56 protein-coding genes and 12 tRNA genes are annotated in these 51,723 nt (G+C 48.1%); 59 read left to right on the top strand and 9 right to left on the bottom strand.

From position 1 onward, the window contains the following. Positions 1 to 50: 50 nt before the first annotated feature. The 12 genes from C7R92_RS20080 (at position 51) to C7R92_RS20135 (ending at position 1,427) form a co-directional block, all read left to right on the top strand. Positions 51 to 126: transfer RNA gene (locus tag C7R92_RS20080), tRNA-Val, on the top strand. A 79-nt stretch (positions 127 to 205) separates the two neighbouring features. Then, a tRNA-Met gene (locus tag C7R92_RS20085) sits at positions 206 to 282 on the top strand. Positions 283 to 359: 77 nt separating this feature from the next. Beyond that, positions 360 to 436, top strand: a tRNA-Asp gene (locus C7R92_RS20090). Positions 437 to 536: 100 nt separating this feature from the next. After that, positions 537 to 612 (top strand) — tRNA-Thr (locus tag C7R92_RS20095). Positions 613 to 619: 7 nt separating this feature from the next. Beyond that, positions 620 to 704: transfer RNA gene (locus tag C7R92_RS20100), tRNA-Tyr, on the top strand. Positions 705 to 711: 7 nt separating this feature from the next. Next, positions 712 to 787: transfer RNA gene (locus tag C7R92_RS20105), tRNA-Lys, on the top strand. A 65-nt stretch (positions 788 to 852) separates the two neighbouring features. Further along, positions 853 to 939: transfer RNA gene (locus C7R92_RS20110), tRNA-Leu, on the top strand. A 19-nt stretch (positions 940 to 958) separates the two neighbouring features. Continuing rightward, positions 959 to 1,034, top strand: a tRNA-Gly gene (locus C7R92_RS20115). Positions 1,035 to 1,040: 6 nt separating this feature from the next. Then, positions 1,041 to 1,114 (top strand) — tRNA-Arg (locus C7R92_RS20120). A gap of 34 nt (positions 1,115 to 1,148) precedes the next feature. Next, positions 1,149 to 1,225: transfer RNA gene (locus C7R92_RS20125), tRNA-Pro, on the top strand. A 25-nt stretch (positions 1,226 to 1,250) separates the two neighbouring features. Next, positions 1,251 to 1,338: transfer RNA gene (locus C7R92_RS20130), tRNA-Leu, on the top strand. A gap of 15 nt (positions 1,339 to 1,353) precedes the next feature. Next, a tRNA-Gly gene (locus C7R92_RS20135) sits at positions 1,354 to 1,427 on the top strand. 292 nt (positions 1,428 to 1,719) lie between these two features. Here C7R92_RS20135 and C7R92_RS20140 read toward each other — a convergent pair. After that, the gene (locus C7R92_RS20140; RefSeq protein WP_017250398.1) at positions 1,720 to 2,886 is read right to left on the bottom strand and encodes a sensor histidine kinase; all 1,167 of its coding nucleotides are present in this window, start codon (positions 2,884 to 2,886) and stop codon (positions 1,720 to 1,722) included. Positions 2,887 to 3,099: 213 nt separating this feature from the next. On the opposite strand from C7R92_RS20140, the gene C7R92_RS20145 reads away from it, so the two are divergent. From C7R92_RS20145 to ytfJ, 13 genes are all read left to right on the top strand, one after another. Then, on the top strand, positions 3,100 to 3,750 hold the full coding sequence (locus tag C7R92_RS20145) for a TerC family protein (protein ID WP_106835410.1): 651 nt from the start codon (positions 3,100 to 3,102) through the stop codon (positions 3,748 to 3,750). Between the two features lie 120 nt (positions 3,751 to 3,870). Beyond that, positions 3,871 to 4,455: a YkoP family protein gene (locus tag C7R92_RS20150; RefSeq protein ID WP_017250396.1), complete on the top strand. Its 585-nt coding sequence runs from the start codon at positions 3,871 to 3,873 to the stop codon at positions 4,453 to 4,455. Next, the gene (locus C7R92_RS20155; RefSeq protein WP_106835411.1) at positions 4,455 to 5,585 is read left to right on the top strand and encodes an MGDG synthase family glycosyltransferase; all 1,131 of its coding nucleotides are present in this window, start codon (positions 4,455 to 4,457) and stop codon (positions 5,583 to 5,585) included. Before C7R92_RS20150 ends, C7R92_RS20155 begins: the two co-directional genes overlap by 1 nt. Before the next feature lie 79 nt (positions 5,586 to 5,664). Further along, positions 5,665 to 5,868 carry an alpha/beta-type small acid-soluble spore protein gene (locus tag C7R92_RS20160; RefSeq protein ID WP_007717155.1) on the top strand — a complete coding sequence of 68 codons (204 nt, stop codon included), beginning with the start codon at positions 5,665 to 5,667 and terminating at the stop codon, positions 5,866 to 5,868. A 150-nt stretch (positions 5,869 to 6,018) separates the two neighbouring features. Then, positions 6,019 to 6,225 carry a DUF1657 domain-containing protein gene (locus C7R92_RS20165; protein WP_007717150.1) on the top strand — a complete coding sequence of 69 codons (207 nt, stop codon included), beginning with the start codon at positions 6,019 to 6,021 and terminating at the stop codon, positions 6,223 to 6,225. 84 nt (positions 6,226 to 6,309) lie between these two features. Continuing rightward, positions 6,310 to 7,170, top strand: a complete 861-nt coding sequence (locus C7R92_RS20170) for a DUF421 domain-containing protein (RefSeq protein WP_106835412.1) — start codon at positions 6,310 to 6,312, stop codon at positions 7,168 to 7,170. 15 nt (positions 7,171 to 7,185) lie between these two features. Next, positions 7,186 to 7,659, top strand: a complete 474-nt coding sequence (spoVAC, locus tag C7R92_RS20175) for a stage V sporulation protein AC (protein ID WP_017250393.1) — start codon at positions 7,186 to 7,188, stop codon at positions 7,657 to 7,659. A 3-nt stretch (positions 7,660 to 7,662) separates the two neighbouring features. Next, entirely contained in the window at positions 7,663 to 8,667 is a 1,005-nt protein-coding gene (gene spoVAD, locus C7R92_RS20180; RefSeq protein ID WP_069851486.1) for a stage V sporulation protein AD, read from the top strand. Between the two features lie 16 nt (positions 8,668 to 8,683). Continuing rightward, positions 8,684 to 9,034, top strand: coding sequence for a stage V sporulation protein AE (gene spoVAE / locus C7R92_RS20185; RefSeq protein ID WP_069851484.1), 351 nt, complete (start codon positions 8,684 to 8,686; stop codon positions 9,032 to 9,034). Positions 9,035 to 9,128: 94 nt separating this feature from the next. Further along, positions 9,129 to 9,776 (top strand): spore cortex-lytic enzyme, encoded by a 648-nt coding sequence (sleB, locus tag C7R92_RS20190; RefSeq protein ID WP_106835413.1) that lies wholly within the window; start codon positions 9,129 to 9,131, stop codon positions 9,774 to 9,776. A gap of 146 nt (positions 9,777 to 9,922) precedes the next feature. Next, a complete protein-coding gene (locus tag C7R92_RS20195) occupies positions 9,923 to 10,894 on the top strand; it encodes an S-layer homology domain-containing protein (protein ID WP_244195782.1) in 972 nt (323 codons plus the stop codon). A 66-nt stretch (positions 10,895 to 10,960) separates the two neighbouring features. After that, positions 10,961 to 11,620, top strand: a complete 660-nt coding sequence (locus C7R92_RS20200; protein ID WP_106835414.1) for a DUF2953 domain-containing protein — start codon at positions 10,961 to 10,963, stop codon at positions 11,618 to 11,620. A 108-nt stretch (positions 11,621 to 11,728) separates the two neighbouring features. After that, positions 11,729 to 12,211 carry a GerW family sporulation protein gene (ytfJ, locus tag C7R92_RS20205; RefSeq protein WP_069851476.1) on the top strand — a complete coding sequence of 161 codons (483 nt, stop codon included), beginning with the start codon at positions 11,729 to 11,731 and terminating at the stop codon, positions 12,209 to 12,211. A 68-nt stretch (positions 12,212 to 12,279) separates the two neighbouring features. Here the strand turns inward: ytfJ and C7R92_RS20210 are convergent, their stop codons facing one another. After that, entirely contained in the window at positions 12,280 to 12,966 is a 687-nt protein-coding gene (locus tag C7R92_RS20210) for a hypothetical protein (protein WP_106835415.1), read from the bottom strand. A gap of 73 nt (positions 12,967 to 13,039) precedes the next feature. Further along, entirely contained in the window at positions 13,040 to 16,486 is a 3,447-nt protein-coding gene (locus tag C7R92_RS20215; protein WP_106835416.1) for a pyruvate carboxylase, read from the bottom strand. A 118-nt stretch (positions 16,487 to 16,604) separates the two neighbouring features. Between C7R92_RS20215 and C7R92_RS20220 the strand changes: the two genes are divergently transcribed. From C7R92_RS20220 to C7R92_RS20275, 12 genes are all read left to right on the top strand, one after another. Then, complete coding sequence (locus C7R92_RS20220; RefSeq protein WP_412678991.1) at positions 16,605 to 17,042, top strand: gamma-glutamylcyclotransferase family protein; 438 nt, start codon at positions 16,605 to 16,607, stop codon at positions 17,040 to 17,042. 49 nt (positions 17,043 to 17,091) lie between these two features. Next, positions 17,092 to 17,625, top strand: coding sequence for a hypothetical protein (locus C7R92_RS20225; RefSeq protein ID WP_069851468.1), 534 nt, complete (start codon positions 17,092 to 17,094; stop codon positions 17,623 to 17,625). An 87-nt stretch (positions 17,626 to 17,712) separates the two neighbouring features. After that, on the top strand, positions 17,713 to 18,234 hold the full coding sequence (tpx, locus tag C7R92_RS20230; RefSeq protein ID WP_106835418.1) for a thiol peroxidase: 522 nt from the start codon (positions 17,713 to 17,715) through the stop codon (positions 18,232 to 18,234). Between the two features lie 175 nt (positions 18,235 to 18,409). After that, positions 18,410 to 19,039 carry a TetR/AcrR family transcriptional regulator gene (locus C7R92_RS20235; protein ID WP_106835419.1) on the top strand — a complete coding sequence of 210 codons (630 nt, stop codon included), beginning with the start codon at positions 18,410 to 18,412 and terminating at the stop codon, positions 19,037 to 19,039. Positions 19,040 to 19,046: 7 nt separating this feature from the next. After that, a complete protein-coding gene (locus C7R92_RS20240) occupies positions 19,047 to 19,751 on the top strand; it encodes an MBL fold metallo-hydrolase (RefSeq protein ID WP_106835420.1) in 705 nt (234 codons plus the stop codon). A 72-nt stretch (positions 19,752 to 19,823) separates the two neighbouring features. Then, positions 19,824 to 20,339, top strand: a complete 516-nt coding sequence (locus C7R92_RS20245; RefSeq protein WP_017250380.1) for a hypothetical protein — start codon at positions 19,824 to 19,826, stop codon at positions 20,337 to 20,339. A 49-nt stretch (positions 20,340 to 20,388) separates the two neighbouring features. Continuing rightward, entirely contained in the window at positions 20,389 to 21,309 is a 921-nt protein-coding gene (locus C7R92_RS20250) for an RluA family pseudouridine synthase (RefSeq protein ID WP_106835421.1), read from the top strand. 282 nt (positions 21,310 to 21,591) lie between these two features. Then, positions 21,592 to 22,509, top strand: a complete 918-nt coding sequence (locus tag C7R92_RS20255) for a fumarylacetoacetate hydrolase family protein (RefSeq protein WP_106835422.1) — start codon at positions 21,592 to 21,594, stop codon at positions 22,507 to 22,509. A gap of 25 nt (positions 22,510 to 22,534) precedes the next feature. Further along, positions 22,535 to 23,695, top strand: coding sequence for a homogentisate 1,2-dioxygenase (locus C7R92_RS20260; RefSeq protein ID WP_106835423.1), 1,161 nt, complete (start codon positions 22,535 to 22,537; stop codon positions 23,693 to 23,695). Between the two features lie 19 nt (positions 23,696 to 23,714). Beyond that, complete coding sequence (locus tag C7R92_RS20265) at positions 23,715 to 24,335, top strand: flavin reductase family protein (protein WP_106835424.1); 621 nt, start codon at positions 23,715 to 23,717, stop codon at positions 24,333 to 24,335. Positions 24,336 to 24,451: 116 nt separating this feature from the next. Next, complete coding sequence (locus tag C7R92_RS20270; RefSeq protein WP_017250375.1) at positions 24,452 to 24,799, top strand: PspC domain-containing protein; 348 nt, start codon at positions 24,452 to 24,454, stop codon at positions 24,797 to 24,799. 150 nt (positions 24,800 to 24,949) lie between these two features. After that, positions 24,950 to 25,129 (top strand): hypothetical protein, encoded by a 180-nt coding sequence (locus C7R92_RS20275; RefSeq protein WP_069851456.1) that lies wholly within the window; start codon positions 24,950 to 24,952, stop codon positions 25,127 to 25,129. 65 nt (positions 25,130 to 25,194) lie between these two features. Here C7R92_RS20275 and C7R92_RS20280 read toward each other — a convergent pair whose 3' ends face one another. The 3 genes from C7R92_RS20280 to map all read right to left on the bottom strand — a co-directional run bounded on the left by C7R92_RS20280 (position 25,195) and on the right by map (position 27,757). Further along, a complete protein-coding gene (locus C7R92_RS20280) occupies positions 25,195 to 25,791 on the bottom strand; it encodes a TetR/AcrR family transcriptional regulator (protein ID WP_106835425.1) in 597 nt (198 codons plus the stop codon). 14 nt (positions 25,792 to 25,805) lie between these two features. Continuing rightward, entirely contained in the window at positions 25,806 to 26,831 is a 1,026-nt protein-coding gene (locus C7R92_RS20285; RefSeq protein WP_106835426.1) for an LLM class flavin-dependent oxidoreductase, read from the bottom strand. A 179-nt stretch (positions 26,832 to 27,010) separates the two neighbouring features. Continuing rightward, positions 27,011 to 27,757, bottom strand: coding sequence for a type I methionyl aminopeptidase (map, locus tag C7R92_RS20290; protein ID WP_106835427.1), 747 nt, complete (start codon positions 27,755 to 27,757; stop codon positions 27,011 to 27,013). Between the two features lie 132 nt (positions 27,758 to 27,889). On the opposite strand from map, the gene nadE reads away from it, so the two are divergent. The 3 genes from nadE (at position 27,890) to C7R92_RS20305 (ending at position 29,755) form a co-directional block, all read left to right on the top strand. Then, positions 27,890 to 28,642, top strand: coding sequence for an NAD(+) synthase (gene nadE / locus C7R92_RS20295; RefSeq protein ID WP_106835428.1), 753 nt, complete (start codon positions 27,890 to 27,892; stop codon positions 28,640 to 28,642). Between the two features lie 2 nt (positions 28,643 to 28,644). After that, positions 28,645 to 29,469: an MBL fold metallo-hydrolase gene (locus C7R92_RS20300; protein ID WP_106835429.1), complete on the top strand. Its 825-nt coding sequence runs from the start codon at positions 28,645 to 28,647 to the stop codon at positions 29,467 to 29,469. A gap of 64 nt (positions 29,470 to 29,533) precedes the next feature. Then, the gene (locus C7R92_RS20305) at positions 29,534 to 29,755 is read left to right on the top strand and encodes a hypothetical protein (RefSeq protein WP_106835430.1); all 222 of its coding nucleotides are present in this window, start codon (positions 29,534 to 29,536) and stop codon (positions 29,753 to 29,755) included. A 64-nt stretch (positions 29,756 to 29,819) separates the two neighbouring features. On the opposite strand, the gene C7R92_RS20310 is transcribed toward C7R92_RS20305, so the two are convergent. Further along, positions 29,820 to 30,305 (bottom strand): DUF2062 domain-containing protein, encoded by a 486-nt coding sequence (locus C7R92_RS20310; protein ID WP_106835431.1) that lies wholly within the window; start codon positions 30,303 to 30,305, stop codon positions 29,820 to 29,822. 212 nt (positions 30,306 to 30,517) lie between these two features. On the opposite strand from C7R92_RS20310, the gene C7R92_RS20315 reads away from it, so the two are divergent. The 7 genes from C7R92_RS20315 to C7R92_RS20345 all read left to right on the top strand — a co-directional run bounded on the left by C7R92_RS20315 (position 30,518) and on the right by C7R92_RS20345 (position 37,896). Continuing rightward, the gene (locus tag C7R92_RS20315) at positions 30,518 to 31,147 is read left to right on the top strand and encodes a DedA family protein (RefSeq protein ID WP_026043233.1); all 630 of its coding nucleotides are present in this window, start codon (positions 30,518 to 30,520) and stop codon (positions 31,145 to 31,147) included. Then, positions 31,140 to 31,658, top strand: a complete 519-nt coding sequence (locus C7R92_RS20320) for a YkvA family protein (protein ID WP_017250365.1) — start codon at positions 31,140 to 31,142, stop codon at positions 31,656 to 31,658. The genes C7R92_RS20315 and C7R92_RS20320 overlap by 8 nt, the downstream gene beginning before the upstream one ends. A gap of 19 nt (positions 31,659 to 31,677) precedes the next feature. Then, positions 31,678 to 32,625 carry a 3'-5' exoribonuclease YhaM family protein gene (locus C7R92_RS20325; protein WP_106835432.1) on the top strand — a complete coding sequence of 316 codons (948 nt, stop codon included), beginning with the start codon at positions 31,678 to 31,680 and terminating at the stop codon, positions 32,623 to 32,625. Between the two features lie 123 nt (positions 32,626 to 32,748). After that, on the top strand, positions 32,749 to 34,311 hold the full coding sequence (locus C7R92_RS20330; protein ID WP_106835433.1) for a YcdB/YcdC domain-containing protein: 1,563 nt from the start codon (positions 32,749 to 32,751) through the stop codon (positions 34,309 to 34,311). Positions 34,312 to 34,477: 166 nt separating this feature from the next. Next, positions 34,478 to 35,473, top strand: coding sequence for a hypothetical protein (locus tag C7R92_RS20335; protein WP_106835434.1), 996 nt, complete (start codon positions 34,478 to 34,480; stop codon positions 35,471 to 35,473). Continuing rightward, positions 35,470 to 35,745, top strand: coding sequence for a hypothetical protein (locus C7R92_RS20340; RefSeq protein ID WP_069851432.1), 276 nt, complete (start codon positions 35,470 to 35,472; stop codon positions 35,743 to 35,745). The genes C7R92_RS20335 and C7R92_RS20340 overlap by 4 nt, the downstream gene beginning before the upstream one ends. An 81-nt stretch (positions 35,746 to 35,826) precedes the next feature. Continuing rightward, a complete protein-coding gene (locus C7R92_RS20345) occupies positions 35,827 to 37,896 on the top strand; it encodes a YecA family protein (RefSeq protein ID WP_069851430.1) in 2,070 nt (689 codons plus the stop codon). A 73-nt stretch (positions 37,897 to 37,969) separates the two neighbouring features. On the opposite strand, the gene C7R92_RS20350 is transcribed toward C7R92_RS20345, so the two are convergent. After that, positions 37,970 to 39,187, bottom strand: coding sequence for an MFS transporter (locus C7R92_RS20350; protein WP_106835435.1), 1,218 nt, complete (start codon positions 39,185 to 39,187; stop codon positions 37,970 to 37,972). A gap of 228 nt (positions 39,188 to 39,415) precedes the next feature. Here C7R92_RS20350 and C7R92_RS20355 point away from each other — a divergent pair, with 228 nt between their 5' ends. From C7R92_RS20355 to C7R92_RS20390, 9 genes are all read left to right on the top strand, one after another. Further along, entirely contained in the window at positions 39,416 to 40,369 is a 954-nt protein-coding gene (locus C7R92_RS20355) for a carbohydrate kinase family protein (RefSeq protein WP_106835436.1), read from the top strand. A gap of 57 nt (positions 40,370 to 40,426) precedes the next feature. Next, entirely contained in the window at positions 40,427 to 40,564 is a 138-nt protein-coding gene (locus C7R92_RS32390) for a hypothetical protein (protein ID WP_007717021.1), read from the top strand. A gap of 229 nt (positions 40,565 to 40,793) precedes the next feature. Beyond that, positions 40,794 to 42,254, top strand: coding sequence for an LCP family glycopolymer transferase (locus C7R92_RS20360; RefSeq protein ID WP_106835437.1), 1,461 nt, complete (start codon positions 40,794 to 40,796; stop codon positions 42,252 to 42,254). A gap of 175 nt (positions 42,255 to 42,429) precedes the next feature. Beyond that, positions 42,430 to 42,744 carry a hypothetical protein gene (locus C7R92_RS20365; protein ID WP_017250356.1) on the top strand — a complete coding sequence of 105 codons (315 nt, stop codon included), beginning with the start codon at positions 42,430 to 42,432 and terminating at the stop codon, positions 42,742 to 42,744. Positions 42,745 to 42,819: 75 nt separating this feature from the next. Then, complete coding sequence (locus C7R92_RS20370; protein ID WP_069851422.1) at positions 42,820 to 43,290, top strand: hypothetical protein; 471 nt, start codon at positions 42,820 to 42,822, stop codon at positions 43,288 to 43,290. A gap of 145 nt (positions 43,291 to 43,435) precedes the next feature. Next, positions 43,436 to 45,439: an oxidoreductase gene (locus C7R92_RS20375; RefSeq protein ID WP_106835438.1), complete on the top strand. Its 2,004-nt coding sequence runs from the start codon at positions 43,436 to 43,438 to the stop codon at positions 45,437 to 45,439. 165 nt (positions 45,440 to 45,604) lie between these two features. Further along, positions 45,605 to 45,901: a hypothetical protein gene (locus tag C7R92_RS20380; RefSeq protein WP_017250353.1), complete on the top strand. Its 297-nt coding sequence runs from the start codon at positions 45,605 to 45,607 to the stop codon at positions 45,899 to 45,901. A 74-nt stretch (positions 45,902 to 45,975) separates the two neighbouring features. Next, positions 45,976 to 46,824 (top strand): YtnP family quorum-quenching lactonase, encoded by an 849-nt coding sequence (locus tag C7R92_RS20385; protein WP_106835439.1) that lies wholly within the window; start codon positions 45,976 to 45,978, stop codon positions 46,822 to 46,824. A gap of 226 nt (positions 46,825 to 47,050) precedes the next feature. Then, the gene (locus C7R92_RS20390) at positions 47,051 to 48,286 is read left to right on the top strand and encodes an MDR family MFS transporter (protein WP_106835440.1); all 1,236 of its coding nucleotides are present in this window, start codon (positions 47,051 to 47,053) and stop codon (positions 48,284 to 48,286) included. Here the strand turns inward: C7R92_RS20390 and C7R92_RS20395 are convergent. After that, positions 48,278 to 49,066 (bottom strand): GDSL-type esterase/lipase family protein, encoded by a 789-nt coding sequence (locus C7R92_RS20395; protein WP_106835441.1) that lies wholly within the window; start codon positions 49,064 to 49,066, stop codon positions 48,278 to 48,280. The two genes, C7R92_RS20390 and C7R92_RS20395, sit on opposite strands and share 9 nt — an antisense overlap. A 105-nt stretch (positions 49,067 to 49,171) precedes the next feature. On the opposite strand from C7R92_RS20395, the gene C7R92_RS20400 reads away from it, so the two are divergent. From C7R92_RS20400 to C7R92_RS20410, 3 genes are all read left to right on the top strand, one after another. Continuing rightward, complete coding sequence (locus C7R92_RS20400; protein WP_208636222.1) at positions 49,172 to 50,155, top strand: ABC transporter ATP-binding protein; 984 nt, start codon at positions 49,172 to 49,174, stop codon at positions 50,153 to 50,155. Further along, entirely contained in the window at positions 50,121 to 51,116 is a 996-nt protein-coding gene (locus C7R92_RS20405; protein ID WP_069851414.1) for an ABC transporter permease, read from the top strand. The genes C7R92_RS20400 and C7R92_RS20405 overlap by 35 nt, the downstream gene beginning before the upstream one ends. An 88-nt stretch (positions 51,117 to 51,204) precedes the next feature. Further along, positions 51,205 to 51,645, top strand: coding sequence for a small multi-drug export protein (locus C7R92_RS20410; protein WP_106835443.1), 441 nt, complete (start codon positions 51,205 to 51,207; stop codon positions 51,643 to 51,645). The last annotated feature ends 78 nt before the right edge of the window (positions 51,646 to 51,723 follow it).

Here is a 51,723-nt window from a genome sequence, read left to right on the forward strand (position 1 = left end):
AATCCCCTACGGGTCACCTAGAAAAATCCCTACATCTTCGTAGGTGATTTGGAGGCTTAGCTCAGCTGGGAGAGCATCTGCCTTACAAGCAGAGGGTCGGCGGTTCGATCCCGTCAGCCTCCACCACTCATATTTAACGGACAAGGAAGGTCAGTTAAAAGCGCCACGTCCTGTGGCAACACTGACACTCAGTCGTCCTGACTATCGCGGGATGGAGCAGCTCGGTAGCTCGTCGGGCTCATAACCCGAAGGTCGCAGGTTCAAATCCTGCTCCCGCAACCAAATTTTCTACTTGCTCTACGTCGAGTAATTTTCTTGATCAAGTAGGATCGGAGTGCCCAGTGGGTGCAACCAAAATTGGAGCTGTGGTGAAGTTGGAGTTCACGCCGGTCTGTCACACCGGAGGTCGCGGGTTCGAGTCCCGTCAGCTCCGCCATCTTTCTTAATAAGATGGCATAGTTCACGAACATGAAAAAGGTTTAACGTAATAAAAAAACGTTGATTTTTCATGAAAGATATGCCATAATTAAAGATATGCCGGTATAGCTCAATTGGTAGAGCACCTGACTTGTAATCAGGGGGTTGTGGGTTCAAGTCCTATTGCCGGCACCATGAATTTGGGGAGATAGTGAAGTGGCTAAACACGGCAGACTGTAAATCTGCTCCCTCCGGGTTCGGCGGTTCGAATCCGTCTCTCCCCACCATTTTCATGAGCCATTAGCTCAGTTGGTAGAGCATCTGACTTTTAATCAGAGGGTCGAAGGTTCGAGTCCTTCATGGCTCACCAGTTTTTATAAACCCAAAAAGTGAAAGTCAGCTTATCAACAGATCTGGCTACTTAGATGGGAAAATGCGGTCGTGGCGGAATTGGCAGACGCGCTAGATTCAGGTTCTAGTGGTGGCAACACCGTGGAGGTTCAAGTCCTCTCGACCGCACCATTCAACTTCTTCTTACAATGCGGACGTAGCTCAATTGGTAGAGCGTCGCCTTGCCAAGGCGAAGGTCGAGGGTTCGAGACCCTTCGTCCGCTCCATAACATGTGCCCTTAGCTCAGCTGGATAGAGCGTTTGACTACGAATCAAAAGGTCGGGAGTTCGAATCTCTCAGGGCACGCTTCTTTACTTCAAAAGTGAAGAGAATATAATGTCGGGAAGTAGCTCAGCTTGGTAGAGTACTTGGCTTGGGACCAAGGGGTCGCAGGTTCGAATCCTGTCTTCCCGACCATGATTTGCCCACGTTTTACAGGTTTGCCGGGGTGGCGGAATGGGCAGACGCAACAGACTTAAAATCTGTCGGGAGTTTCTCCCGTACCGGTTCAAGTCCGGTCCTCGGCACCAGCATTTATTTTTGATGCGGGTGTAGTTCAATGGTAGAACTCCAGCCTTCCAAGCTGGTCGCGTGGGTTCGATTCCCATCACCCGCTCCATACATAAAGCAGAGAGCCAATAGGTTCTCTGTTTTTTTGCGTCTAGGAAAGCAGGACTATTTTTACTTGAGGCAAAAGTATGAAGGCTTATCCAATCGTTGAATAGATAAGCCTTTGTTCAATACAGGTATAAATTTTTGTCGAAAGCTGTCTGACGTTTTCTATGGTAGAAACATATGTTTTCGTGTACAGTAAAACTAAGATCGCTTACCGATGAAATTGGTAACGGATCTCTTGCCTTGCCTCCTGCCTTGTCAGGGGGCTTTTTTGCGTGAGACAAAAGAAAGCGACCTTAGAGAGCTTCCATTCGTGGACCAACTTCCTGAGCATTCGCAATCGGCAGAGAAACGATAAATCGTGTGCGTTTTTCATTGGAATCACAATGGATCGTGCCTTGATGCTTTTCAATAATATTTTTGCAGATGGACAAGCCGATACCTGTCCCATTTTGTTTAGTCGTAAAGAATGGTTGGAAAAGATTTTCCACGATCTCGGGTGGAATCCTTTCGCCGTTGTTTTCCACACTCAAATAGAGCCATCCATCTGAAGAAGTGGAAATGACATGAATATACTTGTCTGTACGATTTTGTACGGCGTCAATGGCATTGTTTAATAGATTGACGACAACTTGCTTCAAGCCTTCTTCATAACATGCGAGTGAGCAGGGGTGGATTTGTTTTTCAAAACGTATGTTTTCTCCCACGAGGCGAGGCGTAATCAGCATCTCTACTTCTTCAAGCAGTTCTTCTACTTGAACGGTTTTAAAAATTTCATCGAGAATTGGTTTTTTGGAAAAGCTGAGGAATCCGGTCAGTTGCCGATGTAAATTCTCAAATTCATGCATGACGACTTGAATGTACGTCTGAAGCTGGGCCTGTTCCTGCGTAGACTCGCCGATCAGCTTCAGGAACCCTTCAATGGCACACAACGGATTACGCAGCTCATGAGCCATATTGGCGGCAATTTTTCCGAGCATGGTCAGTTTGTCGTTATGCAAATAGGAGATCGTTTCTTCCTTCTGGACCAGCTCTTTATTTATCATTTGTTCAAAATGATAAACAGCCCAGAAGACACTTTCATCCATGGCCTTGCCCAGTTGGCTTTCCAAATAGTGCATTTCTTGTGAGGAGAGGGACCATCTCTGTAATTCTGGTTGGAGAACCCGCCAGAATACATTCCGGTACAATTGATATGTGCGCAAAATGGAGGAGAAGGGGAATTCCTGAGAACGAAGCCATTCTCCCATATCTAATGCCCAAGTCTGCATGTCATGATCTACATCCTCAACCAGATAGCGAGCCAAGAGCACTGTTCGTTTTTCTGCAAAATCGCGAGGAATGGTTACAGGAATTTCCATGCTGCGAACAATTTCTTGCAGCCATATTGTGGTGATGCTTGGTGTTAAGTCTAAAATCTTCCTTGAAACGTTATAAAGGTTTAGCGTCACAGTCTCCACCATCTCTTATCCACCCCACTAAAATCGTAAGGGAAAATGCCTAATTTAGACAAGGTATAATTATCCTGATTTCGCAATAAAATGTATTTTTTTCGGAAGTTTTTATCTACAAAATCCGCTGAAAACCGCCTTTTTTCGGAAAAATATTCAATCATGAGTCCGATTCCAGTCGCATAAAGTAGAATGGACGAACTTTATTGGACCAGGGAGGCAGGGATGGGCGAGTATTTTTGGCTGGGTCTTCTACACATCTTTATGATCGATCTCGTATTAAGCAGTGACAATGCTGTGGTCATAGGTATGGCCTGCCGCGGACTCCCTCAAAATGAGAGAAAACGGGCAATTTTATATGGGACATTGGGAGCAATCCTCTTGCGAATTTTGCTAACGGGAATGACTACTTGGATGTTGGATATTCCTCTCGTGAAGGCAATCGGGGGATTATTATTGTTATGGATAGCGTGTAAGCTGATGCTGGGTGAGAATGAAGAGCTCACAGACGTATCGCATAATCAGACAATTGGTCAGGCGGTCAGGACCATTATAGTAGCAGATTTTGTCATGAGTTTAGACAATGTTTTGGCAGTTGGTGGAGCAGCACATGGCGATTTATGGTTAGTTTTGCTGGGGTTAGCGATGAGCATCCCATTATTAATGTGGGGAAGTGTGTGGATTGCCCGCTTGATGAATCGTTTTCCCAGTATGGTCATCATTGGCGGAGGAATTCTTACCTTTACGGCAGTTGATATGTGTCTTCAGGATCCATATGTCTGGAAGTGGGTGAATCCTTTGCTCCTTAATCATATGTGGTTGCCCGTATTTGCTGCCGTAGTGGTCATGTTTTGGGGGCGGCTGAAAAGGACGTGAAAAGGTGATGAGAATTGTACATTGTTGGGCATACTACAACAAAGGTCATGGCCGTTTTGCGAAAATGTAAGTGGTCACATCCAGCGAATGAAAACATAGCGGGAAAGGAACTATTTCGAAATGAATACAAGCCTCTTGATGCTATGGGGATACTGGGATGAAATCTACCAGCGTTGCACCAGACTTACCTATATTGAGAAAGGGAACAATATATTTCGGGTTGTTGTATTACGCTATCGGGGAGAGCCACTCGTAACTACCGATCACTGCATCATTCATGACGGGGATTTGATCCTAAAGCTACATATACACAATTATTACTTTGCTACACTGTGCAAAGGAGTGAAGGATGAACTGCGCTTGGCACTTCTTTTGCGAAGACTTATCCTCCAATCACTGCCAAAGCTAGCCACGTTCCTGGATTCGATGGAAAATAAAGATCAAATAAAAGGGATAGTGGGAACGACCATGCTACATAAAGGGGTAACACCTTTGGGCTTCTCGATTTCTGATGTGCCCATGACTTGGTTTTTTCGGTATAAGCGATGGTACTTGCGCCTCATGCTAAGAATCGTGCATCCCAATGGAAAGCGGCGTTTGCAATCATGGAATCATGAAATGCCCCTAAAGCGTGTTTATATGTCCAAGGAATTTTTACTTAATCGATATGCGGAGGGCAAGCAGCCTCTAGGAGAGTCCTACTAATGGCAAAGCGGTTTCTGTTAGTGACAGAGGAATGGGCAGGGAGTGGTCATCGGATGGCTGCTGAAGCTCTGCAAGAAGTTTTACTGGAAAGTGAGGGGGCACGATCGGCGCGAGTGGTGGGAGGATTGAAAACCGCCAGTCCAGGCTTACGTGTGCTCTCTCATTTTTTTTATCGCAATATGCTGCGCTACGGTCAACCCGTGTGGCAACGCATCTATGAACAGGAAGAAATGCTGGGCAGTGCATTAACCAAAGCACTTGGATGGTGGCTATCCGCAAGATTAACCAATCAACTGTTGCAAGAAGAGAAGCCAGATGTCGTCATCGCTACGCATGCATACTGCTTGTCCGCATTGGCTGAAGCGAAGAAAAGGGTGTCCAAGCCTTTCCAGCTCGTTTGTGTGCCCACGGACTTCCATATTAATCGGTTTTGGGTTCATCCAGCAATTGATGCGTACATGGTGGCACATGAGCAAATTGCGCAAATTCTAATCGAACGCTACGGGATTGGCCCTGAAAAAATCCATGTTTATGGCATTCCAGTTCGGCCTGCTTTTACTACAGCGCAGCATACCGACAAAGCGGCTTGGAAAAAACAACTGGGACTCGTGCCAGATCAATTCACTGTGCTGATTGGTGGGGGAGAAGGCGGTTATGGTGGAGTGGAGCAGGTCGTACGAGAGTTGCTGTTGGAAGAGCAACCATTGCAGATCGTAGTTGTGACAGGGAAGAATACAAGCCTGTACAGACGACTGGCGGGCTTATTAGGTACAAAGAGCACTGACCATCGTTTTATATTGAAAGGGTTTGAGCCGCAAATGTGGCAGTGTATTGGAGCAGCTGACGCCTATATAACGAAGCCAGGTGGTATTTCGTGCGCGGAGTCACTTGCTCTTAAGACACCGCTCATTTTATTCCATCCATTGCCCGGACAAGAAAAGCATAACTGTTCCTTTTTACTCGAGCAACAAGTGGCGATCTTGGCTGAAACGCCGGTCCAAATCAAAGAAATCATCAGGTCATGGCGTCAGCCTGAAAAAAGGGATGCTTTTGTAGGATGTTTGGACAAGCTGGGGCGACCAGAAGCAGCTCATCGAATTGCCCATGCCTTGCTCCACTTAACAGACTAAAATTGGAAGAAAAAAAGAACGAATGAACAAGCAAAACTTCACGCATATTAAACTTACAAACGACGAGGAGGTGATACAAATGGCGAACAACAACAGATCCAGTAACAATCTGGTGGTTCCTCAAGCAAACCAAGCTCTGGACCAACTGAAATACGAAATCGCATCCGAATTCGGTGTTCAGCTTGGACCAGACACCACTTCCCGTCAAAACGGTTCAGTTGGAGGAGAGATTACAAAACGTCTTGTCTCCTTTGCTGAGCAACAACTGGCTGGACGTGGCTAATCTAATAAGCTGGATGAAGGGAGGCACCTATGGTGTCTCTCTTTTTATTTTTCTAAGAATACGGAAATTATTGACAGATGAAAATGGGGAAGACCACCGCATAAATATTGGGTGGAGGCGGATTCTATATGTGTTAGGAGGTGAGTGGATATGACAGTAGGAGCACAAGTAAAACAGACGCTTGCCAGCTTGAAAGGCGCACAAGCAGATTTTGAGACGTTTGCTCTTAGCACGCAAAACAAGAAAGCGAAGCAATTGTATTCGCAAGCAGCAGAGCAAACACAATCCATAGTAGACAACCTCCAGCAGCGTGTAACGGAGCTGGAAAAGGAAGAACCACAGTTTAAGGGATTCTAGTGGAAGTGTAGGGAAAGGGAGAGGGACTTCCTCTCTCTTGGTTTTCCTATCTATAAAAATCACCTCAGGTGATGGAGGTGGCTTATGCCTGATTGGTTAAATATCACGCTGCGTGCCATTGGCGCAGTTGCGTACTTATTTTTATTGACGAAGATCATTGGGAAAAGGCAAATCAAGCAGCTTACATACATCGAATATATCGTCGGCATCAGTATCGGTTCGATTGCGGCCTTCATGGCAACCGAAATGGATGGACCGATCTATCATAGTTTGATCGGCATGGGGGTTTTTGCGCTCTTCCCTGTATTAATGGAGTGGCTTTCACTCAAGAGCAAGTTTCTCCGAGACCTTTTTGAAGGGAAATCAACGGTTCTTATCAAGGAAGGCAAAATTTTGGAGGACAATCTGAAAAAGGAACGCTTGACCGCGGAAGACTTGATGGAACAATTACGCATTAAAAACGTCTTCCGAGTAGCCGATGTAGAGTTTGCGTTAATGGAAACAAGCGGAGAAGTCAGTGTCTTATTAAAATCAGAGAGTCAGCCGGTAACCCCCAAACACCTAGAATTGACAGTGGCTCCTACAGAAGAGAATCAAGTGGTCATTATGGATGGGGTGATCATGGACGAGCCGTTGGCAACAGCAGGTCTGAATCGCAGATGGGTTCGCACGGAGCTGCAAAAAGCGGGAGTGGCTTTGGAAAATGTTTTCCTCGGCCAAGTAGACAAAGGTGGAGAGCTCTATCTCGACCTGTATGACGATAAACTGATGGTTCCAGGTGCCCAAGCGATGAAGCTGGCTTTTGCTACATTGAAAAAATGTCAGGCGGATCTGGAGCTGTATGCACTCAATACAAAAAATGAACAAATGAAGCGTACCTACCAAACCGATTCGGAACAGCTACAACAGATTATCGATCAAGTAAAACCGTTCATGATACGGTAAAAAGGAGTAAGTAACATGGCAGATCAAAAAAAGAAAAAGCTGACTCCCGTCCAGCAAGAATATCAGGAATTGGCAAAGGGACACGAGCCTCCGCGACCGCTTTTGCGCAATTTTACCCGGGCATTTTTAGTGGGTGGCGGCATTTGTATGATCGGACAAGGGATACAAGAAATGTTCATTCACTACTTCCATTTTACGGAGAAAACCGCTGGGAATCCTACAGTAGCTGTCTTGATCATTCTTTCGGCTCTTTTGACCGGTCTAGGACTATATGACCGGATTGCCCAATGGGCTGGGGCAGGAACGAGTGTGCCGGTTACGGGTTTTGCCAACTCGATTGCATCAGCGGCGATCGAGCATCGCAGCGAAGGATTTGTGCTGGGGGTCGGCGGTAACATGTTCAAGCTCGCGGGGTCAGTGATTGTGTTTGGAGTGGCGGCGGCTTTCGTCGTTGGCTTGATCAAAACATTGTTTACGATGGGAGGCTGACGGATGCGCCAAGGTCATCAGTCTTGGGTCTTTCCTTTAAAACCTGTCATTCTCGGGCACGCTGCGATTGGTGGGCCTTTTGAGGCTAAGGGACCGTTAGCCGAAGACTTTGATATCTTGCACGGAGACTTGAATCTCGGACAAGACAGCTGGGAAAAGGCGGAGAAAGTCCTGCTGGAAGAAGCGTGCTCGAAAGCGGTGGAGAAAGCGGGGCTCACGAAAGAGCAAATAAACTTTATGCTTGCCGGGGATTTAATGAACCAGATCATATCTGCCAGCTTTTCGGCCCGGACGCTTTCGATTCCGTTTCTGGGGATTTTCGGAGCGTGTTCAACAGCGATGGAGGGCTTGGCCTTGGCTGCTCTCATGGTGAATAGTCAAGCTGCTGAGTACGTCTTGGCTGCTACCTCCAGTCACAATGGGGCTGCGGAAAAGCAATATCGCTATCCAACGGAGTACGGCTCACAGAAGCCCCCAACGGCACAATGGACCGTGACGGGAGCAGGGGCTGCTGTTGTAGCCAGTCAGGGTAAGGGTTTGCGGATTACGGGAGCCACCATCGGGCATATAGTCGATATGGGATTGACAGATCCATTCAATATGGGAGCAGCGATGGCGCCTGCCGCATTATCCACGATTGATTCGCATTTCCGTGACTTTCAGCTCCCTCACGACCATTATGATTTGATTGTAACAGGCGATTTAGGACGAACGGGCCATGCCATTTTATCTGATCTGTTGCCCAAGCATCACATGCACATTCCATTAGAGCGATACATCGATTGCGGGAAGCTCATTTATGGTGAAAATCCAAATGTATGGTCGGGTGGTAGCGGATGTGGCTGTATCGCTACAGTGACGTACGGGCATCTACTTCGGCGGATGAAGCAAGGAGAATGGAAGCGAATCTTGCTGGTTGCCACAGGAGCCCTCTTATCCCCGTTGACCTTCCAGCAGGGAGAAAGCATTCCTTGCATCGCCCATGCCGTGGCTGTTGAGTCGGAGTAACTTGGAGAGTGATACCATGATGTTTTTGTGGGCGTTTCTCGTAGGAGGAACGATTTGCTTAATCGGTCAATTTCTCATGGATGTCGTCAAGCTCACACCTGCCCATACGATGTCCTCTCTTGTTGTCACTGGAGCAGTGCTGGACGGATTCGGTCTATACGAGCCACTGGTTCATTTTGCTGGAGCAGGAGCGACAGTACCCATCACGAGCTTTGGAAATGCACTGGTGCACGGGGCGATGGCGGAGGCCGAGCAACATGGAGTCATTGGCATTATTACCGGCATTTTTGAAGTGACGAGTGCGGGGATTTCGGCTGCCATCGTCTTCGGATTTATCACAGCAGTCTTGTTCCGGCCAAAAGGATAATGGCAGGTACATGTTGCCACTTGTGCCAAAATACTTGAATTGAACCTACTTTCGCCAACTTGTAGAATGGGTTGGGTAAAGGAGGGAACAATTTATGTGGTGGAGCAAGAAAGCAGTATTAACCTTGCTTGCTGCCTTTATGGCTGTAGCGTTTATTTTTCCGGCCGACTCCCTGGCAGCCACACAGATTCAGCGCGGTAGTGTGAACGGGGATGTATGGGATCTGCAGTATCGTTTGCAGATGCTGGGTTACTACAAAGGCAAATTGGATGGCATTTACGGTGCGAATACAACAAAGGCCGTCAGACAGTTTCAAAAAGCATACGGCTTATCGATTGACGGTATCACTGGACCAAATACATGGCGCGCTCTAAAGAAAGTGTCGGTAAATAAAGCGGAAATGCAGATGCTGGCGCAGCTGGTCTATTCCGAAGCACGAGGAGAACCTTATGAGGGCCAAGTAGCTGTGGCGGCGGTCGCGTTGAACCGTGTCCAGTCTAAAAACTTTCCCAATACACTTGCCGGTGTCATCTTTGAGCCATTAGCGTTTACCGCTGTAGATGATGGACAATTCTGGATGACTCCAAACAAGACTGCTTATCAGGCAGCTTGGGATGCCGTACGAGGATGGGACCCAACCAATCATTCTCTTTACTACTTTAACCCTGTTACGGCGACCTCCAAGTGGATTTGGTCACGTACACAAGTGAAAAAGATCGGCAAACACATTTTTGCCATTTAACCATTGCTCATGCAGCCCTCGAAACAGTATTCGTCATGATGCTGTTCGAGGGCTTTCCTTTTGACTGGAAACTATTGTTCGTTGTTTTTGCAAAATAGTTCGATAAAATGGTACGAAAGGAATCGCATATTTCCCCATGGAGGTTGATGATGAAGAAACGGATGATCCTTGCCTCGCTGGCAGCCTTTTTGCTTATAGGTACACCAGTTGTCGAGGCAGAAACAACGAAAATGAACGAAACACCTTATGTAGACATTAGCGGCCATTGGGCAGAACAAGAAATCAATCAACTTTACATAGCGGACGTAATTGGTCAAAACGAATATTTTCGACCTGATGACAACGTGACATTGGGTGAACTGCTCACGATGTTTGTCAATGCGAAAGGAATCGAACCTCTTGGCAACAAGCAATCATCCTTTGCGGACGTACCGGGAAACAGCTGGCTGTCGCCTTATGCAGAGACGGCCTATCGACTTGGAATTGTCCATGGGCAGAAGCAGGGGAATCACCTGTACTTACATCCGGATGCACCAGTAAAAAGAGCAGAACTCGCCTCTATTCTGGTAAGAACGATGGGGGATAGCGGAGTAGTCAATAATTTGAAGTGGTCTACGACGATCCAGACATTGAACCAATACCCGGATGGGAACAACGTGAAAGAGAAAGAGCAACGCCCACTTGTTTACGCCATGCAAAACGGGTTAATGAGTTCCTATGGGGACGGTACATTAAAGCCGAACAAGTATATGACGAGAGCCGAAGCAGCCACATACGCGGCCCTTCATTTGCTTTCGGATAAGCCGAGAACGACAAAAGCTCTCGCAAACGGAACACCTTTTCGCCAGGAATTAACGGTACAGACGACTGCTTACAGCTACCCGAACGACAAAATCCTGTCATATCTAGAGTATCCACTGCGCGAAGGTGTTGTAGCGGTTGATCCAAATGTCATCCCGCTTGGTACGCACTTGTACATCGATGGCTACGGCTATGCAGTGGCAGCTGATATCGGTGGTGCGGTAAAGCAACGCCATGTGGATCTGTATCTTCCGACGTTGAACGAAGCTGAAAATCATGGCTTGCAAAAAGGCGTCAAAGTATACGTGCTTGATTAATTAAAATGCTGAACATATTTCCTGCTCTTTCCACTCATACTAACGTGGAAGGGGTGGGATTTTTTCATGGTATGGGTGTTGCTAGCATTACTTGGTTTTTTTGTCCTACTAGTGATCACGCCAATACAATTGACGTGTTTTTACAGTCGAGAAGGCGATAATGATCAATTGGACATTACGATTGCAGCTTGGGGTATCATTCGCAGGAAATACGAAATTCCCATTCTCCTCTTGAAAATGACAGAAACTGGGCCTGAGCTTGTCGCAAAGGTGGAAACGATCCAGCGAGGAAGCAAGCTTCGGGAAAAGGTCAAAGATTTTACGGGGAGGCAAGTGAAAATATGGTATCGGAATTATCGTGACGTGCTGGAAAGAGTGCGTGATTTGCTGCCTTTGCTAAAAGACCTGTTCAAACAAATTCGCTGTACGAAGTTAGAATGGCATACGTTGTTGGGCACAGGTCAGGCAGCGGAAACAGGGGCGCTGACAGGACTAATCTGGGGAGTGAAAAGCCTGATTGTCGGGATTCTCTCTCACGCCATCTCTTTACAGACGATGCCTGCCATGAGTGTACAGCCTGTCTGGAATCAAGCCCTTCTACATACGAAAGTTCAAGCGGTGTTACATTTTAGTTTGGGTCACTTCGTTTTCTCTGCGCTAAAAGTATTTCTGCGGATTCGAAAAAGTAAACAACGAAAATGGCAAGCTACGCCTACGCGTGCCTAATCACAAAGGTGGGAGCCCGCATATTTATTCCCTTGTGTAGGGTACATGCTCCGGATTTGTTGGGGGAATGATAAAACATGACACAAACAGGAAGGAGGAGCGACAAATATGGCAGACCACCCGATTCAAGGCCTGATGAGAACAGCGATGGAAAATCTCAAGCAAATGGTGGACGTGAATACAATCATAGGTGATCCGGTTGAGACACCAGACGGTAGTGTCATTCTTCCGATCTCCAAGGTAGGATTTGGTTTCGCAGCAGGGGGTAGTGAGTTCCAATACGATCACCAGCATAATGGGCACCAACACAATCAACAGCATGAACATGCTGGTCACCCGTTTGGCGGGGGTAGTGGGGGCGGTGTCTCCATTACACCTGTAGCTTTTTTGGTCGTTGGCAAACAAGGAATTCGCTCGATTCCGCTTGAAAATACGACCCATCTCTATGACCGGATTTTGGATTCTGTTCCGCAAATCGTGGATAAAGTTCAGGGGATGTTTACCAAATCGGATGAACCCACAGTTTATTCCAATACGATAATTGCCAGAGCAGAAGAACAAGATTTGGAAGACCTGATGGATCGAAAGTAAGGCAAGCACAAAACAGGTATGCTCCACAAAAGGGGCATACCTGTTTTTTCGGTAGTAAGCGTATGGCATTACCAGCGTTCGTTTACATACAAGCCTGTTTTCGCAACATGCTGATAATGAAGGCTCGAGCTGGAGGAGGCGATATAAGGATGGAGAGCCATCGCTTCCTCGTAGTAACGTGAAAAGGAGCCGAGGGGCTTGCTTTGCAATCCCAATGTACCTGCTCTGAATGCTTGAGCTACACGCTCCATTGTATTTGTATAGTCCACATAGTGGGTCTGTACGGCCTCCAACCATTTCTCATCGTCCATTTCCAGTTGTCCATCTGGTAACAGCTTGATTCCAAACGTTTGGAGTTTTTCCTCTGCGTCTTTTGCCACTTGAGCGAACGCATCCAGCTTTTGCGTCGTCAAGGTATCTGCCTTTTCCGCAAGAAATAGCTGCAGGCGATTGTATTTACTTACTAACGAGTGTGTTCGCTCATGGAATAGCTCCATGTCAGGTCCAGCCTCGCTGTCTTTCCCCGCGGCTATCAATTCCCGAGCACTCTTTTCCAAATCGGAGGAAAACCGGTAGAGACGCGTTAAGGAATCGGAAAGCTCTGTTGTCCATTGCTGCTGACGAGTGTAGAACGGCTGCAAATTATAACGGAAGATTGGATTGACCGGCGTGCTTAATTTTGCCTGAAGCATATGGGTATGATAGCGGCCTACCCGCTGCGTAAATGGAACATGGCTGACTCGATTCGTTTTCATGTCGGTCACCTCCTTAAAAGCAAGTGGAATGAATCCCCAGGAACAATTTACTATCTCCTATTATAGACGATGCCTACTCCATTTCAATGAGCAGATCGCCAGTTTGAATGGCTTCGCCTGCTTTCACGTAGACGGCTTTAATTTTTCCGTCGAGTGGGGCTTGAATCGTCGTCTCCATTTTCATCGCTTCACTCACCAAAAGATGCTCGCCTTTACGTACCTTGTCACCTTCTGCTACAAGCACCTTGAGCACTTTTCCTGGCATAGAGGCACCGAGGTGGCCAGGGTTTTGGGCTTCTGCTTTTCGGCGGATCAGTTCAGAGACTTTTGCGGATTGGTCACGGATGAAGATTTCACGTGGCTGTCCGTTCAGTTCAAAATAGATGATGCGTCGGCCATCTGGATGAAGCTCGCCAACTGCGACCAGCTTGATAATCAGCGTTTTACCGCGCTCGATCGTAATGGCGGTTTCCTCACCCGGACGCAATCCGTAGAAAAACGTTCCGGTATTCAATACCGACAGTTCTCCGTATTCCTTCAGGCGTTGTTCAAATTGCAAATAGACTTGCGGATACATGATATAGGACAGGACGTCTAGTTGACTGGGCTCACGTCCGATTTTGGCTTCCAACTCAGCCGTAACTTGCGTAAAGTCAATGGGCGCGAGCAATTCGCCAGGACGTGCAGTAAAGGCATCGCGACCTTTTAGCACGAGCTCCTGCAACTCCTTCGGAAACCCTCCCGGCGGTTGGCCAAGATACCCTTGGAAAAATTGAATGACCGAATCCGGAAAGTCGAGGCGTGTGCCTTTCTCCCAAATGTTTTCTTCATTCAAGTTGTTTTGGACCATGAACAATGCCATATCACCGACGACCTTGGATGACGGGGTCACTTTTACAATGTCGCCACACATTTGATTGACGACAGCATACATGTGTTTCACTTCGTCCCAACGACCTTCCAGACCAACCGCTTTGGCTTGTTGCTCCAGATTGGTATATTGTCCACCAGGCATTTCGTGAACGTACACCTCAGTGTTGCTCGCCTTCATGCCGCTTTCAAAGCCTTGGTAGTACGGACGTACATCCTCCCAGTAATCCGACAGCTTGTTGAACGATTCAAGAGATAAGCCAGTCTCACGCTCCGTATGGGCTAGGCTCGCGATCAACCCGTTCAAGCTTGGCTGGGAAGTGAGTCCAGACATGGAGCTGACGCAAGCATCGACGATATCTACGCCTGCTTCGATTGCTTTTAGAAGCATAGCACCAGCGTTTCCTGACGTATCGTGAGTATGCAAATGGATCGGAATGCTGATTTCTTGTTTTAAAGCAGAGACGAGCGAATAAGCAGCATACGGCTTCAAAAGACCTGCCATATCCTTGATCGCGAGAATATGGGCACCTGCTTTTTCCAATTCTTTAGCCAGATTGACGTAGTAGGCCAAGCTGTATTTGGTCTTGGTCGGGTCCAGAATATCTCCGGTGTAGCAAATCGCTGCTTCGGCTACCTTGCCAGATTCACGTACGGCTTCAATGGCTGTTTGCATTCCGGGAAGCCAGTTCAGGCTGTCAAAGATCCGAAAGACATCAATGCCATTTTCCGCAGAGGCTTTAACGAAGGCGTGGATCACATTATCCGGGTAATTGGTGTAGCCTACGCCATTTGCTCCGCGCAAAAGCATTTGGAACAGGACATTCGGTATGCGTTGGCGGAGAATTTGCAGTCGTTCCCAGGGAGATTCCTGCAAAAAGCGCATCGTCGTGTCAAAAGTGGCACCGCCCCACATCTCCAGCGAGAAGAGCCCAGAACCGAGCTTGCCTGTCGCTTCTGCAATGGAGGCGAGATCGTAGGTGCGCACACGCGTAGCAAACAAAGACTGGTGGGCATCGCGGAATGTCGTGTCTGTAACAAGCACATGCTTCTGTGCCTGAATCCAGCGTACCAGACCGTCGGCACCTTCGTTATCCAGAATTTGCTTCGTCCCGTCCGGATATGGCTGAGCAAATGGTGTCCGCGGGATGCGAGGTGAGTCGAAGTGCGGCTTTTTCTCCGTTTTCTGGAGACCAGGATATCCGTTGACAATCGTGTCTCCGATATAAGATAGTAATTTGGTACCCCGGTCCTGACGGCCAGGGAAGATGAATAGCTCTGGTTTGGTATCAATAAACGACGTATCGTAGTTGCCACTCAAAAAATCAGGATGTGTCACGACATTTTCCAAAAACGGCAGGTTCGTTTTCACGCCACGAATACGGAACTCACGCAATGTGCGGAGCATTTTGCGAGCGGCTTGGTCAAAGCTCGCGCCATACGTGGAGATTTTGACCAGAAGCGAGTCATAAAACGGTGTAATGATCGCGCCTGGATAACCATTGCCACCGTCCAGCCTTACGCCGAAGCCGCCACCAGAACGCCAGGCGGACAAGCGGCCGGCATCTGGCAGGAAGTTGTTTTCAGCGTCTTCTGTTGTGACACGGCACTGGATGGCAAAACCACTCATCTGGATATCACTTTGCGCACTGATGCCAATCTCCTCATCGGAGAGCGCATGACCCTCAGCTACGCGAATCTGTGACTGAACAATGTCGATTCCAGTGATGAGCTCCGTGATGGTATGCTCTACTTGAATGCGAGGATTGACTTCTATAAAATAAAAACGCTTGTCCGGCGTTAACAAAAACTCGACAGTACCAGCGTTCGAATAACCGGCTTTTTGCATGAGAGTGAGAGCAGCCTGGCAAATTTCTTCACGTAGTTTGTCATCCAACGATAGGCTCGGTGCCACTTCGACCACTTTTTGATGGCGCCGTTGAACAGAGCAATCGCGCTCATACAGATGGACGATGTTTCCGTAGTTGTCACCGAGAATTTGGACCTCGATGTGTTTGGGCTGTTCTAAGTATCGCTCCAGATACACCTTGGCATTGCCAAAGGAAGAGCGGGCCTCGGAACGTGCGCGATCTAACGAATCTTGCAATTCCTCCTGACTGCGGACGATACGCATGCCACGGCCTCCGCCGCCAGATACACCTTTAATAATGATGGGGTAGCCGTATTCTTTGGCAAAGAGAAGTGCCTCTTGAAGTGTTTCGATTGGCTCCGAAGTGCCAGGAATCACTGGGATTTCCGCTTCAATCGCAAGACGACGTGCTTCTACCTTGTCCCCGAATTTGTCGATCAGCTCAGGGGATGGTCCAATGAAAATGATACCTTCCTCTTGGCAACGCTTTGCAAAATCAGCGTTTTCAGCAAGAAATCCATAGCCTGGGTGAATGGCATCGATATCGTTGCGCTTGGCTATTTCGATGATACTTTCGATATCCAGGTAAGCCTCAATAGGCCCTTTACCTGCTCCGACCAAGTAAGACTCGTCAGCCTTGAAGCGATGGATAGAAACGTTGTCTTGCTCGGAGTACACGGCTACCGTTCGTATGCCGAGTTCCGTTGCTGCACGAAAGATCCGAATGGCGATCTCACCGCGGTTTGCTACCAGTAGGCGATTGATTTTTCTCTTTTTCATTATTCTCTCCCCCTTACGTCTCGGAAAAAAAGACGTATTAAAATTATATATAGAACAAATATACAAAATTTTCTCGACACAAGACACCCTTTTTTCGATCACAGGAGGATGGATGAACATGAACAATCAGTACGACAAGCTGCCCGTATTTGTGTACGGGACACTTTTGACGGGGTTTGGTAATTATAGGAATTATGTAAAACCGTATCAGCATGAGGCAACACCTGCGATGATTCAAGGCGAGATCTATCATTTGCCAGCAGGCTATCCGGGATTGCTGAAAGGAGAGCAGGGGATCGTGGGGGAGATCGTCACGTTTGCCCCTGACGTGTACGAGCAAGCACTAGCTGGACTTGACGAGCTGGAGACGTACTATGGCGAGGGTGATTCGCGCAATGAATATGAACGGATCATCGTGCCAGCGACCGTGGAAGGAACAGGTCAGGTCGTGAACGTATACGTATATCGTTATTTGGATCAAGACCTGGTCAAGCAAACAGGAGTGCACATTCGGCATGGGAATTGGCGACGCTACATACAAGAGCAGTCTGAATAGCCAGTGCTAGTTTTGCCAAAACTGGTAGAGAAAAGGAGGGAGCCCTGCCATGGAATTACTCCATAGTGAACCTGCACAAATCTGGCGTTACCTGATTCCGCAAAATCACTGGATGTTTCCCGACGAAGTTCCAGAAGATGAACTGATCTTTCATTATCGCGACCACATTTATTTTGTAAACAATGACGGCTCAGTTTTGTCCATGCCACAGCCTGCTTGCTTCGATACGCTGGATATGGGGACCTTGCTGGAGTATTTGGCAACATCGGACGACACCATTGATTTTGACGATGAGGGAGAATTCGATTACGGCCATGTCTTAAAGCGTATGGGGTATATCGTGCCAGTCAGGGACAAGCGGGGAAAAGCCACGTATCAAATTGAAATTATCAACACAGCATTGCCGAAAGCGCATGGAACGCGGTACGAAATGAAGCAGGTTACCTTCGCTTTTGCCCTCTATCATGCGCTGATGCGCTGTCATGAGCTGAATGCGAAAACGGATTGGGAGTATGAGCATGAAGTGAAGAGAATCGCCGAGGTACAAGCCAAGCGAAGCGGAAAAGTGCAAGTGAATCTGTAATTTCTACTATTGGCATAGTGAAAAAAAGTGAATGATAGGGTATGATATTGAGGTACATATGAAAGATTTGGTGAGGAGGAAGAAATCATGACAACTGCTGTTGAGCGTCAAGGCGCATTTGTATTCAAAGGTGGTCCTGTAACACTGCTCGGTCCTGAAATCAAAGTAGGAGATACTGCTCCTAACTTTACTGTAGTAGGTGGCGATCTGTCCCCTGTAACTTTGGAAGATTCCAAAGGCACTGTTCGCATCATCTCCGTAATCCCTTCTATTGACACTGGCGTGTGCGATGCACAAACTCGCCGTTTCAACGAAGAGGCTGCGAAATTGGAAGGCGTAACTGTGCTGACTGTTTCCGTTGACCTGCCATTCGCGCAAAACCGCTGGTGCGGTGCTGCTGGCATCGACAAAGTGAAAACAGTATCTGACCACAAAGACCTGTCCTTCGGTACAGCTTATGGCGTAGCGATCAAAGAGTTCCGTCTCTTGGCTCGTGCTGTATTCGTAATCGATGCAAACGACAAGGTTGTACACGCTGAGTATGTGGCTGCTGCTGGTGAGCATCCAAACTACGAAGCTGCGATTGCTGCTGCACAAGCTACGAAGTAAGCCATTTTCATAAGTAAGCTCCCTTTTTGTCCATGTGACGGAAAGGGAGTTTTTTTATTTGCAGCGAGTGGAAAAAATCGTCTTGACGAATTTAGTAACCAGTGGTTATATTATAACCAACGGTTACTAACCGATGGTTACTATTTTTTGAGAAGTAAGGAGTTGACTATCAAGCATGGCAAGCAAACAAGAAATACGCTCAGAAGAAACGAAACGGGCGATTTTGACGGCAGCAGCAGACCTTTTCGCTACCCGAGGCTTTGATATGGTATCCATCAGGGAAATCGCCAAAGCAGCCGGCTGTTCCCATACAACCCTCTACATTTATTTCAAGGACAAAGAAGCACTGCTTCATCATCTGTCCAAGGAACCGTTGCAAAGCTTGGCGCTACAAATGGAAGAAACACTGTCCAAACAAGGACGAACACCAGAAGAGATCCTGCGTGAAATCAGTAGTCAGTTTATCCACTTTTGCTTGCGCAATCGAACAATGTATACGTTATTCTTCATGATCAATGCCTCTCGGATCGATGTAGAGGAACCAGAAAAAGAATTGCAATCGCTGCGCAATCAATTGTTTGGTTTGTTGAGGCAGGCTGTGAGACGTTGCTTGCCAACTGAGATAGAGGAAGAAAAAGCGCTTGCCTATGCACGAGTTTATTTCTACACGCTGCATGGCATCGTCGGTACGTATACACATTCCGAAGAACCATTGGACAGCTTGATGGAAAGGCTAGCCCCTACATTTGCTCTATCCGTGGATGTTTTTCTAGCAGGAAGTCAAAAAATAATGAACAGGGAGTGACGATAGAATGATCAGAGTGGAGCAAATCTCGGCGAACATTTGGTGTATCAAAGCGTGGTTGTTGATTCCTTTGCGGGTTTGGATTGTCAGGGAGGATGATGGCGTTACGCTTGTCGATGCGGGGATGCCATTTATGACGAAACGGATTATGGCTTTTATCAAGCAGTTGAATGCAGGACCACTCAAACGAATTTTGCTGACGCATGGTCATTCGGATCATGTGGGGGCCGTTAAAAAAATAGCGGCGGCAGAATCCGTACCAGTCTTTGCCCATCGAATCGAGATTCCGTATATGGAAGGGAAAGAGCTGTATCCTCGTCGTAAAAAGCTGGAAGTAAACGTCCAGCCTGGCCTAGCTCAGTCTTTGCCAGAGGATGCCGAAGGGAATGTAGCTCCAATTGGCGGACTGCAACCTTATCTGACACCTGGTCATTCTCCAGGGCATGTGGTGTATTATCACGAAAAGGACGGAGTGCTTTTGGCGGGAGACTTGTTTACTTCCAAACGCGGCAGATTGCATCGTCCCATGCCGATGTTTACGGCGGATATGGCGCAAGCACTCAAAAGCAGTTTGATCGTCCGCCAATTGCAACCACGCCATTTGGAAGTGTGCCATGGCAAACCGATCTATCATCCGGCAGAACAGCTCGATGACTATCTGAAAGAGGTCTCTACTTCTTTTTCGATCCCAACTAGTGTTTGGCAATCATAGGGCACTTTTCGTTTGAGCTGAATCGTATGAAACGAATCCCTTTTTCTTGCGTCATAGGTTTGAGGTGATTGGATGAAAAAGGTAGGATGGATTGGCCAACTATTTCTGATAGCGACACTGTTACTGACAGGGTGTGGGAACGGATCGTCCGCGCAAGGGACTTCGCAGCTTGCGGAACCACCACAGCCAGTCATTGAATGGAGCGGAAAAACAGCTGTGACGGTGCCTGCATCTTCCTGCTGGAGCTATAATAACGAGTCGATCTGCAAAGATATGGCGGCACCACCGGAACTTGTCGCAGAGCATAAGCCTGCCCCACTGCAAGTAAGGCCAGGGGCCACGATGACCATCACTTTTGCCCAGCAGCCAACTACAAATACGCTCAAGGTCACACAATGGAACGGCATGAAAGAAGTGGAGCAAGTAATAGAGAACGGCAATCAGTGGAAGGCGCCCGAACAGCCAGGCTGGTATTTGTTTGACGTTCGCGGTCAGTGGGCGCAAGGTGATGCAGGGCATGCATTTGTCATCGAAGTAAAGGACAGCATCGGATCAGCATACCAGACGGTTATGGCCAAACAGCCATGATCGTTTTTTGCTATACTGAGGGGGAGGGAAGACTTAAAGGAGAGACAACATGCTAGAAGAATTAATAAGCTTCACGGTTGATGAGGCAGATGCAGGGCAAACTGTGCGAGAAGTACTGCAAAAGCGTTATGGTGTATCACGCCGCTTGCTCATACGTGCCAAGTTTAAAGGCTCCATTACTCGGAATGGCGTCCTCGTTTTTGTGAACGAAAAATTGCAAGCCGGCGACAAAATAGCAGTCATGGTTGTAGAAGAGGCGGAAGAGACCGTTGCCCCAGAGGACATGCCGCTCTCCATCCGTTACGAGGACGAGGATTTGATGGTCATCGCAAAGCCAGCGGGATTGGTCGTTCATCCGACAGGAAATCATCCCAGTGGAACCTTGGCAAATGGGATGATCGCGTATTGGAAAAAACGTGGCGAGCACAGAAAGTTCCGGGCGGTGAACCGTTTGGATAAAGATACATCAGGTTTGATGATCGTGGCGAAAAATCAATGGGCACATGAACAATTTAGTCGTATGCAGCAGATCAGGACGTTGCAGCGGACCTATCGAGCTATCGTTCAAGGGATCGTGGAGTCTGACGAAGGTACGATTGATGCGCCGATTGGTCTTGCGGAAAATTCGTTTATCACCAGACAAGTAAGACCGGATGGGCAGACAGCTGTTACCCATTATCGTGTGCTTGCCCGAGGGGAAGGAATGAGTTTTGTCGAGGTAAAGCTGGAGACGGGGCGAACGCATCAGATTCGCGTACATATGAGCAGTGAAGGGCACCCACTAGCCGGAGATGATCTGTACGGGGGAGAACGAGAGCATATCGGCCGACAAGCTTTGCATGCATGGGGGCTATCCTTTGTTCATCCGCGTAGCGGTCTTGCGATGAGCTGGGAGGAGCCACTGCCAAGTGATATGGAGCAGCTAGCCCAACAATTTTTTCCTGATTATCCGTGCAAGGAAATGACCTAGGCGAAAAATTTCGTCATTTCCCTCTGGAAAGCTGTAAGCGTTTTCGATATGATAGAAGAAATTCGTTACAAACAATTGGAAACACAACAGAGAATAGCTGGCTGTCTGCGGGGGAAAATCTCGCAAAGATTTTTTTCAGTAGCAGACTAGACCCAGCTTGCGCCTGATGCCTGTTTCGGATCGTTTTGACAAAGAGGGTTTCCCTTTTTATTTGTCATGCACCGGAATTGCTTTGGGGGTGAGCTGGGTTTTCTTATTTGCCCAAGAGAAGGAGAGGGTTTCATGAAGCTGGTTTCCTATCGAGAAAGGGAAAGGGATGCTTGGCGAGCAGGGCTTCTGCACGAAGGAAAAGTCAAAGATATTGCACATGCTTGCCCAGGGGCGCCGAGTACAGTGCTTGGATTGCTCGAAGAGTGGGCGAACTGGTTACCCGTTCTCGAAGCAGCATACGAAGCACAGGATGCCTGGGATTTGGAGCAGGTTGAGCTAGGTTCGCCACTTCCACGTCCTGCCAGCTTTCGAGACTTTTACGCCTTCGAGGCCCATGTGATGACAGCGAGAGCCAAACGCGGACTTCCGATGGTGCCCGAATGGTATCACTTTCCCGTCTTTTATTTTTCGAATGCAGCAGCTTTTACAGGGACGCAAGTGAATATTCGCAGACCGAAAGCAACCGAGTGGCTGGACTATGAGCTGGAAATTGCCTGCGTGATTGGAAAAGCAGGCGTAAACATCCCAGTTGAACGAGCGGAAGAGCACATCGCAGGATATTGTATCTTAAACGACTGGAGCGCCCGGGATATACAACGGGAGGAGGTCAAGGTCGGCTTAGGGCCAGCCAAAGGCAAAGACTTCGCAACGTCCATGGGACCGTGGCTGGTTACACCGGAGGAGCTGGCAGATGTACGTATCGCAGGCGAAAAAGGGAGCCGCTATGATCTGGGGATGGTGGCACGCATCAATGGTAAGGAGTATTCAAAAGGAAACTTCAAAGACATTCACTATACATTTGCTGAAATGATTGCCCGCGCCTCAGAGGATTGCTCCTTGTATCCCGGAGATGTTATCGGATCGGGAACAGTAGGGACTGGTTGCATTTTGGAGCTGGGGACAGAGCAGTATGCTTGGCTTGCGCCAGGTGATGTAGTGGAGCTAGAGGTGGAACGCCTCGGTGTGCTTCGCAATACGATTTGTGAATAAGGATGAAAAAAGGAGGAAGGAACGTATGGCTTTTTATCAACGAATGGGGGTAGTTCCACAAAAGCGGCATACGACGTTTTACAAGCCGGATGGGGGACTGTACCGCGAGCAAGTGATGGGAACCAAAGGGTTTTCCGGAATTCAATCCATTCTGTATCACCACAATCCGCCTACTCAAGTGAGGGAGACGCGCAAATACGCAGACGTCCGCTTGGAATATGTGGAGCAGGTTGATTTGAAGCATCAGCATTTTAAAACGTTTGATGTTCACCCGGGAGGGGACCCGATTTTCGGACGTCGATACATGCTAGGAAATAACGACGTCGTCATGGCAGTATGCGCACCAACAGAGCCGATGGATTACTTTTATCGCAATGCGGATGGGGATGAAGTCGTCTTTGTCCATCAAGGAGAGGGAGAGCTGCAAACGATTTTCGGTACACTCACTTACAAGCCGGGCGACTACCTCGTTATTCCGATCGGCACGACCTACCGGATTGTACCTTCTGTGCAGAGTCGTTTCCTCGTCATTGAGTCCCAAAATGAGATCGTACCACCAAAGCGATATCGCAACGAATATGGTCAATTGTTGGAACATTCGCCGTTTTGCGAACGAGATATTCGTTTGCCAGAAAAATTGGTGACACATGTGGAAAGTGGAGACTTCGAGGTGCGCGTCAAACGCCAATCCGTGGTCTACAGCTACTTCTTTGACTTCCATCCGTTTGATGTCGTTGGCTGGGACGGTTATTTGTATCCGTATGCATTGAGTGTTCATGATTTTGAACCGATTACTGGACGCATACATCAACCGCCACCTGTACATCAAACCTTTGCCGGTCAAAACTTTGTCATCTGCTCGTTCGTTCCGCGGATGTACGATTATCATCCGCAAGCGATCCCTGCGCCTTACTACCACAGTAATGTAGAAAGTGATGAGGTGTTATACTACGTAGATGGCAATTTTATGAGTAGAAAAGGTATTTACGAGGGTTCGATCACTCTGCATCCAATGGGGATTCCTCACGGGCCGCATCCAGGCAAGGTAGAGGCGAGCATTGGGAAAAAAGAAACGCAAGAGCTGGCTGTCATGCTGGACACATTCCACCCGCTTCACGTTACAAAGCAAGCGTTGGAAATTGAGGATGAGGCATACATGTCAAGCTGGTTGCCACCGCAGGAATAGGAAGAGGTGTAAAAACGCAATGGAAATCGCCATTCACGAGATTGAACGGCAGGAAAAATACAAGCTCTTGATCGGATGTATCGTCCCGAGGCCGATCGCTTGGGTCACTTCGTTAGGGGAGGGAGGCATCGTCAATGCTGCTCCTTTCAGTTATTTTAATGTCGCTAGTATTGAACCGATGATGGTTTCGGTTGCCGTCATGCGCAAGCCGGGTAGTGTCCCAAAAGATACGGCACGAAACATCATGCAAACGGGAGAATTCGTGGTCAATATGGTGGACGTACACAATGTGGATGCAGTCAATCAGACTTCTGCTGATTATCCGCCAGAGATCAGTGAAGTAGAGGCATTGGGGCTGGAAGTCGCCCCATCTGTTCTCGTCAAGGTGCCGAGACTGCGTGCATCCCGCATCCATTTTGAGTGCAAGCTGCATCAGATTGTGGAATTAGGTAGTCCGACGACTTCGGATTTGATTATCGGGGAAGTGGTGCATGTACATGTAGCGGATGAGCTGTATCATGCAGGAAGGATTGATGCCGCAGCGTTTGCACCCGTTAGCAGATTAGCGGGCCATACGTATGCGACTCTGGGCGAACAGTTTGATCGTCCCCGCCCCATTTATGAGCCGCCTGCCAAATGATTGATCTCCGTCCAGCGACGGAGGACAAATCCCTCTACGGACCATTTTACCGGAATCGCCTATCGGGTATCCTGTAGATACAAGGCAAGCGGATACTGTAGAGAGGGTGGAATGCAATGATGGAAAGACGACTATACCGTTCTCATGATAAACGGTTATTTGGAGTTTGTGGTGGGATTGCGCAATTCTTACGCATTGACTCTACGCTGGTACGTGTAGGAGTTGTCGTTCTCACTGTTTTTACAGGAGTACCGATTTTGCTTTACTTGCTGATGGCGATGATCATGCCAAAGGAACCGCAGTGGTCATACGCTTCTGACGGTTTCCCGATGCATGATGCCCCATATAGTGGACATGCACGTATGAACGATTTGGATCAGGAGATTGACCGTCTGGAGAAGCGTGCTTTGGTACAGGAAGTGTATCGCCTACGCGAAGAATTGGGCAAATACAAAGGACTTTAAAGCAAATAAAGAGACTTCCAGGGCTTTACGCTCATGGGAAGTCTCTTTTCACTTTTTTACCTATTTTGACCCTACAAAAATTGGTCAGCAACTTCTGGCGATTGCTGCATAACATGTAAGGTGGAAAACCTACATAGGGAGGGAAAAGCAGTGTATCTCGGCGTGTTCGATTTGAATCAGCGTTTGGAGCAAACCCGCAAAATCCTGCGGGAAAAGCAACATCTGAAAAAACTGATTGAAGAAGACATCTGTGACTTGGAACAAGACGTCAAAGAATTAGAAGCGATGACGACGAAACAAGAAAAGTATGCGACCAGTACCCAGCGCTAAAACAGCTGTATGAGCGACAAAAAGAGGAAGTGGCAACTGCCCGAAGAAGGCAGGGAGCCACTTTTTTAATTGTGAAGCGCTTGGTCCAAAACTTTTTCTACGATGGCAGGAACCATGCGGATCGCTGCACTGTCGGTTCCGTACGTCTGGCTATCCGCGTAAGTACCTTCCATCAACAAGATAAGTGTATAGGCCAGCTCACATGGATTCGCAGTGCCAAGGGCAGTCGTGCGGTCCAAAAAAGCGTTGCGGATTCGTTTCTGATGGGAGCAGACCAACTCGCGAACAGGATGAACCGGATCAGGAAACTCGACAGCTACATTGATAAAACAACAGCCGCGAAATTGCTCGTTGGTTGCCCGCTCAGCCAGATCAGCAAAAAACTGAATGAGTTGCTCTCGTGGCCGATTGGGATGTTTGGCGATGCTCTCTTCCCACTCTTGCCAAAAAACGTCTTGCTTTCGGGTCATGTAGGCGAGAATCAGGTCCGTTTTCGAGGAAAACTGCCGATAGACGCTCATTTTATTCATTCCGGCACGCTCGACGATGGCGTCTACACTGACGGCATGGATCCCTTCTTGATAAAACAATTCTTCAGCAGCGTTCAATATGATCTCTTGCGCTTTTTCCCGAGGTACGCGAGGCCGTTTTGCTTCCGTCATATTCCATCCCCCATTTAGGACTTCCAGACGTCGGAGACAATTTCAAAAGAGCGCACACGATCGGCATGGTGGTACATTTGCGTCGTAATCATGAGCTCATCTGCGCCTGTAGCATCGAGCAGCTCTTGTAGTTTGCTTTTCACGGTAGCAGGGCTGCCGATGATGGAAGAACGCAGCTGTGCTTGGACAGACAGTTTTTCGAATTCGCTCCATAGCTCATCCATATTGTCCACAGGTGGCTGGATAGGCTTGAGATCGCCGCGGACGAGATTTAGAAATGCCTGGTAATGGGAGGTGGCCAGTCGATTCGCGAGCTCATCGGTATCGGCTGCCATCACATTGACCCCAACCATGGCATATGGCTGATCCAGCACTTCCGATGGACGGAAACAATGGCGATACGTCTGCAATGCAGGCAAGGTGAAGTTCGGCGAAAAATGTCCAGCAAAAGCAAACGGCAATCCGAGCATGCCCGCCAGTCTCGCTGAGAAATCACTGGAACCGAGTAGCCAGATCGGGATGTTCAGACCTTCACCAGGGATAGCGCGGATGGCTGATGCCGACTCGCTAGTTCGTGGACGAAGATATTCACGCAGCTCCTCCAATAACTCCGGGAAATCCTCTCCACCAATCCGCAAATCGCGGCGTAGCGCACGTGATGTTCGTTGGTCCGCCCCGGGCGCGCGTCCAAGACCTAAGTCGATCCGGCCTGGATAGAGGGACTCCAGTGTCCCGAATTGCTCGGCGATTACGAGTGGAGCATGATTGGGCAGCATAATGCCGCCTGAGCCTACACGGATATTGCTGGTGCCACCGGCAATGTAACCGATGAGAACGGAGGTGGCAGAGCTGGCTACGCTAGGCATTGCGTGGTGTTCGGCGAGCCAATAACGAGTAAAGCCCCATTTTTCCACCTGCTGCGCCAAATTGAGACTGTTTTTGTACGATTCAGCAGCGTTGCTGCCTTCTGTAATGGGTGCTAAATGGAGAACGGACAATGGGATATCTCGTAGTTGCTTAGATGAGATTGTATCGGACATGGGATGGAACCCTCCTTGTGCTTAGCAGTTGCTGGTCGGATAAGTTTGTTACTGAGTAGTAACAAAGCGTACTTGCATCATACGGAGCGGCAGAAGGGATGTCAACGCTTGGATGTGCGACCGAGCACATTGGGAGAAAAAGAAAGAGCCCTGACAATGCAAGGGCTCTTCGTACATCCTTATTGTTTTGTTAAGATAACAGGTCCATCCGCGGTAATAGCGAGAGTATGCTCGTATTGAGCGGACAGCTTCCCATCGCGTGTACGTGCTGTCCAACCATCTTCATCGATGGTCGCATGGTACGTCCCGATGTTCAGCATGGGCTCAATGGTAATGACCATGCCTTCTTTAAGGCGTTGTCCTCTGCCAGGAGGGCCAAAGTGAGGAACGAACGGCTCCTCATGCATTTCCTGACCGATTCCATGTCCGGTAAAATCGCGCACGACGGAATAGCCTTGTGCTTGCGCATACGTTTGGATGGCGTGGGAAATGTCGCCGATCCGATTGCCTACAACAGCTTGCTCAATACCGAGATACAGCGATTTTTCAGTGACTTCCAGCAGTCTTTTCGCTTCCGGGGACACTGTCCCCACTTCATAAGACCAAGCGGAGTCTGCCAGCCAACCATTTTTGCGAACAACCATGTCGATTGTTACGATATCGCCATCACGCAGAGGCTCTTTTTTCGGGAAGCCATGGCAGATGACATCATTTACTGAACCGCATGTGGCATATGGATATCCATGAAACCCTTTTTGCTCAGGGGTCGCGCCATTTTTAGCCAAAAATTCTTCTACGAATTGATCAATCTCCCAGGTAGAAATGCCTGGACGAATCATCTTGGCAATCTCACGATGACAAGCAGCCAAAGTCTTGCCTGCTGCATGCATGAGTTCAATTTCTTCAGGTGTCTTGAGGATAATCATCGACTCTCTCCTTCTCCTCGTTAGTCAAGAACTCTCTATAGTATATAGTGTAGTCCCGTTCTGTGCCAATTGCCACACCGAAAACGGCATGGTAGGATGAGGGAGAAATACTCAACCCTGGGGGTAGGTAGCGTGGACAAGTTTCAAGAACATCTGGCGAACTACCAGATTCATGTAAAAGAAGACGTGGAAAAACGTATTGCCTTTATTCTTGAGCAAATTGACGGAAATGGCCTCGGCGGTGCAGTCGTCGGTATTTCTGGTGGGATTGACAGTGCGGTTACGGCAGCGCTGTGTGTTCGTGCATTAGGCTCTGAACGTGTTATTGGCGTTTGGTTGCCTGCTTACTCGCAAACCGTTCATGAAACAGATTCCAAACGACTAGCTGAAGCGATTGGCTTTCATTTGCACAAGGTAGATGTAGGGCCTGCCTACGACGCTTTGGTTCCTGCTATCGAAAGTGTACTTGGGCTTGATGATAAAACAAAGGGAAATACAAAGGCTCGTTTGCGCATGACAGTGTTGTACGCCATCGCTAACCAAAAAGGATACTTGGTAGCGGATACGTGCAACCGCAGCGAGATTCATGTTGGTTATATGACAAAAGGCGGAGACGGTCTTGCCGACTTTAATCCAGTAGCAAGCCTGACGAAGCATGAGATGCGAATACTCGCAGCTGAGCTCGGGGTGCCTGGAGAGATCATTACGAAGCCACCTTCTGCCGATTTGTGGGAAGGGCAGACGGATGAACAAGAGATGGGCTTCACCTATGAGGATCTGGATCGTTTGCTGATTACAGGGGAAACTCGACCAGAAGCCAAAGAACGTATTGATTACCTGCATCGAATCTCTGAGCATAAGCGCAACACCATGCCAGGCATATAGATATGGCACAATCCTACAAGCTGTTTACAAGTTGTCTGTGGCAAACGACCAGTGCAGTTGTATCAACCGAACAACGTCTCTACTTGTTTGATCCGGCCTATTTTCCCCATGAGATAGAGGCGATTGCTGATTATGTGCAGAGTGAGAGGAATGGCAGGGAGCTTATTCTCGTCCTGACTCACGGAGATTGGGATCATGTAGTCGGAGTTGGCAAATTTCCGGATGCCACAGTCATTGCACAAAAAGAAATCCTCACCGCTGGACGGATCGAGAAGAAGCTGAACAAGGCGAAACGGTTTGACGGGTCGTATTACGTGGTCAGATCGTATGAAGTAGGAATGCCGACATTTGCGAAATTAGTAGAGGATGCACAGGATTGGCAGGAAGTCTATTTCTTGCCTGTACCAGGACATACACCCGATCAGATGGCGACCTTGTTCCGGGAGCAGAAGCTGCTGGTTGTCGGTGACATGCTATCCAATTTGGAGTTCCCGTTTATTGATGATAGTAGTGCCTATTTGGAGAGTCTGGAAAAAATCGAGCAGTTGGTCTTACAAGGAGAAGTGGAAGAAGTTATTCCTGGCCACGGAGTACCTGCAAAAGGACGCGAGGAAATCCTGCATCGGATTGAACGGGATCGCCAGTATTTGTTGGATGCACGTGCAGTTGTGTTCGAGGCTATCGCCAATAACGTAGAGGAAGACGTACTCAGAGAGCAGTTTTCCCAACTGACGTTTGATGGTGTATCGATCGATGAACATCTCCGTTCTTCCCATGACCAAAACCGGGATCAACTATACAAGGAAGCTATTTCGCAGAAAGGTTGATTATTCCACGGTTTTATAAGATAATAGGGGTTACGCAAATCTTTCTAGGAAAGAGGTGGAACAGATGTCTACAACTGAATTGATGCTGAGAACAAGTCTGGAAGGACGTGTGAAGCGTACGTTGCAAACGTACTTCCGTCGCCCTAACGACGTGTTGATCAAGGAAAGCCTCGGAGCGAACGGTTTGTCCCCAGAGCAAGTGGAATTAACCGTGGAGCTCTTGAAAGAAGACAAAACTGTTGCCGAAATCATGGAGCACCTGCACGATAAAGGCTACTTTGCATAACATTGCGAGCAAAAAAGACCGGACTGACATTCGATTGTCAGACCGGTCTTTTTCGTTCGAGCGATTAAGGGGTAGGGCTTTCCTCAGGAAATGAGCGCCGCAATTTCTTACGACGATACAATTGAAGGCCAGTTAAAACGAGAATGTAGCTCGCAAAAGCGACAATCAGCCCCATGATGGCACTCCCGGTAAAATAGACAAGTCCTTTTTCTTTCACCCAGACAAGCCATTGCATCCCAGGTTCGTGATGGATCAATTGCCCTTGTAACGGTTTGCCGATCAACACGTATCCAATATTGTAATTGAAAAGAATGAAAAGCGGTAAGATGAGCTTTCCGATGACAAACGCAACCAAAGCAGCGGGCAAGCTGGCGCGAAACAGCTTGCAAAGTGGGAAAAGCAACAAAAACGCAAGGCCAAAAGTAGGTAGGGTAATGAACTCGATGAAGATTCCGAGCGAAAATCCGCGGGCGACAAAAGCTGGAGCCCCTTTCATTCTCAGCACCTTGTAATATTGGAATTTTAGCTTTCGATATGTTTTTTTCCACATCCGTGCTATCCCTCGTTTGTCCCAAGTCATTTGTCTGTAATATCCCCTAAGGGTAAGGCGAATGGTGAAGCTGGATTTGTTTTTTGTTTGATGCTGTAGAGTATCTCCAAGTTGGCAAAAATTAATAGTTGCCATACGAGCTCTGGTTTGTGAATGCGCCTTTCTTTTGGCATAATGGAAGAGGGCAGCTTGCTGGAAAAGTGGTGACATTCGTGGCAGATGTAATGGGAACCTTTAGTGACTATATTACGCAATATGGGTATGGCGCCTTGTTTGGATTGTTCTTTCTAGGAATTTTGGGGATGCCCTTACCTGAAGAAACGCTGCTCGTTTTTTCTGGATTTCTTGTCTCAACGGGAAAATTGCAATTTTGGCCTACTTTTTTCGTCTGCTTTCTCGGCTCCGTTACAGCGATGACGGTGGCATATTGGATCGGCAGAACGTTAGGTTACCCTTTTCTCGAACGATATGGGAAACGACTAGGGATGGGCTATACCGTTTACAAAAAAACGGAAGAGTGGTTTAATCGCGTCGGCAAATGGGCGCTTCCGCTAGGCTATTTCATCCCTGGTGTTCGTCAGTTTACGGCCTATTTTGCGGGGATCACGCGATTGCCATTTCCGACTTTCATGCTTTATACCTATTTGGGTGGGCTGTTTTGGAGCTTGCTTTTTGTGACGCTTGGCTGGCAACTAGGAGAACGCTGGGATGAGCTGTTTGATTTGATTGCTCGTAACCTCGCGATTTTCTTTATCGCTTTGCTCGCATTGATCGCAACCTGGTCGTATTTCAGACACAAGAAGAATGTAAAAAAGCAATTACGGAGGGATCAGAATGAGTGAAGAAAACCGCAACGAAAATCTACTGCCTGTGGTTCAGAAGCCAACCGAACTGGTTCCTGTAGTATTACCGGAAAAACATCAGCGATTTTATGATAAATTGCGTGACAAAATCGAAGCGTTCATTAGAGACAAGGGAGTCAATGATTCAGTAGCCAACTTTATATTGCTTGCACCTGATTTGTTTGTTCTCTTGGCCCGCCTTATGCTGGACAAGCGCGTAGGTGTTCAATCAAAAGCGTTAGCGGGTGTAGCGGTTGCCTACTTCATTACCCCAGTTGATTTTATTCCGGAGGTATTAGTCGGCGGATTCGGGCTTGTGGACGACGTCATTTTGGCCGTTTATGCTTTGCGCAAGATTTTGGTGGACATCGATGAATCGATTGTACGTGAGCATTGGAATGGCGAAGAAGACCTCTTGGCTGTCATTACGAAGGTAGTTCGATCAGCGGATGATTTAGTCGGCAAGAAAATAGTGAAAAAGCTGGAAGAAACCCTGTTCCGAAAAAAATAAGCTAGGATGGGACAAATAGATGAAATATTTATTGGATTATCAAGAGGGAGAGCGTGTTGTCGCTTTTTGCCTGATTAAAAGCAAGGAAGCTGGCGTAGCGAGTAACCAGAGTGAATACTTGAATTTGGAGCTGGGAGATCGCTCCGGAACGATCACGGCAAAGCTATGGGATGTCAATGCAGAAATGAAGGAATGGATCAACGTCAAGGCTGTCGTGAAGATCGACGCTGCCGTCCAAGTGTATCGTGGGAAAAAGCAACTGGTGATTCAGCGGATCAGACCGGCTGCCGCATCAGACGAAGTTCAGATGGAGTCGCTCATTCCGATCTCTCCATTTCCAGTAGATGAACTGTGGACAAAGCTTACCCATGCAGTCGACAGCCTGCAGAGTGCCACGCTCAAGGCCATTATTCAAGAAGCGCTGGCAACAGAGGAGATTCAGGACCGCCTTCGCCATTATCCGGCTGGTGTTCGTATGCACCACAACTATTATCATGGTTTGCTCGAGCATATTGTCTCTCTGTTGACGGCGGCACAGAGCCTCTTGCCACTTTATCCACAAGTAGACAGGGATGTACTGATGGCGACTTGTATTTTGCACGATATTGGAAAACTGTACGAGCTATCTGATCCCATCGCACCGGATTACACCACGCCAGGTCAGTTAATTGGTCACCTGGTCATGGGAGTCGAGATGGTGAGTGGCATTTGCCGCAAGCTAGATATTGCTTTAGGGGACGCGGAGGTTCTGCACTTGAAGCATTGCATTTTGAGTCATCATGGAGAGGTAGAGAACGGCTGGGGCAGTGCTGTATCTGGAAAAACGCCAACAGCTGTCATGTTCCATTACCTGGACCAGATCGACAGCAAAATGAACGCTTTGAGCCAAACACTAGCGGACATGACGGAAGAAGAGGAATGGGCGTACGCTGGCGTGCTTAGACGAAAAGTCTGGCGCGGGTATTAATTCATGGAACAAAAAGCCAACTGCTAAGCAAAACGAAGCAGTTGGCTTTTTTTAGATAAATCAGAAACGTTTTTGAAGGAAGCTCGTCTTAACAGTAATGGCTTGTAAATAGGAGGTATTCTCGTGAAAAAGCGAAACAGAGCTGCCATGTTTGTGTTGGCAGTCAGCATGGTCACGACACCAGTGGCACTTCTGCATCCGTTGTCTTCCTATGCGTATGATGGCAAATCAAGTCTGGAACCCATTCAGTTGCCAGAAGACATCGTCCACTTGTTAACAGAATTGAAAGAGGACTATGTGCCTCTCATGAAAGACCTTCATGTGGACTCATACGGAGGGACAAGCAACTCGGGGTATGTCATTAATCTCTCGGATCGAAAGAGTATCATTACTACGAATACGACGCTCAATATCTCCACGAATGCAGAGGGAGATATAACCAGATTTGTCCTGCATGATGTGAATCGGGACAAAACAACCAAAATCAATAAAAAGGAAGCCTATCAAAAGGCTGTCGATTTTATTCGAAATTACATAGCGGTTAACCATGTTATTTCCCCGCAAGCGACGCTCTCTTTCGATCGTGCGTCAGAGCTGGATCATCTGGCAGTCGTCAGTGTCTACCCACAGTTGAACAATACGTGGGTGGACAAAGAGACAGCGCGGGTCATGGTTGATGCAAAGGGCCAGGTTGTCGTTTTTCAGCAAGATAAGGTAAAGCTTCCTACCCCAGCAGAAGTAGCGGACCCAAGCAAAGCTGTACCACTCGAAAAGGCAACGAAGGAGTGGCAAGACAAGGTATCCATGGAACTGGTCTACGATGAGTCAGCGGGCAAGCTTGTTTACGTGCCCGACCAATTGCCAACGATAGATGCTCTGTCTGGTGAAGAAGTTCCGTCTGTGTATAAAACAACGAATGAGACGATGAAAATCAAAGGAACAGCAGACATGGGCATCTGGCGAGATACGAAAAAAATGGAGCAGATGCTCGAGAAGGATTTTGGACTGAAGCTGAATCAGCGCACGTACAAAAATGTAAAAGAAGACAAAAAGTATAAAAACAGTGACATCGATCGTCATGAATGGAATGCGAGCTCGTATCAAAGTGCGTGGATTACTCTCGACCGTAAAACAAAATCACCCATTGAATTCAAGCTGGACAGTTCCGTAGAAAAGGAGCTTGAGAAGCCGCTCACGCATGATGAGGCAAAAGACATCGCAGTACAATTTGTGGAGAAATACTTATTGTCCAAAGAACAAGCTTTCTCCGTAAAGGAGACGAGTCTTATAGAAAATCTGCCGGGTTGGGCGGATCAAAATTTGGTGCGGCCGATCAGTAGCTTTGCTTTTCATCCTGAGATTGACGGTATCCCTACGAAGAGACCACTGTTTTACATGGAAGTGGACGCAAAGAAGGGTAACGTAGTCCTTGTTCAAGTAAATGACCTGCCGTCCATGCCTGCTACCATCAGTAAAGACGGTATTGTCAAGGATGAGAAAGCAAAGGATGCGTATGTCAAAGAAGCAAATCTACGCTTGGCATACTGGTATCCGAAGGTAGGTACACATTCAGCGAAACTGCCAGAGCTGGCCTATTTACCGACGGCCGATGCCAAGTCTTTGCAGATCGATGCTGCAACGGGTGCAGTGGAAGAAACCTGGCTGGAATGGAAAGCGTCCGACTAAGCATTACCCGACATGGTGTAGAAGCCGTGTCGGGTTTTCCTTTTCATCATTATCGGAATTCATAAACACTTCAAGTCAGGTAGGATTTTTTTTCTTTTTGTAGAATATCTTCTTGATTCCCATTTGATTTGGCAAACAATGCCGAACACGAGAAGGAGAAAGTGCAATGAAACGGCCAACTTATACCCTACCAAGTATTGTAAAAAAGGTATTCCGGCCCGGTGAGCGCTCCCTTCCACGTACGGAGATCTGCTCCCGGATGGAAGCGAATGAGCTGAATGCTTTTTTGGATCTGGACTGCAAGACAATACTGGATAAAGTGTTGAACATGGAGCAGTCTCCAGTGCGAGTTGGAAGTTCAGAGGCGATCGTAGAGGTCACTCACCAGCCGCATCAAGTGTACGACTTGGCTCATCGCTATTTACGCGATAGCCAAACACCAAAAAAGCTTGAGCAAATTGTCGCAGAGCTGCGTCGTCAAACGCAGTTTGGCTGGAATCAGATTCTTCGTATGTTGCAATTGGAACGCGATCCTCGCTTTGTGCAATATCAAGGCGACAGCAGGTGGTTTTTGGCAGAGTGGACATTGGGCAATGACCAAGTGTATGCGTTTTGCCGCGACAATGGCATTACGCAGGTATCTGCTCGCACATTAGTCCATTTTCTGGAGCAGGAAGTAGGAATTGCTGCAGATGCTGCTTTTCTCCCTGCGCAAGATGACCGCTTCCGCATTGACGGTGATACCATGTACATCATTGCTCGTAGCGAAGATTCCAAGGAAGAGCAGGCGGCCCTCGAGGTTGCTGTTGCTGCCCCTTCTGTATCGATAGGAAACAGCGAGTCCGTCTCAGAAGAAATTGCATCGGAAGAACCAGCGAATCCCTTACATCAGGTGGAAGAACAACATGAACTATTAGTTACCAAGGAGGAAGCTACTATGTCTACCATTACCAACCAGCAAGTTCTTGAGGAAGTACAAAAACTGATGCAAGAAGCTATCGACCGCTTGGAGACCAGAAACCAAGAAATGTCCCAAGAAGTTGTCGCTCATTTTCAACAAAGCAATATGCAAGCTATAGAAGTGCTAATGAAAGAGAAACATAAGCATGAGCAGATCGTACTTGGCATTCAACAGGTGCTGGCGACCAGTGAACAACAATGAGTAAACTTGAGGCTACGATCCGGTTAGAGCAGAGATTTGCCATCCTGCGCGAGGTTATCGCGGGCTATCGGATTCGCCTTCAAGAAATGGAGCAGGAAGTGGTAGAGCTTTTTTCCACGAACCAGCTCTCTGCTATTTCAGCATGCATGGGCGAGAAGCAGCGCATCGTCAGGTTGATGAATCGACTGGAACAATTTATTGTTCAATGGGAAAGCAACAACACGGATGTGGGTATCGCACATGAACCAAAGCGAGAACACTTGAACACATGACGAATAATGCGGTAAAATAGGGGGATTGTGCATGATTCCCCGCGCATGCCGCGTGGGCTGGAAAGGAGATCCAAACCCTCTATGTCGGTAGGAAGAAACGAACTGTGCCCTTGTGGGAGCGGAAAAAAATACAAAAAATGCTGTGGGGTTGTCACTCCCATTACGGAGCTGCGTAGCCGCCACGAGCAAAAGCTGCAAAAAGAATACGCTGGCTGGGTCGAAAGACTGAACCATTTTGTCGGCGCAAATGTAACCAGCGAGACGATTCAAGAAGCGCGGAATCGTTTTGCCGAAGAAGTAGGTTTGACTCAAGAGAGTGTCGCACGTCCTGAATGGGCAGCCCATTTCTTCAACTGGTGTGTATTGGACGTCAAAACAGGTGGAAGCACGCTGCTTGAGAACTATATCAAACAGCATGGACGTCGGATGGAGCCTGATCTTCGCCGTGCATTTGCTGGATTGCACCTGAACGTTTATGAAATCGTGGAAGTGGATCGTGATGTCATCACGGTTCAACAACCGATATCGGAAGAAAAGCACTATCTGCTTCGTGCCAATACGTTGAATGTTGTCCCTGGGCAATTGATCGTAGGGCGCCTGCTGAATCTAGGTCTGCGTGATATGCTCTTCTCTGGCAGCATCATCTTGCAGCCACATGTCAAGGAAAGCCTGCTCGAGTGGTTACGCCAGCATCCAGAAGTAGAAGCTGCGAAGGCAGATACGAGCAAGAGAAGCTATACGACAGAGCTGTATCACTTCATCGTTCAATTTGGTGGAGCGACAAGCGAGTCGGAAGCACCGAAGCAAGAATCGCTACTGCGTCGTACCTATGCGATGCCAGATCGTAAACAGCTCCTGAAAGTAATCGAGTCGAATCCTGCATTCGAGCTGAAAAAACGGGATGCTGCTCGTGAGACATGGGTATATGCGACACGCAAGGAAGAGCATTTGTTTCCGAATTTAAAGGATGCCTTGTTGGAGCTATACGAAGTACAGGCAGAAGTGATTTTGCAGGATGACAGCCTGATTCTGGAAGGGTATGCATCGCAGTTAGATGAAGTCGCAGAGCTTTTACTGCTGCTTGCATTTGAGAACGAAGAGGAGATTCGCGTTCTTACTTCAACGGGCTCTCGTTTGTCCAAAGGAACTCTGTTTATCACGAGTCAGCCTACTTTGCCACCAAAAGTGTTGCAGTGGGCAGTCCAAACCTATTTTACCGAAAAATGGCTGGTTACTTCCCATGAACAGCTCGATGATTTGGCTCCGCTCTTGGTTGCGGCTACAGAAAACGAGGAGCTGCATGGGAAACTTCACAAGCTGATGGAACAAATGGAACAGGATCATAAAATCGGACAAGGTTTGGCTCGTTTTATCCGAATGGACATTCTTCGTCCTCGCCTCTCGTTGTCAAATGACAGCCTGCATGTGCATAACCTGCTGCGCCGTCCGTTGATCGAGGGATTGCCGGAGAGTGTGTACACCGTGCATCCTGACAGACTTGCGGACATCAATCGCTTCGTGCAAGAGATGACCGAAGGCAAGTCAGAAGCAACCGTTAAAAAGTACGATGAGGTCATGAACAACTTCCGTTCATTCGTCAGAGGAGCGTTTGGCCCATCTTTCACATGGGAGCAGTTGCGTAGAGAGGACCTGGTATACTTCTTCGTCCACGACATTTTCACGCGCACAGACGCAACGACCAAAACGTTGGCAACGAATCTGATGTCTGTTTTGACGGCGTTCTTCAAGTGGCTGGATAAGCAAGGACCATACGCGCTTTATCCTGTCATGCAGCCATTGTTCGCCGAGTTGAAGGAAACATTGCCGGAATCCTATCGCTTGCGTGGTGTGCTGGAAAAGGAAGCGACTCAAAATCTTTTCAGCAAACCAGTGGCGATCAAAGATGTCACGGAAGAATCCATACTCGTGCAAGAAATCACTTCATCTGGTTGTACGGCAAAACGTGCGAATGGTGAGACAATCAAGCTGTCTATTGGCGCTGAATTGGGTGCTATGCTGGCAGCAGATTGGATGATCCATGGCTTGTTCGGTCAAGGTGAGGACGGTACTTGGAGACTGTTTGGTACGCCAGAAGTGTATCCACCAGTCATTGCCCAAGTGCTGGGCGCACCAACAGGTGTATTAGTCTAGAACCCCTAGCATAAAGAAAAACCCGAGGATTCGTGTCCTCGGGTTTTTTGTTTTGACTTTTCCTTGGAATAGATTAGTGAGCCCATTCGCGGAGTGTCTTGTCTTTCGGCAGCAAAAAGCCCATGCCCCCGATCAACGGGAGGAACGAACATAACAGAATGACAAAGCTCAGACTGTAAAGATCGGCGAGATAGCCGAAAACGAGAGCGCCCATGCCTCCCATTCCAAAGGCAAGCCCGATGATCAGCCCGGATACGGTACCGATTTTGCCAGGCAATAGCTCCTGCGCGTACACGACTGTGACGGAGAAGCTGGAAAGCATGATAAAGCCGCTGATCACCAGTAATGGAAAGGCCCAATAGCCTGAGACGTAAGGCGTCAGCAATGTCAGTGGAAGTGAACCGAGTGTGGAAATGATGAGCAAGTTCCTTTTTCCGAATCGATCAGACAGCGGTCCGCCAAAAAAAGTCCCAATCGCTCCTGCGAAAAGAAAACCAAAAATGACGAGCTGTGCACTGGCATAATCCATATCTTTCACATACATCAAATAAAACTGATAAAAGCTTTGGTAGCCAGCATTCATCCAGGACCGCACACTGACGATGACAATCAGGAGGCCGAGGGCAATCAGCCGCTTGTTCCGATTCGTATACGTGACAGGTGCCGCTGTAGCCTTTTTCAAACGCTGTTGCCCACGATACCAGAGAGCAACATAGAGCAAGATGCCACTAGCTAATAGCGCGGGCAACAGAAACCAGGCAGCCCCTGTCTGTCCCAGATTCGCAAAGACCAGGATGGTCATCAAGGGGGCGAGTGCTTGCCCGGCATTTCCACCTACTTGAAAAATGGATTGTCCCAGCCCTCTGCGAGGACCGGATGCCAAGTGGGCGAAGCGTGAGGCTTCTGGGTGGAAAATGGCTGAGCCAATACCAACACAGGCGACTGCTGCGAGAACGAAATAGTAACTGCCGGAGAATGCGAGTGCCAGCATCCCAAATCCCGATACGATCAAAGCCAGTGGTGGCAATAAAGGAATCGATTTGCGATCGGAGAAGTAACCGACGAATGGTTGCAAAACAGATGAAGTAAGATTCATGACGAGTAAAATCATTCCGACTTGTGTAAACGTTAATGCCAGATTCTTCTCTACAATAGGAAGCAATGCAGGGATGACCGCTTGTAAGCTGTCGTTTAATAGATGCGCAATGCTAATGGCAAATAGCATGCGATAGACAGTTGGTGCCGCAGTCCCTGCCGGTGTAGAGTGAATGGGTGTTGATGAGGCACTCATGTCAGTTCGATCCCAACCTTTCTTAGGTAACTTACTTTTTATTTTTTTTCAATGTAGCATGGATTCTAGAGGACGTCATCCATGAATGATGGGAATATGATGGTCGGAAATAAAGAATTTGATCTGTCAGGAAGTTTTTAAAAAAGTAGGTAAATGGCGAAACGTTGTCGAAAAAGAGAGGAGCACAATGGACTAGACCATGAGCAGAAGGCTAGGGGGAATGCTGGAATGCTGGAAGGTATAACAGAATACTGGCTATGCGTGGGAGGAGCCAATGTTGACGTGCAGGGGGTCACTTCTGCCAGACTGTTGCCTGGAACAAGTAATCCGGGTGAAGTACATCAAGCAGCAGGCGGCGTAGCTCGAAACGTGGCGGAAAATCTGGGATGGCTAGGAGAAGAAGTGCAGCTGTTTGCTCTGGTGGGAGAAGATGCAGATGGCGAGTGGCTAAGGCAAGTCACAGCAAATAGTGGAGTGGCTACTCATGGCATGTTGCGAATCGCAGGGAAATCGACTGGGCGCTACTTGGCTATTCGTGATCGTGACGGTGAATTGTACACGGCTGTTGCAGATATGGAACTAAATGAAGAGTGGCCAGCGGAGATTGTCCAGCAAGGTCTCAAACGCTTGCCTCAGGCCGCAGGCTTGTTTCTGGATGCCAATCTTCCCGTCGAGGTTATGCGGGCATTTTTGGCGGAAGCCAGAAGACTCAACAAAAAGATCATCGTGGACCCTGTTTCTGTGAAAAAAGCAGAAAAATGGAAAGGGTTGCTTGAAGGTGTTCATATACTTGTCGCGAGCATTGATGAACTGGAAGTGCTAGTTGGCCAATCACTTCATTCCTATAATGATGTGGAAATATGCGCGAAAAAATTGGTGGCAGAAGGTATTCATCAGGTCATGGTCATTTGTGGGGAAGCAGGGCTGTGGCTGTGCACCGCACAGGAGGAAAAATGGCTTGCTGCCCCGACTATGCCGATTCGAGAGTCCGCAGGAGATGCGTTTGCCGCAGGTATCATTTATGCGCAAAACAAGGCATTGTCCCTTACAGAACAAGCAGCTTTCGGCGTTGCTTTGGCCGAGATGAGAACAAAGGGAAATGGCCAATACGATATCGATGTCCTTTTGGCACGAAAAGATTACTATGCCGCAAAAGAAAGACAGATCCTCGACAGAGAATGAAAATACATAGCTTGACGTACACTACCCGTTAGTTGGTACAGAGGAGGAGTGTATGTCATGGAAAAGAAATCGAATGATGTGAATGGAAAACAAGAGAGCCATGTTCGGCAGGGTGGGGATTCACACCGCTCCAAAAACAAGCGACCTGAAGGTCCTGTACAAGGATTTAGTCAGGCACCACGCGGCTTGCAATAAGTCGAAATTTATATGTGCAACTAAAGTCCCCTTATCGACAAAAAGATGGGGGACTTTTCGTTTAAAGGAACATTTTTCTACAAATGCAGACAACGATATGGTACAATACCTCAATCAGAGTATTGCCAACTGAAGAAAAAAGTGGTGCATATTGTCGAGTGGCACAATTCAAAATCGTGCCTCCCTTTACTTTGTCAAAAAGCGTGCGCGAACAAGGAGACTGATTCATATGCCAGATACTGTTGTGAAAACACGCGCTTCAGCTTCTCGAAAGAAACAGCCGAGCCGTAATCGAAAAATACGTAAACTCGTTGTATCCTTCACATTGATCACCTTGCTGCTGGTTGGCGGTGTGGCTGGAGCAATTTATTGGAAAATTGAGGACACTCTGACGGAAGTAACGAGCCCTGCAAACAGCGGATTTACTTCGCCAGTATCCCAAAATGTCGATCCTGTTTACTACTCGGATAAGCCAATGTCGTTTGTATTGCTTGGTTCTGATACCCGTCCGGAAACTGGTTCCATGAATACAGACGTAATGATTGTGGCAGTTGCCAACCCAAAGACGAAGAAAGTTACCATGGTATCGATTCCGCGGGACACACGCGTCAAGATCCCAGGCTATCGCGACTACCATAAGATCAATTCTGTCTATGCCAATGGCGAAGCAGAACGCAGGCAAGCAGAGCGCAACAACCAAACGGTTACTGAAGATGGTATTTCCTTAACGAAGAAAACGTTGAATGAAGTACTGGGTATTCCGATTGAGCATTTTGTAGCCATTGATTTCGATGGTTTCAAAGCGGTCATTGACGAATTAGGTGGTGTGGAAGTCAATGTGGATCGCAAACTGGTATACGATGATCCAACTGACGATACTCACATCAATCTCCAGCCAGGACTTCAAAAATTGAATGGTGAGCAAGCACTTGGTTATGTACGACATCGTCATGACAACCGTGGAACGAAGTACTACTCCAGTGACTTCGACCGTAACCGTCGCCAACAAGAGGTCATCAAGGCTGTCGTGGACAAAACGGCTTCTCTTGAAGGCTTAACGAAGATATTTAACGTCATGGACGTAGGTGCCAAGAATATACATACCGATCTTTCCAAGGATCAGATCAAAGGCTTGGCCTACGATTTCAAAGGATTTAATTCTTCTACGGTCACCGCATTGGATAATGGGGCATATTGGCAGGGAGGATACACGTATCTCGAAAAAGAAAAGCTCGAGTCTGTTCGCGATTCCTTGCAATCAGAGATGGGATTGAGCGGGAGCGTCGTAGCGTCCCTCAACAATTCTCCGATACTCGGTTCCGGTGAAGCGGTAGCGACAAGCAATAAGAAGAGCGTCAAGAAGAAAACGACAGAATCAGCTGCGTCAACATCAGCGAAACAAAAAACGGAGGCTCCGAAAGAACAAGAGCCGAATTCAACAGACAATCAAGACGGTACGGCAAATGAAGGTGCAATGCCGCCACCTGATGTCGTAAACTCAGAAGGGCAAGGCCAGTCGACAGATCAAGGTCAGGGAGCACAGACGCCTGCGACTGATGCAACACAATCTCCTGGGACTGTACCAGCAGGTAATAACGGCAACAACTCTACTCCACCGCCGGATATCATCCCGCCGTCCAGTCAGGATGCAGGTCCTGCACCTACACAAGGATCGAACACGAACTCTTAACGAGTACGAAAAACACCCGTTCATCATGAGCGGGTGTTTTTATTTGTCGATTCATTAAAAAATTTTAAAAATTCGTTTATGGAAAAGGTTTAGAAAACACCAATTTCGTGGTACAATAATAATATGCTGATAAGACAGATTAATCAGATAATTATTACTGACTGGAGGGATTTCTATGACGATTTTCTTGGTGAACCTGTTCCTGGTGATTGCTTTTGTGTACCTGATCAGCCGCCAACAAAACGAAGAGTTTGTGTACGATGAAGATTTTTTCCTCCAGAACCCTTCAGCTTTGGAAGAATATCAGCAGATGCCGATTGATTTCCAGCATGCCTTTTTCCGCAAGCATAAAGAGTGGATTAAGGAAAAATATATGCGCGGAGAAAGCTACATTTTAGGTTACTGTCCAAACAAAGAAGTGCGTCGTGCGTGGCTGTCAGAATTCATGAATCAAAAAAATATGAATAATTCACCGACCCCTTCCTCGTGAAGGGGTTTTTCGCATCTGTAGAACTCGTGCTATACTGCTACGAGAGGATATCGTGAAATAGGAGGAAAGAAGTACGTGTTACAATTTATGCTGGAAAAACTAAATCAACAGTTACATACGCATGGAATGATTTCGGATATCGTCTTGCGCTCCGATCATTCGTTGCTGGAAGAAGCGGAAGGGCAAGAGGTTCTGATCACGTTTTCCGAGGCAGAGGACGAAAAGCAACCAACGGCTACCATCCATCTGTTTTCGCTTGCGGAAGAGGACAGCTGTGAAATTGAGGTGGAAATTGACTATCCTTATAGCTTGCAAGATGAGGAGATTCAACAATTATGGACGCAAGCAAAAAGCTTGGTAGCTGAGTGTTCGCTGACAGAAAAGCGCCGCTTTGTAGAGCCTGGCACGCAGGCGGAAGCGAAAGTCGTACTGGATTATCACTTTGTCGTGCAGATGCCGAGAACAGAAGCTGAAGAAATCGCATTTACAGAAACCATCGCAAGATTTTCCGCAGATTTGGGGATGCTCGTCAAACTCGGCACATAAAAATAGGCTGTACATAAGGAAAGCTCAGGGGTATTATCCTGAGCTTTTTGCATGAAATGTGAGGAAGGAGGAATATGAGGAGGAGAGAGAGAATCGTATAGATAATAAAAATGAATGAGCATTCACTCGTCTGGAGGCGTTTAACGTGGAACTTTCAAAAGTATGGGAACCGATTCAAATTGGTTCGATGACGTTGCCAAATCGGATAATGATGGGGTCCATGCACGTTGGATTTGAAAAGCTTGAGAATGGTGTAGCGAGGCTTGCTACCTTTTACGCAGAGCGTGCTAAAGGAGAGGCAGGTCTGATCGTGACAGGAGGGGCTGCTGTACATCCAGAAGGCGGTATGGGCGACGAGTATTGCAATGTATACCAAGACGAGGATATCGAGAAATTGCGTCTGATCACGAAAGAGGTTCATCAAGCCAATGGGAGAATTGCGTTGCAGCTGTTCCATTCCGGGCGTTACGCGTACAAGGAAGCAACAGGATTAGACCCGGTAGCACCATCGCCATTGCAGGCGCCGATTAACCGTTGGAAGCCGAGAGAGTTAAGCGCAGAGGAGATCGAAGTAACGATCCAATGCTTTGCTGATGGCGCCGTCCGTGCTAAAAAAGCTGGCTTTGATGCCGTGGAAATTATGGGTTCGGAAGGATACTTGATCAATCAATTTTTATCCCCTGTGACCAATAAGCGAGAAGATGAGTGGGGTGGGGACTTTTTACGCAGAGCCCGCTTTGGTATCGAGGTGGCTAAGCGTGCCCGCCAAGCAGTGGGACCCGATTATCCGATCATCTACCGGATGTCGGGATTGGACTTAATGCCAGATAGTACGACGATGGAAGAGACATTGCAATTTGCTAAAATGCTTGAGGAAGCAGGAGCGGATGCTCTCAATGTCGGAATTGGCTGGCATGAATCACAAGTGCCGACGATTGGCATGATGGTGCCGCGTGGAGCGTATGTATGGGTGGCCCAGCAAGTCAAGCAGGTCGTGAACATCCCGGTTATTGCCAGCAATCGAATCAGCGACATGCGCCAGGCTGAAAAGATTTTGTATGAAGAATGCAGCGATATGGTTTCGATGGCTCGTCCATTTTTAGCGGACCCGTATATCGTTCAAAAAAGTAAAGAAGGACGCTTTGATGAAGTAAACACATGTATTGCTTGCAACCAAGCCTGTCTCGACCATATCTTTGATGGGAAGGTAGCCTCCTGTCTGGTCAATCCTCTCGTGGGCAGAGAAGCAGAGTGGGAGTTGGTTACGGCGGAAAACCGCAAGAAGGTAGCTGTAATCGGAGCGGGGCCAGCCGGTTTGGAGGCAGCTCGTGTGCTGGCAGAGCGAGGGCATCAGGTGGTTATCATGGAGGCCAAAAGACAGATCGGTGGACAATTAAACTACGCCAGACAGGTGCCGGGTAAAGAGGAATTTAATGAAACGCTTCGCTATTATCGGACAGAGCTTGCGCGTCTTGGTGTCGAAATAAGGCTGGGAACACTGGCAGAGGCAGAAGCCCTGATTGAAGAAGGCTTTGCAGAAGTGGTAGTGGCAACGGGAGTCATTCCTCGGCGTCCAGAGATTCCAGGAGTGGAGCTCGGACATGTAAAGGGATATGATGCGGTATTTGAAAAGCGCGCCAAGGTCGGTAGTCAAGTAGTGATCGTCGGTGCAGGAGGAATCGCATGTGATTTGTCCCATTTGCTGATGCACGACGAAACGATTTCACCGAAGGCAGCGGAATACTTGCAGGAGTATCGGATTCTGGATGGAAGAGCTGTACAGCAACTGCAACAGCGAAAACGCAAGATCAGCATGTTGCGGCGTGGGAAGCATGTCGGATCGGGCTTGGGTAAAACGACGCGCTGGGCAGTTCTCGCCAACCTGAAGCGACGTGGCGTAGAGATGCTGACACAAATTGAATATAGCCGGATTGCAGAAGAAGGGGTATACTTCATTCAGAACGGGGAGGAACGCATGATACCTGCTGATACGGTCATTGTAGCGGCTGGAGCGACCTCCAACAATTCGCTATACCACGCATTGCTTGATCGGCTGCCTGTGCACCTCATAGGCGGGGCTAAAGAAGCGGGAGAGCTCGATGCTAAGCGAGCGATTTTGGAGGGCGCGACGGTAGGAAGAGCGATTTAAGGTGATGAAAAGATTTTCTATTTCGAAAACAATGGGGATCGGATATGATTAAGAAAAGTATGTCGTCTTTTTAGAAGTTTTGTCGAATCACTTTTCAACCTCCGCTAATTCTTGCAAAATGAAGTTATACTGTTCAAATTCATTTGATTGGGGGCTCTCGCCTTGATGAACCATAATGGCATTCTCTTAGGGAAACGTTACTTCCTGTACTCGTTAGCACCGCTAGTAGAGGTGGAGGGATGGACGTTTACGATAGCCCCGGGGTTTAAGATGATCGCAGGCGGGAGTGCCAATCCATTACAGACATTAATCAGCGTTTACCGAGAGAATGAAAAGGTAGCGCAACTCGTGCTTCATCATAGACGAAGTGATTCAGATGTCACTGTGCAGGCTGTATCAAGTGATCTCCTGTTAGAAATCGCCCCGGCGACTAGAACTGTAAGTGTAGCAGAAAAGATGTAAGGCACCCTGAACGGGGTGCTTTTCACTTTCGATCTTCAATCATCATTCCGAGCAATCGAGGAGGCGGCAGGATCATGGTAGGGAACGAATGGCAGGTAGGTCAGTTTCAATTGTCTTGGCTGAGAGGTGGACTCACGAAGCTGGACGGAGGCGCAATGTTTGGAGTCGTGCCCAAGCCGCTCTGGAGCAAAAGATATCCATCGAATGATCTCAATCAAATCCCTTTGCGTGCTGACCCGATCCTGGTACAGGCTCATGGCAAGCGTATTTTGATTGAATCGGGATTGGGAAATGATCGGCTAACGGAAAAACAGAAGCGCAATTTTGGCTTGGAAGAAGAGTCTCAAGTGGTGGACTCCCTTGCTGCAAAAGGATTGACTCCTGCTGATATCGATATCGTCATCATGACACATATGCACTACGATCATGCCAACGGACTTGTCTCTATTCGTGATGGACAACTTATCCCTACATTTCCGCAAGCTGTCATCTACGTGCAGGAGCAGGAATGGGCGGAGATGAGAGAGCCGAATATTCGCTCGAAGAATACATATTGGGAAGAAAACTGGCGTCCGATTGAGAATCAGGTGAAGACGTACGGAGCTTCGCAGGAAGTTGTGCCGGGAATCACGCTTCATCATACAGGCGGTCACAGCCAGGGACATGCTATCGTACGGATGGAGACAGAGGGGCAGCTGCTTTTGCATCTAGCGGACATCATGCCTACACACGCCCATCAAAATCCATTATGGGTGATGGCCTACGATGACTACCCGATGACATCCATATTTGCAAAAGACGAATGGATCAACAACGGGATCAAGCAAGGAGCTTGGTTCACGTTCTACCACGATAGCGTTTACCGTGCGGTGAAATGGAACGAACAGGGAGAAATGATTGATCGGATAGAAGTTATTTTGTAAAAAGGACAAGCAAAGACCGTCAGTGGTTACTGGCGGTCTTTTGCGTTGTTTAAGGTCACCGTGTCCAACCCTATCGAAATTTTGATTACTCTAATAGAAATGTTTCATAATCAAAAAATTTTGAATGCTCATTGACGAACGACCATTGCCTCTCTACAATGGGAACATCACAGAGCATCTGTTCTGGCAAAGATGGAAAGGCATAACAGTGGTGAGGAGAGAGACAATGAGCTGGATCAAGATGCGTTTACAGGAGTTTCACCCGATCGTCTGGTCATTAGTCGTCGGGACCGTGTTCGTCCGGGCCGCCAGCTCGATGAGCATGCCGTTTTTGTTTTTATACTTGTCTAATCAAACAGATATGAGCTTGGCTATGATCGGATTGACTATTGGAGCAGGACCGCTCGCGGGTACAATCGGAGGTTTTATTGCGGGAGCGTGGTCGGACAGAATCGGGCGCAGGCGAGTCATGCTAGGCGCGTTGTACGTGTGGACGCTCGTGTTCGTCGGGTTTGCGCTTAGTAAAGACCCGTGGATTCTGCTTTTTCTCAATATAGCAGGGGGACTCTGTCGATCCTTCTACGAACCGGTCTCCCAGGCGCTGATGGCAGATGTAACGCCACAAGAGAAGCGGCTTCGTGTGTTCGGTATTCGCTACATGGCGATTAACGTGGGGGTAGCGGTAGGGCCTATCGCAGGGGTAGTGCTGGCGAAAAGCTCTGTAGCCTTACCCTTCCTGATGACGGCAGTGATTTATCTCATCTATGTGATTAGCTTGCAAGGATTATTGAACAAGTTTGGCATTAAGCAAATTGAGGGTCAAAAGAAAGAAGTGGTTACATTCGGCCGTGCATTCAGTGTTGTGGTGCACGACAAAGCGTTTCGTTTGTACATGCTCGCCGGTGTTTTGGGAGCGATAGGCTACTCGCAAATGTCATCTACGCTGGCAAAATTCGCAGAAATGACGGTCGTGAAAGGAACAGAGCTGTTTGCCATCCTGATGACAGTCAATGCGATTGTCGTGATTGTGATGCAGCTTCCGTTGACGAACTGGGCAGAAAAAAAGACGCCTCTCACCGCGATTGTGGTGGGAAACGTCATGTATGCAGTTGGTGACGTGGGTTATGCCTTTGCCAACTCATGGCTGATATTCATTGTGGCGATGGTATTTTTCACAATAGGTGAAATCCTTACGTTTACAGCAGGAGACGTCCTGATCGACCGAATGGCGCCAGAGAGTATGCGCGGCAGCTATTACGGTGCGAAAAGCTTCAGCAACCTCGGCCAGTTCATCGGTCCGTGGATGGGTGGATTGCTGTTGGCACACTACGGAGGTACGACCTTGTTCCTGATTGTAGCAGCTACCTCGATGATGAGCAGTGCGTTCCAATGGGCGGGTGCTCGCGCCTTTGAAGCAACCCGTGGCAAGTCCTTGAATGAAGCGAGGGCTGAATCACTCTAACGCTTGCAAGATACGATCCGCCATCCGTTTATAGCCTTCAGCATTCGGGTGGAAGTGATCTGTATACAAGTAGTTTTGTTCTTTACGCAAGAACAAGTCGTAGGTCGGCACCACGAATACTTGCGGGTATCTTGAGGCGATTTGGGACGCCTGATTGTTCCAGTCGAGCACGGGCCCGATGGTGTCGACGGCTGCTTCGGTATTGCCAAAAGGATTATACAGGGAAGTATAGACGATCGTCGCCGTTTTGTTGACGCTGCGAATCTGTTTGAGAATCTCTTCATAGTTGACCGCAAGCTGATTAAGAGCTGTGGTCACTTTTTCTTTTTCAATGGTATACAGCCCACCTGTCTGCCTGAACAAGTCATTGCCACCGATGGTAAAAAGAATCAGATCGGCTTCAGCGAGCAGCTTCTTCACTTGCTCCTGAGACATTTGTTTGAGCAGTTCAGATGATTCCTGTCCATTAATTGCGAGGTTTGTGAACGTAATAGACTGGCCCGATTTTTTCTCCAATGCTTGGCGAACGAGTCCGACATAGCCTTGGCCATTTGCGTCTCCGGCACCGCGCGTGAGGGAATCCCCTAGTGCGACTACTTTGTGGACACCCTTTTCTGGTAAAGGAGAGGGTGGCTGCTCTTTTTGGGCAGGTGGGGTTGCTGCGGATGGTGCTAACTGCTGCGGGTTCATCGCGAGGACAAACCCTGTCGCAAATAAGAGAAAGGAGAGTAAAGACAAGAGACCTGCCGTGCGCCAAAGAAATTGGCCGGATGTGCGCATCGGGTATCCTCCTATTCGTTTTAAAGTGTATGGTCATGGTATAATGTGGATGGACATCTTATGACAGTGTACCATAAACAGAACGCCATCGTCAGTTGACGAGGCATGACTCAGATAGGAGGGCGCACATTGGCCGAAACGGTCCTCTCAGTAAAAGGATTGCAAAAAGCGATTGGCAAAAAGTCGATCATTCATGATATTACGTTTGATGTTTTCGCCGGAGAGGTATTTGGATTTCTCGGGCCGAATGGCGCAGGCAAAACCACTACGATCCGCATGCTCGTTGGATTGGCAAAATCCGATGGGGGAGATATTCGCATCGGAGGCATCTCCCTTCAGGAACAGTTTCCGCAAGCAATTGCGCAGGTTGGTTGTATCGTCGAAAATCCGGAGCTATACAAGTTTTTGACGGGTAGAGAGAATCTGGAGCAGTTTGCGAGAATGAGCGGTGGTATTACTCCTGAGCGTATTGAGGAAATCGTCCGCTTCGTTGATTTGGAGAGGGCAATTGATGATAAGGTAAAAACGTACTCACTCGGAATGAGGCAGCGTCTGGGGATCGCGCAGGCACTTTTGCATCGTCCGAAAATATTGATCCTGGACGAACCGACGAACGGTTTGGACCCGGCGGGGATTCGTGAGTTGCGCCAGTTTATTCGCAAGCTTGCCGAGGAGGAAGGGCTCGCTGTCTTCATTTCGAGTCATCTTCTCAGTGAAATCGAGATGATGTGTGACCGGGTGGCGATTATCAGCCAAGGGAAGGTCATTTCGGTTGGATTAGTCAAAGAACTGATGGAGCAGTTTGCTGATCAGGTCGATTGGAAAATCCCGTCTTCCCACATACAGAAGGCCGAGGAAGTCCTGCGGAAACTACCAGCAGTGACAGATGTGTGGGTGGTCAGTGAAGAGCGTCTGAAATCACGCATGGACATAGAAAAAGTGAGTGAGGCTAACCAAGCATTGGTCAATGGTGGCATACCTGTGATGGGAATTGCGACAAAGACGGTTACACTGGAAGACCTGTTCCTTACATTGACGGGAGGAGGGGGAAGTCATGGAGCAGAGCATGGTGGGGCTCGTACAGAATGAAACCATAAAATTGCTGCGTCGGCGCCGTTTTCTCGTCGTCGTGCTGATCTTGGCGATTCTGATCCCGATTTTTACATACGCACAGTATCGCTCGGTTGTCACTGCACAAGAACGAATGGGGACGACCGACTGGCGCCCGTTATTAACCCAACAAATCGTCGATATGCAAAACAGGCTGGCATCAAGCCGTCTTCCTGAAGAGTGGCGGGATTTTATCAAGGTCAGGATCGCACAGCAGCAATATTATTTGGATCATGACATTAACCCGATGGCGCCGGGTGGACCTACATTCGCCCGTGGCTTTATGGATCAGGCCATTTCGATGTTTTTGCCGATGATTATCGTCGTACTCGCTGTCGACCTCGTATCTTCAGAGTTTAGCGAGGGGACGGTAAAGCTTCTATTAACGCGACCCGTACGGCGTTGGAAGGTATTGACCAGCAAATACATCACCCTGCTGCTGTTTACCTCTCTCACGGTTCTCACGACACTGATTCTCGCTTATTTACTCTCTGGGGTCGTATTTGGCTATTCGGGATGGGACCTGCCCATTTTGACTGGCTTTGAAGTAGCGGGAGGAGAACTGGAGACATCTGGCGCTTTCATGCTGCCACAATGGCAATTTTTGCTGATGCAATATGGGCTAGGCTGGTTCGTCTGCGTCGTGGTTGCCACGGTCACACTTATGGTCTCTGTTTTGGTTCGGAGTGCGGCTGCTGGGATGGGAATTATGATGGCAGCATTAATTAGCGGAACGATCCTGACGCAGATGGCATCCTCCTGGGAATCGTCCAAATACTTGTTCGTGGTAAATTTGCAGCTTACGGATTACCTAAATGGAACACTACCTCCGATTAAAGGGATGACGTTGCCGTTCTCGCTGACCGTGTTGAGTGTATGGGCGATCGCAGCGCTGATCATTGCGTACGCGACCTTTATCCGTAAGGATGTCACATCCTAATTTAACAAATTCCGTTACTTAATGACATGTTTGCTCGTCTTTACCATGACGAATGAAAAAGACAGCGAGAGGAGAAAGACGAAACAGAATGGACGTATTATGGAAAGCAGGCTCGGTGACACTATCTGGCATGTTTGAGCTGTGGGCAGCGATCCCTGTAGGTTTTATGTTGCAACTACCACCGGTTCTGATCGGAATATTTAGTGCGGTGGGTGCGATTATCAGCGCAGGTGTCGTCATTTTTCTGGGAGGTTCTTTGCGCACCTGGCTGTTAAAGCGTGTAGAGAAACGGAGCAAGCGTCAGGGGCGCATGTGGCAGATATGGGATAAATACGGAGTGGTCGGCCTTGGTCTCGCTTCGCCGCTTTTAACGGGAGCCCCACTGGGAGCTGCTATTGGTATCTCGCTGGGAGCCCCTACGAAAAAGCTCATGCTGTGGATGTCGGTGGGCATCATTATCTGGAGTGTGTTATTGACGGCAGGAGTGGCTTTTGGTCTGTTGCAATTCATGGTACCAGAAACGAAATAGAGCTATATGCATGAAACCGCCAATTTTGAACTGCACCCCAATTGTTAGACACAACTAACGATTGGAGGTGCAGTTTTT

The sequence above is a fragment of the Brevibacillus porteri genome, from assembly GCF_003013475.1.
Lineage (GTDB): Bacteria > Bacillota > Bacilli > Brevibacillales > Brevibacillaceae > Brevibacillus > Brevibacillus porteri.

Bases quoted from the DNA above. Each gene is read 5' to 3' on its own strand.
- spoVAD (WP_069851486.1), top strand. From the start codon at position 7,663: ATGCGCCAAGGTCATCAGTCTTGGGTCTTTCCTTTAAAACCTGTCATT.
- C7R92_RS20280 (WP_106835425.1), bottom strand. From the start codon at position 25,791: ATGACGGAAGCAAAACGGCCTCGCGTACCTCGGGAAAAAGCGCAAGAG.
- C7R92_RS20200 (WP_106835414.1), top strand. From the start codon at position 10,961: ATGGTATGGGTGTTGCTAGCATTACTTGGTTTTTTTGTCCTACTAGTG.
- C7R92_RS20385 (WP_106835439.1), top strand. From the start codon at position 45,976: ATGGTAGGGAACGAATGGCAGGTAGGTCAGTTTCAATTGTCTTGGCTG.
- C7R92_RS20310 (WP_106835431.1), bottom strand. From the start codon at position 30,305: ATGTGGAAAAAAACATATCGAAAGCTAAAATTCCAATATTACAAGGTG.
- C7R92_RS20215 (WP_106835416.1), bottom strand. From the start codon at position 16,486: ATGAAAAAGAGAAAAATCAATCGCCTACTGGTAGCAAACCGCGGTGAG.
- C7R92_RS20265 (WP_106835424.1), top strand. From the start codon at position 23,715: ATGGAAATCGCCATTCACGAGATTGAACGGCAGGAAAAATACAAGCTC.
- C7R92_RS20170 (WP_106835412.1), top strand. From the start codon at position 6,310: ATGCCTGATTGGTTAAATATCACGCTGCGTGCCATTGGCGCAGTTGCG.
- C7R92_RS20355 (WP_106835436.1), top strand. From the start codon at position 39,416: ATGCTGGAAGGTATAACAGAATACTGGCTATGCGTGGGAGGAGCCAAT.
- C7R92_RS20380 (WP_017250353.1), top strand. From the start codon at position 45,605: ATGAACCATAATGGCATTCTCTTAGGGAAACGTTACTTCCTGTACTCG.
- C7R92_RS20155 (WP_106835411.1), top strand. From the start codon at position 4,455: ATGGCAAAGCGGTTTCTGTTAGTGACAGAGGAATGGGCAGGGAGTGGT.
- C7R92_RS20340 (WP_069851432.1), top strand. From the start codon at position 35,470: ATGAGTAAACTTGAGGCTACGATCCGGTTAGAGCAGAGATTTGCCATC.
- C7R92_RS20150 (WP_017250396.1), top strand. From the start codon at position 3,871: ATGAATACAAGCCTCTTGATGCTATGGGGATACTGGGATGAAATCTAC.
- C7R92_RS20220 (WP_412678991.1), top strand. From the start codon at position 16,605: ATGAACAATCAGTACGACAAGCTGCCCGTATTTGTGTACGGGACACTT.
- C7R92_RS20270 (WP_017250375.1), top strand. From the start codon at position 24,452: ATGATGGAAAGACGACTATACCGTTCTCATGATAAACGGTTATTTGGA.
- spoVAC (WP_017250393.1), top strand. From the start codon at position 7,186: ATGGCAGATCAAAAAAAGAAAAAGCTGACTCCCGTCCAGCAAGAATAT.
- ytfJ (WP_069851476.1), top strand. From the start codon at position 11,729: ATGGCAGACCACCCGATTCAAGGCCTGATGAGAACAGCGATGGAAAAT.
- map (WP_106835427.1), bottom strand. From the start codon at position 27,757: ATGATTATCCTCAAGACACCTGAAGAAATTGAACTCATGCATGCAGCA.
- spoVAE (WP_069851484.1), top strand. From the start codon at position 8,684: ATGATGTTTTTGTGGGCGTTTCTCGTAGGAGGAACGATTTGCTTAATC.
- C7R92_RS20210 (WP_106835415.1), bottom strand. From the start codon at position 12,966: ATGAAAACGAATCGAGTCAGCCATGTTCCATTTACGCAGCGGGTAGGC.
- C7R92_RS20390 (WP_106835440.1), top strand. From the start codon at position 47,051: ATGAGCTGGATCAAGATGCGTTTACAGGAGTTTCACCCGATCGTCTGG.
- C7R92_RS20325 (WP_106835432.1), top strand. From the start codon at position 31,678: ATGAAATATTTATTGGATTATCAAGAGGGAGAGCGTGTTGTCGCTTTT.
- C7R92_RS20345 (WP_069851430.1), top strand. From the start codon at position 35,827: ATGTCGGTAGGAAGAAACGAACTGTGCCCTTGTGGGAGCGGAAAAAAA.
- C7R92_RS20350 (WP_106835435.1), bottom strand. From the start codon at position 39,187: ATGAGTGCCTCATCAACACCCATTCACTCTACACCGGCAGGGACTGCG.
- C7R92_RS20260 (WP_106835423.1), top strand. From the start codon at position 22,535: ATGGCTTTTTATCAACGAATGGGGGTAGTTCCACAAAAGCGGCATACG.
- C7R92_RS20335 (WP_106835434.1), top strand. From the start codon at position 34,478: ATGAAACGGCCAACTTATACCCTACCAAGTATTGTAAAAAAGGTATTC.
- C7R92_RS20405 (WP_069851414.1), top strand. From the start codon at position 50,121: ATGGAGCAGAGCATGGTGGGGCTCGTACAGAATGAAACCATAAAATTG.
- C7R92_RS20165 (WP_007717150.1), top strand. From the start codon at position 6,019: ATGACAGTAGGAGCACAAGTAAAACAGACGCTTGCCAGCTTGAAAGGC.
- C7R92_RS20360 (WP_106835437.1), top strand. From the start codon at position 40,794: ATGCCAGATACTGTTGTGAAAACACGCGCTTCAGCTTCTCGAAAGAAA.
- C7R92_RS20145 (WP_106835410.1), top strand. From the start codon at position 3,100: ATGGGCGAGTATTTTTGGCTGGGTCTTCTACACATCTTTATGATCGAT.
- sleB (WP_106835413.1), top strand. From the start codon at position 9,129: ATGTGGTGGAGCAAGAAAGCAGTATTAACCTTGCTTGCTGCCTTTATG.
- tpx (WP_106835418.1), top strand. From the start codon at position 17,713: ATGACAACTGCTGTTGAGCGTCAAGGCGCATTTGTATTCAAAGGTGGT.
- C7R92_RS20285 (WP_106835426.1), bottom strand. From the start codon at position 26,831: ATGTCCGATACAATCTCATCTAAGCAACTACGAGATATCCCATTGTCC.
- C7R92_RS20250 (WP_106835421.1), top strand. From the start codon at position 20,389: ATGCTAGAAGAATTAATAAGCTTCACGGTTGATGAGGCAGATGCAGGG.
- C7R92_RS20300 (WP_106835429.1), top strand. From the start codon at position 28,645: ATGGCACAATCCTACAAGCTGTTTACAAGTTGTCTGTGGCAAACGACC.
- C7R92_RS20410 (WP_106835443.1), top strand. From the start codon at position 51,205: ATGGACGTATTATGGAAAGCAGGCTCGGTGACACTATCTGGCATGTTT.
- C7R92_RS20395 (WP_106835441.1), bottom strand. From the start codon at position 49,066: ATGCGCACATCCGGCCAATTTCTTTGGCGCACGGCAGGTCTCTTGTCT.
- C7R92_RS20225 (WP_069851468.1), top strand. From the start codon at position 17,092: ATGGAATTACTCCATAGTGAACCTGCACAAATCTGGCGTTACCTGATT.
- C7R92_RS20365 (WP_017250356.1), top strand. From the start codon at position 42,430: ATGACGATTTTCTTGGTGAACCTGTTCCTGGTGATTGCTTTTGTGTAC.
- C7R92_RS20305 (WP_106835430.1), top strand. From the start codon at position 29,534: ATGTCTACAACTGAATTGATGCTGAGAACAAGTCTGGAAGGACGTGTG.
- C7R92_RS20235 (WP_106835419.1), top strand. From the start codon at position 18,410: ATGGCAAGCAAACAAGAAATACGCTCAGAAGAAACGAAACGGGCGATT.
- C7R92_RS32390 (WP_007717021.1), top strand. From the start codon at position 40,427: ATGGAAAAGAAATCGAATGATGTGAATGGAAAACAAGAGAGCCATGTT.
- C7R92_RS20160 (WP_007717155.1), top strand. From the start codon at position 5,665: ATGGCGAACAACAACAGATCCAGTAACAATCTGGTGGTTCCTCAAGCA.
- C7R92_RS20400 (WP_208636222.1), top strand. From the start codon at position 49,172: ATGACTCAGATAGGAGGGCGCACATTGGCCGAAACGGTCCTCTCAGTA.
- C7R92_RS20195 (WP_244195782.1), top strand. From the start codon at position 9,923: ATGATGAAGAAACGGATGATCCTTGCCTCGCTGGCAGCCTTTTTGCTT.
- C7R92_RS20320 (WP_017250365.1), top strand. From the start codon at position 31,140: ATGAGTGAAGAAAACCGCAACGAAAATCTACTGCCTGTGGTTCAGAAG.
- C7R92_RS20255 (WP_106835422.1), top strand. From the start codon at position 21,592: ATGAAGCTGGTTTCCTATCGAGAAAGGGAAAGGGATGCTTGGCGAGCA.
- C7R92_RS20240 (WP_106835420.1), top strand. From the start codon at position 19,047: ATGATCAGAGTGGAGCAAATCTCGGCGAACATTTGGTGTATCAAAGCG.
- C7R92_RS20245 (WP_017250380.1), top strand. From the start codon at position 19,824: ATGAAAAAGGTAGGATGGATTGGCCAACTATTTCTGATAGCGACACTG.
- C7R92_RS20140 (WP_017250398.1), bottom strand. From the start codon at position 2,886: ATGGTGGAGACTGTGACGCTAAACCTTTATAACGTTTCAAGGAAGATT.